At 39.5% G+C, this 46,843-nt stretch carries 42 protein-coding genes; 11 read left to right on the top strand and 31 right to left on the bottom strand.

Going from position 1 to position 46,843, the window contains the following annotated elements; genetic code table 11:
• Positions 1–812: ribokinase (locus ACM0OT_RS22480; protein ID WP_414566604.1), on the top strand; the 812-nt coding region annotated here is incomplete at its 5' end.
• A gap of 212 nt (positions 813–1,024) precedes the next feature.
• On the top strand, positions 1,025–1,690 hold the full coding sequence (msrA, locus tag ACM0OT_RS22475; RefSeq protein WP_414566603.1) for a peptide-methionine (S)-S-oxide reductase MsrA: 666 nt from the start codon (positions 1,025–1,027) through the stop codon (positions 1,688–1,690).
• A 106-nt stretch (positions 1,691–1,796) separates the two neighbouring features.
• On the opposite strand, the gene ACM0OT_RS22470 is transcribed toward msrA, so the two are convergent.
• From ACM0OT_RS22470 to psbH, 4 genes are all read right to left on the bottom strand, one after another.
• Positions 1,797–2,969, bottom strand: coding sequence for a serine/threonine protein kinase (locus ACM0OT_RS22470; RefSeq protein ID WP_414566602.1), 1,173 nt, complete (start codon positions 2,967–2,969; stop codon positions 1,797–1,799).
• A 135-nt stretch (positions 2,970–3,104) separates the two neighbouring features.
• On the bottom strand, positions 3,105–3,746 hold the full coding sequence (pth, locus tag ACM0OT_RS22465) for an aminoacyl-tRNA hydrolase (protein ID WP_414566601.1): 642 nt from the start codon (positions 3,744–3,746) through the stop codon (positions 3,105–3,107).
• Positions 3,747–3,779: 33 nt separating this feature from the next.
• Positions 3,780–4,052 carry a TatA/E family twin arginine-targeting protein translocase gene (locus ACM0OT_RS22460; RefSeq protein ID WP_414544630.1) on the bottom strand — a complete coding sequence of 91 codons (273 nt, stop codon included), beginning with the start codon at positions 4,050–4,052 and terminating at the stop codon, positions 3,780–3,782.
• Between the two features lie 171 nt (positions 4,053–4,223).
• Positions 4,224–4,427 (bottom strand): photosystem II reaction center phosphoprotein PsbH, encoded by a 204-nt coding sequence (psbH, locus tag ACM0OT_RS22455; protein ID WP_414544629.1) that lies wholly within the window; start codon positions 4,425–4,427, stop codon positions 4,224–4,226.
• Positions 4,428–4,512: 85 nt separating this feature from the next.
• Here psbH and psbN point away from each other — a divergent pair, with 85 nt between their 5' ends.
• Positions 4,513–4,644 carry a photosystem II reaction center protein PsbN gene (gene psbN, locus ACM0OT_RS22450; protein WP_414544628.1) on the top strand — a complete coding sequence of 44 codons (132 nt, stop codon included), beginning with the start codon at positions 4,513–4,515 and terminating at the stop codon, positions 4,642–4,644.
• A gap of 120 nt (positions 4,645–4,764) precedes the next feature.
• Here psbN and ilvC read toward each other — a convergent pair whose 3' ends face one another.
• The gene (ilvC, locus tag ACM0OT_RS22445) at positions 4,765–5,760 is read right to left on the bottom strand and encodes a ketol-acid reductoisomerase (protein ID WP_414544627.1); all 996 of its coding nucleotides are present in this window, start codon (positions 5,758–5,760) and stop codon (positions 4,765–4,767) included.
• A gap of 80 nt (positions 5,761–5,840) precedes the next feature.
• Positions 5,841–6,710 carry an aldo/keto reductase gene (locus tag ACM0OT_RS22440; protein WP_414566606.1) on the bottom strand — a complete coding sequence of 290 codons (870 nt, stop codon included), beginning with the start codon at positions 6,708–6,710 and terminating at the stop codon, positions 5,841–5,843.
• Positions 6,711–6,885: 175 nt separating this feature from the next.
• On the opposite strand from ACM0OT_RS22440, the gene ACM0OT_RS22435 reads away from it, so the two are divergent.
• The 4 genes from ACM0OT_RS22435 to ACM0OT_RS22420 all read left to right on the top strand — a co-directional run bounded on the left by ACM0OT_RS22435 (position 6,886) and on the right by ACM0OT_RS22420 (position 13,577).
• Entirely contained in the window at positions 6,886–7,797 is a 912-nt protein-coding gene (locus ACM0OT_RS22435; RefSeq protein ID WP_414566600.1) for a DUF4349 domain-containing protein, read from the top strand.
• 213 nt (positions 7,798–8,010) lie between these two features.
• On the top strand, positions 8,011–9,543 hold the full coding sequence (locus tag ACM0OT_RS22430) for a SagB/ThcOx family dehydrogenase (RefSeq protein ID WP_414566599.1): 1,533 nt from the start codon (positions 8,011–8,013) through the stop codon (positions 9,541–9,543).
• 247 nt (positions 9,544–9,790) lie between these two features.
• Positions 9,791–12,046, top strand: coding sequence for a PAS domain S-box protein (locus ACM0OT_RS22425; protein ID WP_414566598.1), 2,256 nt, complete (start codon positions 9,791–9,793; stop codon positions 12,044–12,046).
• 22 nt (positions 12,047–12,068) lie between these two features.
• Positions 12,069–13,577: an ATP-binding protein gene (locus ACM0OT_RS22420; RefSeq protein ID WP_414566597.1), complete on the top strand. Its 1,509-nt coding sequence runs from the start codon at positions 12,069–12,071 to the stop codon at positions 13,575–13,577.
• 19 nt (positions 13,578–13,596) lie between these two features.
• Here the strand turns inward: ACM0OT_RS22420 and ACM0OT_RS22415 are convergent, their stop codons facing one another.
• The gene (locus ACM0OT_RS22415; protein ID WP_414566596.1) at positions 13,597–14,955 is read right to left on the bottom strand and encodes an ABC transporter ATP-binding protein; all 1,359 of its coding nucleotides are present in this window, start codon (positions 14,953–14,955) and stop codon (positions 13,597–13,599) included.
• Between the two features lie 143 nt (positions 14,956–15,098).
• Here ACM0OT_RS22415 and ACM0OT_RS22410 point away from each other — a divergent pair, with 143 nt between their 5' ends.
• The 4 genes from ACM0OT_RS22410 (at position 15,099) to ACM0OT_RS22395 (ending at position 18,212) form a co-directional block, all read left to right on the top strand.
• Positions 15,099–16,367 (top strand): FAD-dependent oxidoreductase, encoded by a 1,269-nt coding sequence (locus tag ACM0OT_RS22410; protein WP_414566595.1) that lies wholly within the window; start codon positions 15,099–15,101, stop codon positions 16,365–16,367.
• A 247-nt stretch (positions 16,368–16,614) separates the two neighbouring features.
• Positions 16,615–16,959, top strand: a complete 345-nt coding sequence (locus ACM0OT_RS22405; RefSeq protein WP_414566594.1) for a hypothetical protein — start codon at positions 16,615–16,617, stop codon at positions 16,957–16,959.
• Positions 16,960–17,040: 81 nt separating this feature from the next.
• Positions 17,041–17,454, top strand: a complete 414-nt coding sequence (gene arfB / locus ACM0OT_RS22400; RefSeq protein WP_414566593.1) for an alternative ribosome rescue aminoacyl-tRNA hydrolase ArfB — start codon at positions 17,041–17,043, stop codon at positions 17,452–17,454.
• Positions 17,455–17,681: 227 nt separating this feature from the next.
• On the top strand, positions 17,682–18,212 hold the full coding sequence (locus ACM0OT_RS22395; protein ID WP_414566592.1) for a single-stranded DNA-binding protein: 531 nt from the start codon (positions 17,682–17,684) through the stop codon (positions 18,210–18,212).
• 92 nt (positions 18,213–18,304) lie between these two features.
• On the opposite strand, the gene ACM0OT_RS22390 is transcribed toward ACM0OT_RS22395, so the two are convergent.
• The 24 genes from ACM0OT_RS22390 to ACM0OT_RS22275 all read right to left on the bottom strand — a co-directional run bounded on the left by ACM0OT_RS22390 (position 18,305) and on the right by ACM0OT_RS22275 (position 46,714).
• Positions 18,305–19,084: a COP23 domain-containing protein gene (locus ACM0OT_RS22390; RefSeq protein WP_414566591.1), complete on the bottom strand. Its 780-nt coding sequence runs from the start codon at positions 19,082–19,084 to the stop codon at positions 18,305–18,307.
• 73 nt (positions 19,085–19,157) lie between these two features.
• Positions 19,158–20,813: a M48 family metalloprotease gene (locus tag ACM0OT_RS22385; RefSeq protein ID WP_414566590.1), complete on the bottom strand. Its 1,656-nt coding sequence runs from the start codon at positions 20,811–20,813 to the stop codon at positions 19,158–19,160.
• A 187-nt stretch (positions 20,814–21,000) separates the two neighbouring features.
• A protein-coding gene (locus ACM0OT_RS22380; protein ID WP_414566589.1) for an IS630 family transposase occupies positions 21,001–22,055 on the bottom strand; the annotation gives its coding sequence in 2 pieces (ribosomal slippage) (positions 21,001–21,660 and positions 21,663–22,055; 1,053 coding nt in all).
• 134 nt (positions 22,056–22,189) lie between these two features.
• Positions 22,190–23,137, bottom strand: coding sequence for an NAD-dependent epimerase/dehydratase family protein (locus tag ACM0OT_RS22375; protein ID WP_414566588.1), 948 nt, complete (start codon positions 23,135–23,137; stop codon positions 22,190–22,192).
• Between the two features lie 291 nt (positions 23,138–23,428).
• Entirely contained in the window at positions 23,429–23,698 is a 270-nt protein-coding gene (locus ACM0OT_RS22370; RefSeq protein ID WP_414566587.1) for a hypothetical protein, read from the bottom strand.
• A 73-nt stretch (positions 23,699–23,771) separates the two neighbouring features.
• Positions 23,772–24,962: a glycosyltransferase family 4 protein gene (locus ACM0OT_RS22365; RefSeq protein WP_414566586.1), complete on the bottom strand. Its 1,191-nt coding sequence runs from the start codon at positions 24,960–24,962 to the stop codon at positions 23,772–23,774.
• 31 nt (positions 24,963–24,993) lie between these two features.
• Positions 24,994–26,244: a glycosyltransferase gene (locus ACM0OT_RS22360; RefSeq protein ID WP_414566585.1), complete on the bottom strand. Its 1,251-nt coding sequence runs from the start codon at positions 26,242–26,244 to the stop codon at positions 24,994–24,996.
• A gap of 243 nt (positions 26,245–26,487) precedes the next feature.
• Positions 26,488–27,705 (bottom strand): polysaccharide pyruvyl transferase family protein, encoded by a 1,218-nt coding sequence (locus ACM0OT_RS22355; RefSeq protein ID WP_414566584.1) that lies wholly within the window; start codon positions 27,703–27,705, stop codon positions 26,488–26,490.
• Between the two features lie 35 nt (positions 27,706–27,740).
• Positions 27,741–28,799 carry a glycoside hydrolase family 88 protein gene (locus tag ACM0OT_RS22350; RefSeq protein ID WP_414566583.1) on the bottom strand — a complete coding sequence of 353 codons (1,059 nt, stop codon included), beginning with the start codon at positions 28,797–28,799 and terminating at the stop codon, positions 27,741–27,743.
• A 143-nt stretch (positions 28,800–28,942) separates the two neighbouring features.
• The gene (locus tag ACM0OT_RS22345; RefSeq protein ID WP_414566582.1) at positions 28,943–30,244 is read right to left on the bottom strand and encodes an ABC transporter ATP-binding protein; all 1,302 of its coding nucleotides are present in this window, start codon (positions 30,242–30,244) and stop codon (positions 28,943–28,945) included.
• A 2-nt stretch (positions 30,245–30,246) separates the two neighbouring features.
• Positions 30,247–31,026, bottom strand: coding sequence for an ABC transporter permease (locus ACM0OT_RS22340; protein ID WP_414566605.1), 780 nt, complete (start codon positions 31,024–31,026; stop codon positions 30,247–30,249).
• Positions 31,027–31,350: 324 nt separating this feature from the next.
• Positions 31,351–32,319, bottom strand: a complete 969-nt coding sequence (locus ACM0OT_RS22335; protein WP_414566581.1) for a glycosyltransferase family 2 protein — start codon at positions 32,317–32,319, stop codon at positions 31,351–31,353.
• Between the two features lie 15 nt (positions 32,320–32,334).
• Positions 32,335–33,321 carry a glycosyltransferase family 2 protein gene (locus ACM0OT_RS22330; protein WP_414566580.1) on the bottom strand — a complete coding sequence of 329 codons (987 nt, stop codon included), beginning with the start codon at positions 33,319–33,321 and terminating at the stop codon, positions 32,335–32,337.
• Positions 33,322–33,382: 61 nt separating this feature from the next.
• Positions 33,383–34,207, bottom strand: coding sequence for an FkbM family methyltransferase (locus ACM0OT_RS22325; protein WP_414566579.1), 825 nt, complete (start codon positions 34,205–34,207; stop codon positions 33,383–33,385).
• A 166-nt stretch (positions 34,208–34,373) separates the two neighbouring features.
• Entirely contained in the window at positions 34,374–35,537 is a 1,164-nt protein-coding gene (locus ACM0OT_RS22320; RefSeq protein WP_414566578.1) for a glycosyltransferase family protein, read from the bottom strand.
• Positions 35,538–36,539 (bottom strand): glycosyltransferase family 2 protein, encoded by a 1,002-nt coding sequence (locus tag ACM0OT_RS22315; protein ID WP_414566577.1) that lies wholly within the window; start codon positions 36,537–36,539, stop codon positions 35,538–35,540. It abuts the gene before it with no gap.
• A gap of 47 nt (positions 36,540–36,586) precedes the next feature.
• Positions 36,587–37,459 carry a hypothetical protein gene (locus ACM0OT_RS22310; protein ID WP_414566576.1) on the bottom strand — a complete coding sequence of 291 codons (873 nt, stop codon included), beginning with the start codon at positions 37,457–37,459 and terminating at the stop codon, positions 36,587–36,589.
• A gap of 158 nt (positions 37,460–37,617) precedes the next feature.
• Positions 37,618–38,220: a serine acetyltransferase gene (locus ACM0OT_RS22305; RefSeq protein WP_414566575.1), complete on the bottom strand. Its 603-nt coding sequence runs from the start codon at positions 38,218–38,220 to the stop codon at positions 37,618–37,620.
• A gap of 41 nt (positions 38,221–38,261) precedes the next feature.
• Entirely contained in the window at positions 38,262–39,644 is a 1,383-nt protein-coding gene (locus ACM0OT_RS22300) for an O-antigen ligase family protein (protein WP_414566574.1), read from the bottom strand.
• Entirely contained in the window at positions 39,634–41,775 is a 2,142-nt protein-coding gene (locus ACM0OT_RS22295) for a GumC family protein (RefSeq protein ID WP_414566573.1), read from the bottom strand. Before ACM0OT_RS22295 ends, ACM0OT_RS22300 begins: the two co-directional genes overlap by 11 nt.
• Positions 41,776–41,872: 97 nt before the next feature.
• Complete coding sequence (locus tag ACM0OT_RS22290; protein WP_414566572.1) at positions 41,873–43,129, bottom strand: glycosyltransferase family 4 protein; 1,257 nt, start codon at positions 43,127–43,129, stop codon at positions 41,873–41,875.
• Between the two features lie 23 nt (positions 43,130–43,152).
• Positions 43,153–44,376, bottom strand: coding sequence for a glycosyltransferase family 4 protein (locus ACM0OT_RS22285; protein WP_414566571.1), 1,224 nt, complete (start codon positions 44,374–44,376; stop codon positions 43,153–43,155).
• A 1,029-nt stretch (positions 44,377–45,405) separates the two neighbouring features.
• The gene (locus tag ACM0OT_RS22280; RefSeq protein ID WP_414566570.1) at positions 45,406–46,326 is read right to left on the bottom strand and encodes a DUF5331 domain-containing protein; all 921 of its coding nucleotides are present in this window, start codon (positions 46,324–46,326) and stop codon (positions 45,406–45,408) included.
• 55 nt (positions 46,327–46,381) lie between these two features.
• Entirely contained in the window at positions 46,382–46,714 is a 333-nt protein-coding gene (locus tag ACM0OT_RS22275) for a (2Fe-2S) ferredoxin domain-containing protein (RefSeq protein ID WP_414566569.1), read from the bottom strand.
• Positions 46,715–46,843: the final 129 nt, after the last annotated feature.

Here is a 46,843-nt window from a genome sequence, read left to right as displayed (position 1 = left end):
TTTCATCCACCACCTACAAGGATGGTGGTTTTCAGCTTCCCGCTATTTTTTATAATTTTGGTGCAGAACTTGTCCAGAATTTGCAAGTTGCTGGTGTGCAGACAGATAATATTTTCATCGATGAAACCGTAAGTTCTGGAGTTGCCATCATTACCATAGATCATGCTGGTGAAAATCACATTGTGGTAATTCCCGGTGCAAATGGACGTGTCAATCAAGAAGATATAAAACGATTAACTCATTTATTACCAACAGCTACAGCATTACTTTTACAATTAGAAATTCCCCTGAATACCGTAGTAGCAGCAGCCCAAGCCGCAAAAGAGGCCAATATCCAGGTAATTTTAGACCCCGCACCCGCACAAGCGAATTTACCCGATGAACTTTATCCATTAGTGGACATTATTACACCCAATGAAGTAGAAGCAGGGCAATTGGTAGGTTTTACTGTCGATGATGAGGAATCGGCAATCAAAGCAGCTAAAGTTTTATTACAACGAGGTGTGAATTGTGCCGTCGTCAAATTAGGTGCAAAAGGTGTGATTTGTGCCACTGAGGAGGCAACATTTTTTGTCCCAGCTTTTCCCGTTCATACCGTTGATACTGTTGCGGCTGGTGATGCTTTCAATGGTGGTTTAGCCGCAGCACTGTTTACAGGACTTTCTTTACATCAGTCAGTTGTTTGGGGTGCAGCTGCAGGTGCTTTAGCAGCAACAAAGCTAGGCGCACAAACTTCGTTACCTGATAGGCTGGCGTTTGATTCTTTCCTGAAGGTAAGAGGAGTAGAGAATAAATTTGGCGTTGCAGAATAGAAATATGAATTAGTGCGATCGCTTATTTTCTCATACAGGTGTTAGTGCAGCTCACCGTAGGTATCGCTCTTGAGAAGATTTTGGGCGCTACTTTGGGACTGATAACGAAAAAATATTGGGGATAATTTCATCAAAAGTAGCAAAACTCAATCTGGGTGGTTCACAATGTTAAGTAAGGTAAAGATGTTTATCAAAAATTAGAGTAAAAACCAATGGGACTATTTGGATTTGGCAAAAAACTGGTAATTCCTACCCCCCAAGAAGCTTTACCAGGCAGGGCAAAGACTATGCCCGTACCGGATTCACACTATGTGAATAAAAATCCCCTGAAAGCTCCTTTTCCTGAGGGATTGGAAACAGCAATATTTGGTTTGGGTTGTTTTTGGGGTGCAGAACGCAAATTCTGGCAATTACCGGGAGTTTACACTACCGCGGTAGGTTATGCGGCTGGTTTTACACCCAACCCTACTTATGAAGAAGTTTGTAGTGGCTTAACTGGTCACAATGAAGTTGTTTTGGTGGTGTTTGACCCCAAAGAAATTAGTTACTCCCAATTACTGAAAGTTTTTTGGGAAAGCCATAACCCCACACAAGGAATGCGCCAAGGTAACGACACCGGTACTCAATATCGGTCGGGAATTTACGTATACTCGGAAACTCAAAAGCAGCTAGCAGAGGCGTCAAGAGATGCTTATCAGCCAGCCCTTAACAAAGCAGGGTATGGGAAAATTACCACAGAAATCATCGATGCACCTGAGTTTTACTACGCTGAAGCGTATCATCAGCAATACCTAACCAAAAATCCCAATGGCTATTGTGGCTTAGGTGGGACAAATGTTGCTTGTCCTGTGGGTGTAGTGGAATCTCAAATTAGCTAGAGAATACGGAAATTAAAAACCTCACCCCTAACCCCTCTCTTTGCTTGCTAAGGCGAGGGGGGATTGGGAATAAAATTTCATAAACCTCTTTTCTAGCCTCTAGCCTCTAAAGCACAGATTTAAGAAACATAAACGCCCCTATCCACAACATCATACTAATAGGCGCACCAATCAAAACACCTGCGATCGCCCAGCCGCGTTGATGAGCTTTAAATTGCTCAATACTTCGCCACTTGCGACTTCTCCAAGCCCATTCATTGCCTTTTGTACCCAAGGCGATGGCCATTATCCAACCGATCTGTGGTACAAAACAAAATAATCCGTACCACACATTATTTGTCCATAACCACAACCAAGGCAATAAAAAAGCTCCCCAATTCCAGCCTTGAATTTCTTCAGGTACGGTTTGTGTGAGATTATTTATCCCACAACCAGAATTATTAACGATTTCTGGGGTTTTAGGTTTGGCTACCAGACCAGATTTAAGAGCATTCATCGCTTGACTTGCACTGGTGAAGCGTTGTTCTGGTGCAGGTTCTATCAACTTTTGTAGCCAGAGAATAAAACTAGGACTCAAATTCACCCGGTCAGTAAATTGTAGCCGCAAATCTTGTTGAGGCAATTCAGCCGGGGGAACCCCTGTTAACAAATGAATCAAAGTTGTTCCCAGTCCATAGATATCTGAAGCGGGAACAGCGCGACCACCAAACTGTTCCATTGGTGCATAACCATAAGTCCCCACAACAGTAAAAGTAACGCCCTCTTTAGCAGCTTTATCTTGAACTGCACCAAAATCCACCAAATAAATATGGTTATCTTCACCCCAGATTAAATTACTCGGTTTAATATCCCGATGTAACACCCCTGGATTCAAACCATGCAAATATATTAAAATCTTTAAAACTTCCACAGCAATTTTTTTAGCTTGCTTTTCGCTAAACCTGTTGCTGAGATTGAGTTTTTCTTTGAGTGATTCCCCAGGGATGTATTCTTGTACTAAGCCAAACCAAAGTGTGCGGTCATCAATGCAAAAATAATCAAGATACCGGGGAATGCGAGGATGATTCAGCTGTTTGAGAATCTGTGCTTCCCGTTCAAAGAGTTTGAGGTCATCCCACTGGACAGTACCGCCAAAAGCCAGGAGTTTAACCACAACTAGTGATGCTGTCCCCTCAGTAGCTTGTAAATCTGTTGCTAGCCAAGTTTGGCGAATCCCATTATTACCAAGTTCGCGCTGGATTTGATAACGGTGGTTTAATATCTGATCTGCTTGCAGCATTTGACACCTGCTGGCAATTTACGCTAGGGTGATTCACTTACTATTCCAGGATAGTCGCTAATTGTCGAAGATGTGGCAAGAACGAAAGCAATGGGATTTTTGACTAGGGAGGCAAAATGCCTACCCTACAACTAATCAAGGTTGAGAAAGGTCAACAGTGAGGCTATTACAACGATTCATCGCCTTTTCTACTCCTTGCTTGAGGCTAAATTCCACGCACTCAACAACAAACTGAAGTACCAAAGACATTAATTGTGTTTCCGTCGCCGAAAATCTTCCTAAAACATGAGAGATAGACTCAGAATTATCGCTATCACTGCTATTTTTGGGTTTACCAATGCCGATGCGTAAACGCGGGAAGTTTTGGGTACTAAGATGAGCGATCGCACTCTTCATCCCATTATGTCCCCCAGCGGAACCCGACAAACGCAGGCGAGTCTTTCCCAAGGGCAAATCCATATCATCATAAATTATCAGCACCGACTCAGGCGGCAATTTATACCAGCTAGTCACCGCTTGTATTGACTGTCCAGAGCGATTCATATAAGTCAATGGCTTCAGCAAGCGGATTTTACCTCCACCTAGCGCCATTCCTTCACCGTATTCCCCTTGAAATTTGCGATGTTCCGCCACCGGAATTTTCCATGCGCGAGCAAGTGCATCTACAGCAGCAAAGCCAATATTATGGCGAGTTTGATCATATTTAGGTTCTGGGTTCCCCAACCCGACAATTAGTTGAGGAATCACCAGAGATGGTTTCGTTACAGCTTCTGTCATTTTGTCCACAATCAATCAATTCGCAGCACTTCCCTAAGTAACTGGGGAAGAACCAGCAGTATCCTGCTCAGAGTTCGCTGCTTCGATTTGCTTGGGTTCAATTTCCGCAGAAGTTTTCATCACCTGTTCTATTTGTTCAGCTTCCCGTTTAAATTCGCTTTGAAATTCATTAGAAGCTTCTTGAAAACCACGAATTGCTTTACCAACACTACGACCAATTTCTGGCAACTTCTTGGGGCCAAAGATTAATAGAGCCACTATCATAATCAGACCCATTTCTGGCAGACCGATACCAAATATATTCATGTGGTTGCTCCTATAAAGACAAAATGCAGGTAAAGCTAGGGATACTTACCTCATCTATACCATGCTTACTTAATCCAGGACTAGCCTTCTTTAGTATAAAACGTAGAAAAAAACCCGGACAAGCCGGGTAGAGGTTCGCTGATTACGCAAGCTACAATGCTATGTATTCAGTTAGCCGCCTAAACTCTGCCAATCAACCAATACATCCTGAATCAACAGTGACTTATTGTAAACTTGCAGGATAATTAGCAGAAATACGAAAAATAGAGCCATAAAAACGCCCATTACAGGGGTTGTACCCCAGCCAGGAGCAACTTTACCATACTCAGAATTTAGTGGTTTGAGGATATCTCCCAACCTAGTCCGTTGTGCCATAGTTCACCTAAGATCAGTTGCCAAAGCTTTTTTTAATCTTCTGTAATATTCTATAAGAATAGCACTCATAATTTATTCCTAATTTATGGAACCCGCAATAGTTCTTAGTATTTCCGTCGCTGTCGCCTTAGTTGGCATCACTGGTTTTGCAATTTATACTTCCTTTGGCCCCCCAAGTAAGCAATTAGCAGACCCTTTTGAAGACCACGAAGATTAAAGATGGGGAGCAGGGGGGACAAGGAGACAAGGGGAAAAATTTTTGGCTAATATCAAAACCTGTTATTTTTTATCTTTTATCTTCCCCATGCCTCTCATCTCCCCAGTCCCTCCCTAGTCTCTAAACTTTCTTCAACCAGCTAAACATAGCCCGTAAATCTTTGCCGACTTCTTCAATGGGATGTTCTGCTTCTTGGCGACGCATAGCGGTAAATCCTGGTTTACCAGATTGATTTTCTAAAACGAACTCCCTGGCAAATTGACCAGATTGAATTTCGCTGAGAATTTTCCGCATTTCAGCTTTGGTTGTGTCGTTGACAATGCGAGGGCCACGGGTGTAGTCACCATATTCAGCAGTATTGGAAATGCTGTCACGCATTGTGGCTAAACCACCTTCGACAACTAAGTCAACAATCAATTTGACTTCGTGGAGACATTCAAAATAAGCTAATTCTGGTTGATAACCTGCTTCAACTAAGGTTTCAAATCCAGCTTTAATTAAGGCACTTAAACCACCGCATAATACAGCTTGTTCGCCAAACAAATCAGTTTCGGTTTCTTCGCGGAAACTGGTTTCTAGAATGCCAGCACGGGTACCACCGATACCTCTTGCGTATGCCATCGCGCGATCGCGTGCTTTTCCCGTAGCATCTTGGTAAACGGCAAACAATGCTGGTACACCTTGCCCTTGTTCATAAGTCCGGCGTACTAGGTGTCCTGGCCCCTTGGGTGCTACCATCACCACGTCTACGTTATCTGGTGGTACGACTTGCCCAAAGTGAATATTAAACCCGTGGGCAAAAGCTAATACGTTACCTTCTTGCAGATTTGGTTCAATTTCATGTTTGTAAACTGCTTTTTGGACTTCATCAGGTAATAAAATCATGATGAAATCGGCAGCCTTAGCTGCATCGGCAACACTTTTAACAGTTAACCCAGCGGCTTCAGCTTTTCCTGCTGACTTGCTACCCGGATACAGTCCCACGATCACATTCAAGCCACTATCTTTAAGATTAAGGGCGTGGGCATGACCTTGGGAACCATAGCCAATAATGGCAATAGTTTTTCCAGCCAAAAGGTCTAAATTGGCATCTTCGTCATAATACATCCGGGCCATATGCATCTCCTGTCAGCAAGCATCGTCATTAAATTAGCAGGCTTTTGATTTTACCTTAAAAGGGTAAGGTGTGGAGAGTATCAAGAAGTTGCCTGGTCAATTTTTTGCACTTCTGCCGACGATAGTTTAACATCAACAGCACGTACGGAGTCTTCAATACTGGAGCTTTTGCTAGCACCAGGAATAGGTAAAATACAAGGCGACTTGGAACGCAACCATGCCAAGACAATACAGTATAACGATACGCCTTTTTCTTGAGCTAATTGAGCGATCGCCTGAATATCTGGCAAGTTTTGATGGCGACGACCACCACCAAAGGGACTCCACGGTAAAAAGGTTAATTTTTCTTGTTCACAATATTGCAATACGCCGTCTATTTCTGGTTGTCGTTCCCAAGGGCTGTATTGGTTTTGCACAGATACAATGTCAACTACATCTTGTGCTTGCTTGATTTGTTCGACGGAAAAGTTAGAAACTCCCACAAACCGAATCAAACCCTCTGCTACGGCTTCCTTGGCTGGTGTCAAAGATTCTTTAATAGTGTAATCGGTATCTGGGGAATGGTATTGCCAAAGATCAATGGGTTTTTCACCACCCAAAGCCGCAAAACTTTCACGAATTGTTTGCCGCAAATGTTCTGAGTTCCCGTTGCGTGTCCAGCTACCATCAGGACGCATTAAACCGCCTTTGGTGGCTACAATCACTTGGCTGACATCACCTTTGTAACTGGCAATTGCTTTGTGAATTAGGCGTTCGTTATGGTGCTTATCTGACTCATCTTTGCAGTAAGAATCAGCAGTATCAATAAATGTAATGCCTAGGTCTAAAGCCCGGTGAATTACTGAGATGGATTGCGATTCCGGCGGGCGATCATAAATTGACATCGGCATCCCACCCAAGCCAATTGCACTGACAGATACACCTGTGTTTCCTAGTTGTTTGGTTTCCATGCTTCTCGCTTTAGTTTGCAGCACCATTACTTATTTATTAGCGGGTCACAGGGGTTTTGACAATTCATCTTTGGCCAGGTTTGATAGTTCTTTTGTTACATAAATGGCAACAATCACAAATTTAAGTTAGACCTCCGCGATACTGAGATTAACTTCATCTATCTGGGGGTAGATTATGCAGAAATCAATGCGATTGCCAAGAAAATCGGTCTTAGTTTTCAGCGCCTTATTCGGAGGCGTAATATTTACCAGTTGTGCGGCTGTACAACCATCATTAAATCAAGAATTATCTCAAAGCGATCGCCTGGCTAATGAAGCACCAGCAGCTGCGATGAATGAAAGTATGCCCATCTCATCACAGGCCGAAACTGCACCTATACCTTCCCGTGGGCGTCCTCAATTGATTAAAAAGGCAGCCATGACTGTGATTGTGGACTCCGTAAGTCAGAGTATTGATGCTGTTTCCCAAGTTATTAATCAAAACCAAGGGGACTTAATCGGGTTAAATGAACGTCAACCCACACAGGATAATGCCCGTCATGTTGCATCTATGACGCTGCGAGTCCCGCAAAATTCACTAGAAACAACCTTACAAGCATTAGCTAAATTAGGCACAGTTAATAATCGTAATATTACAGCAGAAGATGTAGGCGATCGCCTGGTAGATTTTCAAGCTAGATTAACTAACTTCAGGAAAACAGAGGCTAATTTACAAAAAATTATGGATCGGGCGGGTTCTATCAAAGATGTGCTAAGTGTTTCTCAAGAACTAAGTAACGTCCGACAATCCATAGAACAAATTGATGCCCAATTGAAAAGCTTACAAAATCAAGTTGCCTACTCCACCATTACCCTAAACCTAGAAGCAGCCGTATCTACTACTAGTCCACAACCAGCCTTGGGTTCCCAAATTCAGGAAACTTGGAATCAATCTACCAACTCTTTAGGTTTGTTTACTGTGAGCTTACTTAAGTTGGGTATTTGGTTCTTGGTTTACAGTCCCTTATGGTTAATTGTGGCTGCTGGTATTTATGGCTGGATTCGTTGGCGGCGAACACAAACTCCAAAACCAGCCCAGTCTGAATAGCCATAGCAAAGAACAGGGAAAGTTCTCTGTTCTTTTAAATTAAGACCCAATATTTCCAAGTTGTTTAACATTCATTTCAATTTATAGTTGATTATTTACCAGAAATCACCATAAACCACATTGTGTGTCTCAAGTTTGTACTAATTAACACGAAAAAAAGGCTGATGAATGCCAAGATCAAAATAAGGATGCCCCAAGAGTATTTAAATTACTATGCCAGAAATACAACAATCCATTGCACAGCACTATCACGAACGGACTAAATATGATCCGGAAACCCTGGCCTCGAAAACTCAAGGATTAGACTGGGCTAAACAGCCAGTACCCTTTAAAGAGTACAAGATTGGCTCAACTTTAGATCTCAAACCTTACATCCAAGAAACACTAGAGACATTTGCGAATAACCCGGATGCTCAATGGTGGCAAAGACTTTCGCGGTTACTGTTTCGTAGCTATGGACTGACAGCGAGAATGCCTTCTATGGGAAGTGCGGTATATTTACGCGCCGCCCCTAGTGCTGGAGGATTGTATCCTGCTGAAGTATATGTAGTTTCCCGTGGCACACCATTATTACCACCAGGATTGTATAACTACCAATGTCGGACTCACTCTTTGATGCATTATTGGGAAAGTGACGTTTGGCAATCTTTGCAGGAAGCTTGTTTCTGGCATCCAGTTTTGGAAAGTACCCAATTGGCAATTGTCATTACCAGCGTTTTTTATCGTTCAGCATGGCGATATGAAGATCGGGCTTACCGCCGAATTTTTCTAGATGCGGGGCATCTCTTGGGCAATATTGAGCTAGCTGCGGCGGTTAATGACTATCGTCCACACTTGATTGGCGGTTTTGTAGATCAGGCTGTCAATGATCTACTGTATATCGATCCGCAACAAGAAGGCGCGATCGCTGTCTTACCTCTGGCAGACTTATTAGATATTCAACAAAATTTACCACTGGGATGCACAGCTTTACCTTCTAGTACCGAAACCAATTATCCGCCCATACCTGATGGTGAACTGCTGAAATATTTTCATCGCCACACCGAAATTCCAGCAGGTGTCACGGGCAAACTGAATTTACCGGTTGTCAAGCAAGAAAAATCTCTAGAAGATAAATATAACTTTCCTTTCTGTCTGAAAATTCCCACCGCTACCACACCGATTAACTGGGGAGAAAAACTATCGGACTTGGAACTCACTATGTATAAGCGACGTTCCACCCGTGCTTACAGCGGCGAAGATTTAAGCTTCGACGAACTCAAAAGCTTACTTGATTTCACCTATCAACCACAAAATTACATCGACCAAAGTTTAGACAATTCTCCAGATTACTTTGACCTCAACTTAATTGAAACCTTTATTGCCGTTAGTGGGGTGACAGGTTTGGAGTCAGGCTGTTACTATTACGCACCCAAAGCCCAAGAACTACGACAGATTAGGTTTAAGAATTTCCGGCGTGAGTTGCATTTTCTCTGCTTGGGGCAAGATTTAGGGCGAGATGCGGCAGCTGTACTATTTCATACAGCCGATCTCAAATCAGCGATCGCACAATATGGCGATCGCGTTTACCGTTACTTACATATGGATGCCGGACATTTGGGGCAAAGATTGAACTTAGCCGCAACTAATTTGGGTGTCGGTGTCAGCGGTATCGGTGGTTTCTTTGATGACCAAGTTAATGAAATTTTGGGTATCCCTGCTGATGAGGCTGTTGTATACGTCACAACGCTAGGAAGACCAAGATAAGATTGGGGAACTCGGGGCCCCTTTTGGGGATACGGGGCAATGGGGATGGGAAAAATCTGCCTGAGGAATGTGGATTTAATAAAATACAGAACCTCACCCCCAACCTTACCAAGGAGAGGGGAGACTTTGACGCAAGTCAAAGACGGTGTGAGGTCAAAAACTAGACTTGCATGTTATTTAATTCATGTTCCTTATTGCCCCACTTCACTACTTTTAAAATATTCTTTAAGTAAATTTAAAAAAATTTATGAATTTTAGTTTTATTTTTGATGATCATCCGCATCCTATGTGGATATATGACCGCCAGACGAGAAAATTTTTAGATATTAATGCCTCTGCTATTAAGGAATTTGGATATTCTCAAGCAGAGTTTCTAAAAATGCAAATTGCTGATATTCATCATCGGGAAGATGTTAGTTATTTACTAGAAACTTTATCTCAAAAAAAAACTGAATTGGAATTATCTGTTAAGTTAAAAAATAAGAATATTATTTATACTAAAGCTATTGTTTATGCAATGGAGTATGCTGAATGCGATGCTCTATTATTTGATGTTAAATCAATAAGTGATTGTCCGGCAAGTGAAGTGCAATTTCGAGCAATTGCTGAATCTCTCCCAGTACCATTAATGATTTATCGCTTATCTGATGGCTCAATTTTATATGCTAACCCAGAATTTATCCAAACTTTTCGATTTTCTCCAGAAGATTTAGTTAAACAATTATCTGTAGATTTAAAAGCAAAAAAAAACGATTTAACACCACTTTTAGAAGCATTTAGCCAACATGATTTGCAGCAAAATTATGAACTGCTACTCCAAAGAGCAGATGGAACTTCTTTCTGGGCGATCGCTTCGCGTCAGTATTTAACTTTTAACGACGAATCGGCTATATTAACTGTATTGTCGGATATTACTACCCATAAAAATACTGAAACCCAACTCCAAGAACAAAATGAGTTTCTGCAAAGCATTTTTGCTCGCATCCCATTGATGATTGCATTAATCAATGCTGATGGTAAGCTCCATTGGGTGAACCAAGAGTGGGAAAATACCCTGGGTTGGCAACTGCAAGATTGCCAAAACCGCGATATGCTTTTTGAGTTATATCCTGATCCTGAATATCGTCAATATGTCATCGATTTTATTCAATCTGCGGAACGCACTTGGGGTGACTTTAAAACTCAAGTTCGGGATGGTCGGGTTATTGATACTTCTTGGACTAATATAAATCTTGACAATGGACAAATTATCGGCATAGGGCAAGATATCACAGTACGCAAACAAACTGAAATAGTACTTAAGGCTCAAGCTGAACGAGAACAATTAATGCGAACTGTTGCTCAACGAATTCGTCAATCTTTAAATTTACAAGAGATTCTCAATGCCACTGTCAGAGAAGTACGAGATTTGCTGGGGGTTGATCGAGTCGTTGTTTATCAGTTCGCCCCAGATATGAGTGGTACAGTTGTTGCAGAATCGGTAGTAATCGGCTGGACAGTGGCTTTGGGTAAAACAATTGAGGATAACTGTTTTCAAACAGGTGCCGGCGCAGAGTATCATCATGGACGTAAGCGAGCGATCGCCAATGTTTATGAAGCTGGACTGACTAATTGCCATTTACAGTTGCTCGAACAATTTGAAGTTAAAGCTAATTTAGTGGTACCAATTCTCCTAGAAGTGGGTGGAGACAATGTTGGTTCTGGCTTGTGGGGTTTACTCATAGCACACCAGTGTTCTAGTCCACGCCAATGGGAAAAAAATCAGTTGGATTTGCTCGATCAACTAACAGTGCAAATTGCCATCGCCATTCAACAATCTAGCATCTACCAGCAAGCTCAAAATGAACTGGCTGAACGACAAAAAGCAGAAATGCACTTAAGAAGTGCCTTGCTAGAAAAAGAAGTTTTATTAAAAGAAATTCATCATCGAGTCAAGAATAATTTACAAATTGTATCAAGCTTATTACAACTCCAGTCACAAACACTCAAAGATGCAGAAATTATCAAAGTTTTTCGAGACAGCCAAAACCGCATTGACTCAATATCTTTAATTCACAAAAACTTATATACTTCACCTAACATTGGACAACTCGATGTTGCTGACTATATAGAAAATTTAGCAACTAGTATCCTGATTTCTTATCAGATAGTACCTGGAATAATTGAGCTAGAAACTCGCATAGATGCCATTAGTTTAAATGTTGACCAAGCTATTGCTTGTGGACTGATTATCAACGAATTAATCTCCAACGCCCTCAAACATGCTTTTTCTCAGCAACAAACAGGTAAAATAACTATTAAATTACACAATGTTGGCCATGTTATTGAAATGTCTATTAGCGATAATGGCATAGGTTTGCCAGAGAATTTAGACTTTAGTAACACTGATACGTTGGGTCTATCTTTAGTTCATGACTTGGCGATAGAACAACTAGAAGGCAGCATTACTGTAAAACGTAATCATGGCACAGTATTCACAATCCAATTTCCCCAGTTAACTTAAAGTTTGCATCAATAAATTTCCAATGGGTCAAGTGAGAATATTAGTTGTTGAAGATGAAGTGATTGTGGCTAGAACTATTGCTAGTCAACTTAATCAGTTAGGATACATGGTTACAGGTACAGCTTCTTCAGGAAAAGTAGCAATTTCCAAGGCATGGGAAACAAAACCAGAACTGGTTTTAATGGATATTATCCTCAAAGGTGATATGGATGGTATCGCCGCTGCTTCTTGTATTCGTGAGCAGTTAGGTATTCCAGTAATTTTTCTGACGGCTTATGGTGATGATGATACTTTACAACGTGCTAAACTCACTCAACCATTTGGATATGTTGTCAAACCATTTACTTCTAAAGATTTAAGAATAGCTGTAGAAATCGGTTTATTAAAACACAAACTAGAAAGCGATTTGCGGGAAAATCGTGACCGGTTAGCCACGTTGTTAAATTCCATGAGTGATGCGGTAATTGCCACCAATGAGCAAGCAAAGGTGACATTTATGAATCCTGCGGCTGAATTACTAACTGGCTGGCGACAACCAGATGCTTTGGGACACGATATATCAAGAATTTTTAATATTGTCGATGAAGTTACAGAAGCTGCACTAGAAAACCCAGTACTAAAAGTGCTGCGAGAGCAAAAGGTTGTATATTTAAAAGAATTCACATCTTTAGTTACGAAAAATGGTACCAAAGTACCCATTGGGGATAGTGCTTCCCCGATAATGCGACGCTCAAACGAGATCGATGGTGTAGTAGTAGTTTTTTGGGATCTTAGCGAACGCCGCCAAGCAAAGTTACTAGAGCAATCCTTGAATAAGGAACGAGAACTAAATAAGCTCAAATCTTTATTTATTTCTACAGTTTCTCATGAATTTCGTAATCCCCTGACGGTGATTCAAACAGCAGTAGAACTGATAGAACTGCAAGGAAATAATTTAACAGAAACTAAAAAAAACACCTACTTACGACGAATTAAAGGTGCGGTGGATTCCATGAAACAATTAATGGAAGATGTCCTATTCATGGGGAAATCTGATGTAGGAAAAATTGAATTTAACCCAACTTATTTAAGTTTGCAACAAGTATGTAGAGAAATAATTGCCGAATTTTCTGCTGTTGCTAGTGGTGGGCATCAAGTTATTTTTAACTGTCACAGTGAATTCTCAGAGGCTTGGATCGATGAACAACTTTTACAATACATATTTATTAATTTGCTTTCTAATGCGGTTAAATATTCTCCACCAGGTGAAAATATTCAGGTTGATTTAACCTATGATGCTATTAATGGGGCAGCCATATTTGAAATTAGTGATAAAGGAATTGGTATTCCTGAATTAGATCAGACTCGATTGTTTGAATCATTTTATCGAGCTTCTAATGTCCAATCAATTCAGGGTACAGGGTTAGGGTTAGTAATTGTTAAAAGGTGTGTTGAAGCTCATCACGGCACAATTAATGTTACTAGTCAAGTTGGTGTGGGCACGAAATTTACAGTAATTTTGCCACTCAATTATGAGGGAGATGGGGCGTAATACCCCATTCCCTTATCCCCTACATAAAGATGGCTAACTCAGTATTAGGGTCAAAAAAGTGAATTTTTTCGGGATTTAGCGATAACCATAATTGCTCACCAACGCGTACTAATCGATCTGGTGGAACTCGTACTTGTAGATATTTGTCTGTAGGGTTAATTGAAGATTCGGGTTCGGAAATTCTCACAGATACAAAGGAATCGTTCCCTAGATTTTCTACTAAGTCCACTTTTACAGGCAAGTTTTTAGTTGCAGGTACACTCAAAATTAAATGTTCTGGGCGAATGCCTAATAATATGGTTTGCCCATCATATTTTCGCAGGGCTGCACCCCAAGTTTCTGGAAGGGTGAAACGAAAATTGGCATGGGTAATTAATAACGGGGCGTGAAATTGTACAGGAATAAAATTCATCGGTGGTGAACCAATAAATTCGGCAACAAAACGGTTAGTAGGGCGGTTATAAAGTTCTAATGGAGAGGCAACTTGTTGAATCTGACCTTGATTCATAATGGCAATGCGATCGCCCATTGTCATCGCTTCGGTTTGGTCGTGGGTGACATAAATCGTGGTTGTTCCTAGTTGACGTTGCAATTTGACAATTTGGGCGCGGGTTTCCGCCCGTAGTTTGGCATCTAGGTTAGAAAGCGGTTCATCCATTAAAAATACTTGGGGATTGCGGGCGATCGCTCTGCCTAATGCCACTCTTTGTCTTTGTCCTCCCGATAGCTGTTTGGGTAAGCGATTCAGCAGAGTTTCCATTTGCAACAAATGAGCCACATTTCGCACCTGTTGATCTACCTGTCGTTCTTTGTCAGAAACATAACGCAGTCCTTTAGGTAACTGCCTCGTAACTCCCACTAAGGAATGTTCTACCCAATTAGGAAGTGATGAATGCTGATTTTCCCCCCTGCGCTCTGCCACGCCACTTGCTTTATGCCGGGGAACCCGTCCACCGCAGTGGCTCCCCTGCACCCCTGCTTCTGTCCCCCTCCGCCGTAGTCCAAAGGCGATGTTGTCATACACCGTCATATGCGGATAAAGGGCATAATTTTGAAACACCATTGCAATGTCCCGTTCTTTGGGCGGGAGGTCATTAATTAAGCGATCGCCTACCCAAATGTTGCCTCCTGTCATCGCCTCTAACCCAGCAATTAGCCGTAGTAAGGTACTTTTGCCACAACCAGAAGGGCCCACCAGCACCATAAATTCACCATCTGCAATGGTTAAATTAATTCGTCGCAAAACATTAATAGTTTCTGGTGCTTCTTGTGGTATGACGTTTTTTTGCCGATGACTGGCAGAAATTTGCGAGGCTACACCTTCCCCTCTACGCTGGGGAAAACTTTTATAAACATTTTCTAAAACAACTTGCGCCACGGGTATTTGGGGTAACGGTAATAGTTAGTAGTTAACAATAGCTGATTCCGCAAAGCAGAAAATTCAGCGCTCATGATATATGTTACCTGCGACTACGAAAAGTAAAAAAAATAGACCTTACCAGAAAAAGGCTATTACCCTAAATGTATGGAGTATTAGTAGGTGTGGTCATGACTACCTATGTAACTGAAAATCCTGCCCATGAAATTTTAGACTTACAAACCACAGATTGTTGCATTGTTGGCGGTGGGCCAGCCGGGGCTGTATTGGCTCTGTTATTGGCACGACAAGGTGTTTCTGTGATTTTGTTGGAAGCACATAAAGATTTTGATCGTGACTTTCGGGGAGACACAATTCATTCTTCAGTCATGGAAATAATGGAAGAATTAGGGTTAAGCGATCGCCTACTACAATTACCCCATGCTAAGATGCACCAGGTGAAAATTCGGACTCCTGATGATACCGTCACCTTAGCAGATTTTAGTCATCTCAAAACCCGCTATCCTTACATCACAATGATGCCTCAGGTGAAATTCCTCGAGTTCATCACCCAAGAAGCCCAAAAATATGCCAATTTTCAGTTAGTGATGAGTGCAAATGTCCAAGAATTAATTGAGGAAAATGGCGTAATTCAAGGTGTCCGCTATCGCGGAGGTGGTGGCTGGCATGAAATCCGGGCAATACTTACAGTGGGTGCAGATGGTCGCCACTCACGTTTGAGACAACAAGGTAATTTTGAGTCAATTAGTACATCACCACCAATGGATGTCCTATGGTTCCGCTTACCCCATCAGCCAGAAGATCCCGAAGGGGGAATCGGTAACTTTGCGCCAGGACGCATTGTGGCTATGCTTGACCGTGGAGATGAATGGCAAATTGCTTATGGGATTCCTAAAGGCGGTTATCAAGAGATTCGGGCTGCTGGCTTGGAAGCGTTGAAAAAATCTGTGGTAGAAGTTGTACCCAATTTCAGTAATTGCATAGATTATTTACAAGATTGGTCACAGGTTTTCTTTCTTTCGGTAGAATCTAGCCGCGTCAAACGTTGGTACCGTCCGGGATTATTACTCATTGGAGATGCAGCCCATGTGATGTCTCCTGTGGGTGGAGTGGGCATTAACTATGCCATTCAAGATGCTGTTGTGGCTGCAAATATCTTAAGCCAACCACTGCAAAATAAATCTGTAGAACTTGGTGACTTAGCAAAAGTACAACGCCAACGGGAGTTACCCACACGCATTATTCAAGGATTTCAAACCTTGATTCAAAAACGCATATTTGCCCCAATTCTCAAATCCCAGCAAACCTTTCAGATACCGCTTTTGTTGCGCTTACCCATTTTACGCGACCTCCCAGCACGGTTAATTGCCTTGGGGGTTTTTCCGGTTCACGTCCAAGAGACTAACAAATAAAAAAATCAAGAGGTGATGTCTACACTCCTCCAGCCTGATCCTGTTGTAGATGCTACGCAACGGGCGCTGCGCGATCCTTTAGAGTTAGAAATATCAGGAATGAAACAGAGATAGCATAGCAGTTAAAGTAAAGGTAAGGACATCAATTTATCAGAAAAACCTGACACCAAAAGACTTTCAACCCTTTTTTCTGCTATTTTTGCCTAAAATTCTAGAACCAAGAACAACCTCATAAGGATTACAGATAGTGCAAGTTCTCAAAAGAGCCATCAAACCAGACATTTACATATCGTTTCTCCACATCTATCAAACTACTTGGGGGATTGCAGGTGATATTTGTTTAATCCGTGAATCTGTAGCTAATTCCAGTGCATCGAAGTTTGTCGGTCACAAACTCAAACTAGCTCTGCCAAAAAGTCTGGAGCGCCATCGTTTAGCGGGCGTTCTGGTAATCAAAGTTGCAGGTAATGTAGGCGAGGGACATCCTAAAGATCACCCGGCTGAATGGGAGCTTTATGAAGGTGTAGATAGGGAACTAGGGATGGCGGCTCTGAAGCCTTGGGGCTTTAAATTGACGGATGAAACAGCCTAAAACAAAAGATTATCAGGCAGTCTACCCATTGTTTATTGATACTAACTGTAGTGATTGCACGGATAAAGTTATATATAAGTTATGCTGCAAATTTCTCATAAAATTATCATCCCCGATAGCGAAATCGACATGAGCGCGATTCGCTCTCAAGGTGCAGGCGGTCAAAATGTCAACAAGGTTGCTACTGCTATCCACTTACGCTTTGACATTGAAACTTCATCATTACCAGCTTTCTATAAAGAGCAGTTGTTGAAGTTAAATGACCGACGCATTACCCAGGAGGGAGTCATTGTTATTAAGGCTCAAGAATACCGTAGCCAGGAGCAAAACCGCCAGGAGGCTTTGCAACGACTTCAAGAACTTGTTAAAAGCGTAGTCGTACTCAAGAGAAAACGCAAATCCACCAAACCAACTCGCAGTTCTCAAAAAAAACGTCTTGATAGTAAAACTAAGCGAGGACAGATTAAGTCCGCCAGAAGGCAGGTAATTGATTGAATTTATTTCTGCCACCAGGTGGTACAATTATACTACTCATGCAGAATTTAATGCTCGTTTTAGTCAGGCGAATGTAGCGAATGGCATTTCTGGTGCTGTTCAAAACTATCGCTTGGCTTTTATGCTAAAAAAGACTCAACGCTCAAAGTATATGTAAGAAATTAATTCAGGCATATAAAAAAATTTAGGGAATAAGAACTACTTTAGTTTCCAGTTAGGAGGATTTCATGAACAGCTGCGTTTTAATGGCGGAAATCATTCAAGAACCGCAATTACGCTACACAGCCGATAACTTAGCGGTGACAGAAATGCTGGTGCAGTTTTCCAACTCCCAGCGCGCAGAAGACCAGTTAGTGACGTTGAAAGTTGTAGGTTGGGGAAATTTAGCCACAGAAATTCAACAAAATTACCATCAAGGCGATCGCGTGATTTTAGCAGGTCGCTTAGGAATGCACACTGTTGAGCGTCAAGAAGGGTTTAAGGAAAAACGTGCTGAATTGACAGTACAACAGATTCAATCTTTAGGCAGTAGTTTCAGCCCATCCACATCAGAAGTTACTGCGCCTGCAATGTCTCCTCAAGTTGAAGTTCCCAGTTATGATGCACCAAGCGCCATACCTACCCCAGCTAAAACTACGGTTGGTGTAGTACCTCAGGTGATAAATACAGAACCCATACCCCAAACTCCAACTTTTCAGCCCAGCAATTATCCTCCCGTAAAAGAACAAGAACCCGATCCAGATGACATTCCTTTTTAAAAGTAGGGAGCGGGGAGTAGGGAGTGGGGGGAGATGAGGGAGATAAAAACAAAGATGTTGGTACTCACCGAAAATATTTCCCCCCTGCTTCTTTATCTGAAATTACCAGGATTCAAACGTGCGGGGCCTTGAGGTTGAGGTTGTTGATTATTGCTGGTTGCATTACCTCGCAAAGTACCACCATCTTGAGGAGAAAGATAAGGTTTCAAATTAATCCCACTGCGAGATGAAGTCGGGCGATTATTGCCGCCACCTAGAAGTGAGCGACCTAAATTGTATAATTCAGTGACTCCGCTCCGGCGATCGCCATAGGTATTCACGGCTATGGTTTGCTGTCCACTATCAGCTGTGGTCAAATTTTGAAAAACGTTATTGCGAACAACAAAGGGATCTTGTCCACGGGGTACTGTCAAGACAATGCGACAGGCGCGATTAGCCTCAGTGGTTACACAAACGGTATTCTCGTTATTTTCTACAGCCGTTTGCAGTTCTTGTAAACCATCGGGGCGATATAATTCCAATCGGCTAGCAATGGCTTCACATCGTCTTTGGGGACTCCAACCACCACCCAAGGCCGCAGGAGCCGCCCAAGGAAAGAATTGACCAGGGATATTTTGTGGCTGATACATGACGGTGTACTGGCCATTGTAAAATTGACAGCTAAACCGAGTAGCAGTGTTAATAGGAGTTGACGGGGGGACACCTGTGGATGGGTTAGTTGGTGGTATTGATGTACCATCTGAAGGGATTGTAGGGACGACAATATCACCGAAAGTCGAGTCATCAAATTGGGCAAACGCAGCAGAATTACCCAGCAACAAAGATAAGCTGAGACTACTCAAAAATACAAACTTGAGGGATTGTGAGGACATGAATTATTCTCCAGCGAACATCAAGTAAACAATGGCTAGTTTTAGTGACGGATGATTTTGTGGTTTTGATTCTTTAAGAACCTTGTTTTTGTTGCTCTTGTTCTTTTTCTTTTCTTTCTTTCATTAACTGTTTGACTTGTGCTTGTACTTCTAGATGTCGCTCAACTCCTTCATAGCTATAGCGGTTATAGCCACCACGAGAAATCAAATTTTCTAAATAACTAACTCGTTCGCTACCACCTGGGTGGGAAGATAACCAAGTAGGAATAATATTTTTTTGTTGTTTTTCTAATGTCACCATTAAATTACGCAAGCCGTCAGCAGCATAGCCACTAGCCACAATCAAACGCGTCCCCAAATTATCTGCTTGACGTTCCATATCACGGCTGTAACTGAGAGAGAAAAGTTGACCGATGGTGCCGCCGAAAGGTAGATACTGGGTAACGTTAGCAATCAGATTACCTTGGGTAACTAATTGAAAGCCATGAGATAGTACTGTGTGGGCTAATTCATGACCTAGTAATCCAGCTAATTCTGCTTCGGAATTGGTTTTAGCGATCGCACCTGCATTAATAAAAATTTTGCCCCCAGGTAAAGCAAAGGCGTTGAGGTCTTCTAGCGGAATCACAAAAAATTCGTAATTAAATTCTTCGCGTCCCGCCGCCTTGACAAGTTTTTGCCCGATGTCATTCACGTAGGCTGTAACAGTTTCGTCTTCTACTAAATTCAACTGTCTTTTTGCCTGATTGGCCACCGATTCACCAATTTTTTCTTCCCCTTGTAGCAGCATGATAGTTGAGTCAAGGGCAGAAAATGGGCCTAGTAGACTGCCAGTCACAGCGTAACCTATGGCACCTGTGATGATGTTTGTGATGGTATTACCGCGAATCTCGGCGCGAATGTGGGATTTAAAACGGTTGAGATTTTCTTGCGCTAATTTACTGAACTTAGGTGCTTGGGGGTCATTGGGATTCAGCAAAGCGAATTGACGTGCCACCAAAGACGCTTCCATCCATTTTTTTTCATCAGTGAGAGCGTTGATTTTAGCTTGAATCAGTGTAGGCTGATTAGGATACAGCGAAACTGCACGCTCTAAAACATTTAATGCTTCTTGAGAGCGATCGTATTGTTTGAGGACTTCGGCAAAGCGAATATGACCAGGGATAAATTCTGGATACTGATCAACCAATAATTGCAGAGGTACTATAGTTCTGGTTTGCAGTTTCTTGGCAATTCCCGCCTCTGATTCTCGCCAATATACCTTACCCCCTGGGGAAAGTTGCGCGGGGTCAAGGATTGCGGCTTTCCGTTCTTGGGTGGTAACCGTTGTGCTAAAAGGTTCCTTTACCTGTCGATACAGTTTTTCTGCTTCTGCAATATTCCCTGCCAGAAACATTTTATCTGCTTTTATTAGTTTTTGCTGACGAGCAATCTCTTCAGGACTGAGTGTAGGTTCGGTGGGTTCCTTTGTCACTGACTCTGACTGTGGCGTTTCTACTTCTTCAGTCTTGGTTTCTGTCTGGCTGGACTCGCTTGTTTCCGGAGGAGGTGATATTTCGACTTGAGGGGCTGCTTCGGGTGTATTTGTAGTTTCAATAATGACAGGCGCAGCAGGTTCTTGTGCGGGGACAGGTGCTATGGGTTGCGTCAAGATAATCAACAGTGATGTACCCAGCGACAGCAACACCCAGTTCACAGCTAGCAGCAAAGACTTCCTGGTTCGTTTCATGGTGAATTTCACCTATGCAAAAGGCTCCTTTCTAATTTAGGAGCAATGACCCTGATCAGCATAGAGCGATCGCTGTTGTTTTACCAGACATTACCAGGAACGAGCGGGAGCATGAAAGCCCCTGAGAAGCAGCAACGTAGTTGCGTAAGTAAGTCGTGGAGAAAATTTATAAGTATGTAACAAACAATTAAGCAGAAGAATGAGAGTTAAATCTAACACGTTGTGTACTGTAGTTTCCCTTTGCTCCTCTTGTTTGAATTCCATCAATGACGGCATAAGCAAGGTCTAACTCATCTTCAAAAGTTTTCGCGGCTAGTTCATTTTTCTTGAGATGTTGCCACTCCAATTCAATTGGATTCATTTCAGAACAGTATTTGGGTAGAAAGAAGATATACAAACCCATTTCTTCCCACTTTGACCATAATTGCTGAACTTCTTTACATCGATGTATTGGGCCGTTGTCCTGCACGATGACTCTAATACGTCCAGATTTTTGAGCTTCAAGTGCTTCAAGTTCCATCATCTGAATATAAGACTGGCGTGAAACACCACCAATCACCAGACCGTAAACAAAGCTGACTATTGGTTGGAGGAAACCAATGATACTTAACCTTCTTCCCCGACGCTGACTTTGTTCTAGACGTTTTTGCTCACCTCGGAAGTAATAGCTATAGCTAGGTTCACTCCAGGCACAAAACCCTGATTCATCCACATACTTTAAATCTATTTCTCCAGCCGCCGCAGATAATTCCAGCATTTCTAAATCTGCCTGTTTGATTTGCTGTATTACAGGGTCTTGCTTTCCTTTGTGGCTTTTTCTAGTTCGCTTCCAAATGATCCCCTTTTTTTCAGTACCTGTCTTAACCAGTCAGGACTTAATTTTACCGAACGTTCTTGTTCTAACTTTTGGGCTAACTGAACGCTGTTATATGTGCGTGGTTCTTGCTCTAAACATTCTTCTAAAAACACTATGTCAGTTTCCGCCCACCTCGATTTTCCTCCCCGTCCTGGTTTCTCCCAAAGTCCTTCTAAACCTAGCTTCTCCCATTTATGCAACACTTCTCGTACCGTTTGTGCCGTCCAATTAAAGTGAGCTGCTATCTTCTCTACGTACCAACCATGTGCGCTCAATCTAATCACTTCTGCTCTGTCTTTCACTTTCTGAGGTACATCTGCCGTTCTCAGGTTCAACAGAGTTTTATCTTGCTCTCTAGTCAGAAATACCCTTAAACGGCTACCCATGTCGCTGTTACCTTTGTAAACGCATTGTACGTATTTACTTATCTTTACATAGTTTGATTTTTTCACCTCGTTCTACTTACTTCGTGCAATTCAATCTTTTGTTCAAATACCAACAGCCAAACTTAAAGAACGAGTTAAGCAACTTTTGCTTCGTCGAACTGATGTTGAGAAGTAAGAATCTGTAAACCTGATTTTAGCGACCACTGAGGTATGAAATCTAACAATGAAAATGTATTTGAAATATCAGCTTGTGAATGCTGAATGTCTCCTGAACGAGAAGGCATAAAATTAATTTCTGATTGTTGTTGAGAAAAACAAGTTTTGAGAATATCAACCAACTCAATCAGAGAAGTATGTGTGCCATTACCTAAGTTACAAATTAAAGAAGATCCAGATTTTAGGGGAGTAATTAAAGCTTTAGTAAATCCATTTGCCACATCTTTAACATATATAAAGTCTCGTGTTTGTGTTCCATCTCCATATATAGTTATGGGTAAACCTTGCTGCATAGCATCTACAAAGATAGAAATTACACCAGAATATTGGGAATTAGGTTGTTGTCTAGGGCCAAATACATTAAATAGGCGCAATCCTACAAATGAAAAACCTAATTGTTTGGCAAATAACCTGGCATATTGTTCACATACCAGTTTTTGTAAGCCATAGGGAGAAATAGGATAAGTCCGTTGATTTTCTGAAATTGGTAGTTCCTTGGGAGTACCATACACAGCGGCGGAACTGGCAAAAACTAGTCTGGGAATGTTTAAGGCTTGACAAAGCTGAATTATGGCGATTGTGGCTGAAAGATTATTGTGATGCGCCTGTAGTGGTTGCAGCCAAGATTGGGTAACCGATGGTGTCGCGGCTAAATGAGCGATTCCATCAATTTCCTCAGTGAAATCTTGGGGTTGACATTGAGATACATCTTTGATTAGTAGTTTAAGATGAGGATGCTCAGGTAAGTTTTGCAAATTACCTGTCGATAGGTTATCAACTACAGTGACATGATGACCATCTGACAACAGCTGTTCTGTAAGATGAGAGCCGATAAAGCCAGCTCCACCAGTGACAATAAAATGCATAATTTTGCGTTGTGTTAAAAAACAAATATTTCCATCAAGTTTGGAGGTGAACCTAAGTCCATCTCTGCATTACTCTGTTTCCTATCCGTCCAAACAAAGTTTATTTATTAAGTAAATTCTCTCCCAAGCAGTTTAAGAAACTTAGACGTGCAGTGGACTCTTTCCCTTTTTGGTCGGCTGCTGTGTGACAACAACTATGGCTGTCTGAACCGGATCGGTTAGGTAACGAACGTAGTGATACCCTTCACCTGTAATTCCTGCGATTGCTTCGTAGTAATGCCATGCGTAATACTATAGGCATACATGAAAACCATATTTGGCAGCAAGCGATCGCATTTGCTGAGTATCCAATTTTCTCAGATGTCCTTCTTCAGGAAGACCTAGTTCCAAAAGCAGTTCATACACACGTCTCTTTTTTCGGGTAGGCCATTCATCCATGTAATCGCCTTGATAACGATTGTTATAAAATTGGGATGCGTTATTTATATCGTTAAGCTCTAACTGTAAAATACCGCCAGGTTTCAGGATGCGGTAGAGGTTTGCAAGATCTGTCTTTTTCATGTATCTATTCTCCTCGGTAAGTATTTAGTCAATATTTATGTATTAATTACTTAATTTACAGATATTTCTATATTTAAGCAGATTTATGATTTCTAATAATTCCTTCATAGTAAACCAGGAGTTCTTTCACTGTTTTTTCAATAGCAAATTCCTGAATTTTCCACTTTGCTGCTTGACCAATTTCATTCAACCTAGGGTGCATCCATACTTCATTTATTTTGGTAGCTAGTGCATTTACTTCACCCACGGGTACAAGAAAGCCTGTCTCTCCTTCGATCAGCAGTTCCTCAAAACTAGCACCAACTGTCCCGATGATAGGTTTACCCAATCCCATAGCTTCTAAACAAGCATTAGGTAAGTTGTCAATTAAAGAGGGTAGGACAACAAGTTTAGCGCCAGCAATGACAGGATATAGCTGGTTATGGGGTATCGGCTGAATAAATATGAGTCGTTCTGTATATTGACTACATAAGGAAAGGGCATATTCCTTCATAGAAGGTGGTACGTCTTTACCTACAAAAACAACATAACAGTCTGGATACTTTTTAAATACTTGAGGGAGCGCTTGAGCTAATATATGAACTCCTTTATGGAGTTGAAAACGACCGAAAAATAGCAAGTATTTTTTGCCTTGTAAGTATTCATTAAAGATAGAGTAATCCCAATTCAACGTTTCTAAGTAAAAAGGTGTGCGAATTACCCGAACATGATTGATTTTTGCTTTTTCGGCTAATATTTTCTTAAGGGTATAACTTGGTGCATAAATATGTTTTATATGATGCATCTGTAGCCACTCTAAGTATTCAATAATTCGCTCATCGCGATTGCGTGGTGATCCAGACATTTCCAGCCAGATTGGACGATATGAAGAAATACGTGTTACCTGTGGAATAGGCAAAAGAAGGCCTGAAACCACACCACACGCATTCCATTCGGGAAACTGAACAATATTGAAAGGCTGTTGCTTGTGTAATTCTAAAAGTTTGCGATAAACCTGAAAGCTAAAGGCCAAACATTGTGTTGTTTGGGGAATACGGTATCGAGTTACTTGATTTAGTCGTTGTTGGATTTTTCCTGAAGTTAGGCGATGAATATAAATACCTTCATGTTCATATTCACTTTGATCAATTTCTGAGAGGACAACAATATGAACCTCATGCCCTAAAGAAACTAATGCTTTAGCTACTCGATGTAGATAGTTCGCCAAACCACCACTAAAATATTTTTCAGTTACATATTCTGTCGTAGCAAATCCAATACGCATATTTGTTGATATGAATTAAAATGAGTAAACTTTATTTTTTACAAATTGTAGTGATGCCAATACCAACTTCACTCTCTCCAGATGAAGTTGAAGCCCTAGTTTCTAACTCCTCCAAGGCTGCGTACAAAATACGATGTCCTTCATCCAGCCAAGTTTTGTAAGCGGCTTTTCCTGCTAAAGCTGTATGCCTGCGTATATCTGAATCTTGCAGTAGTTTCAATGCTTCTACATAATCTTGGATGGTGCGACAAACGTAGTAAGCTTCTTGTAATGGTTCAACACCACGAAAGGTTTGGTAACTACCTACCACTGGCAAGCCAGAAGCTAATGCCTCTACCATTTTAATTTTACAACCCCATCCAATTTCGATTGGAAGACATGTAATATCCATATCTTGCATGAAAGCCTGCAAGTTTTCGACATAATCGTGAATTAAGAGAGTTTTTGAAGCATATTTGCCATACATCTCATAACTACCCCATCCTACTATATGGAACCGAAAAGCCCCAGGCATTGTTGCTTCTACAGCAGGAATAATTTCATTTATAAGTTTATGGGAACCCCTAATAGTTGGTTCATTACCTTCAGCGTGTATACCTACATAGATAATATCTAGTGGAGTTTTATCTTCTTTGATAGGAATTGTTTCACCGTCTACAAAGGGTAGAACCCAATCTTTACTAACAGAGCCTTTATAAAGTTTGGACATAAAGCGTAGATCGCTGTGAGAAATAAAAAAAAGACGATCTGCAATACGGTACATAAGCTGCTCTTTATAGAACATTTTAACAAGGTTCGAACACAGTCCTATAGAGCATGAAAAAGCTCTTTTTGGAAAGCTATAACTTTGCCAAGTCAACCAAGGTCTGCTTGTCAGGGTCTTATCAATCAGATGAGGTAATTCAAAATTATGTGGGCGAAACCAAAGCTTTGCTCCATTTATATTTAGTGCAGCGACTAGTGAGGAAAAATGGGCATACTCACACCAAACTACTTGAGGCTGGTATAAATCAATTAGATTTTGCAGTGTTGATATGGTTTGTGGGTGTTCTTTCAACGCCCAATAATCAACTCTTCGTTGAACAGCATGGCAAGTAATATCTATAGGTACTTGATTATTAAATGTTTTTAAATCTGATTCTGTTGTCCATCCACATACTATTAAAACTACTCGCCAACCCGCACTATGAAAGAAGTTAATATGACCCCAAATATCGCGCTTATTTCCTTGGTTAGGAGGATATGGTATGTCTGGGCTAATTACTACAATTGTTTTTGTCATTTTTATTTATAGATTGGAATTAAGAGTATTTAATCATAAATACCAATTTTCCTGAGACTTTGTGTTAAAATATTCCGGTATATGGTTTTTATTTTTTGATAGAATGAACTGACCAATTGATTCCTCATAATTAAGATTAATTTTCTGTTGTTTTATTAAGATTTACTCCAAGATTTTAGTAATTTAAGTTATTTAAAAAACTGTAGTTTTTAAGCGAAACATCAGTTTTTGACAAAGCAGGAGTTAATGTACTGCCTCCAAAAGTAAATCAAAATTATTAGATGCTTTATCTTTTACTTTTGGGAGCTCATTTTGAATACGCAGAGAAACCTGTTGACGTTTTTCCCAACAATCGCGTATTGTTTCACAAGCTAGATCGGGATTCATAAAATTCTCAATAGGAATTAGTAATCCTTGATTTAATAAATCAATACCAACAAGATCGGCCATAATACCCTCTGCTTTAACTGAGTAGCCCACTGCAACCGTGCAAACCCCACTGCATAGACCAGCTATGGCAGCATGGGTACGTTCAGCAATAACGAGATCACAAGCAGAAATTAACCCCTTAAATTCTGATGCTGTATGGTCTGCCCCAGCAATATGAACTCTGGGGTTATAGTTCAATTCTCTAAGCAAAAGAGTAGCAAGAATTCGATCGTCACTTTTTGGTACAGGCTTTTGAACGTGTGGGATGATAAGTACCTCAGCATCAAGTTCATCAAGGATCATCATCACAACCTTTTTCCAGGCTTTCAAATGCTGAGTGTAATCCAAACCTGATGCGTAACCACAGATTCCTTGGCTAGTCGAAATAGCAACAATAGGGCGATCGCCTGTGATGCCGTAACTCTTCAGCATATTATTCACTTGCTCTACAGGTGGTGCTGGCAATAGAAATGCTGGATCAGCAGTTAGTTTAACTAATTCTGGAGAAAGACCAAGGTCTTCAGTTAAATATTTATAAGTCAGCTTTTCGCGTACAGTGATCAGCTTTGAGTAACGTGCAACCTCAAGCCATGATTCAGCTTGCTCGTCCGTCTTGTAGGGGCTAATGGACTGAGCCAAAAAAATTATAGGTACACCAGCTTCTAGTGATAATTTCAATGGTTTGAGGTGAGGCGAGATGTCATATTCAGGACTAAAAACATCACCACCAGATGCGATAACAGCTGAGGCGTTATGAATTAAAGGAGAAGTTGAAGGTAATTTATACAAAGGCAGGAGTTTTGCCAATAAACGCTTTTTAGGACTTTGGGGTAAAGCTTGTAGGTGCTTACTTTCTAATTCCAAATTAACATTATAATCTTGTAACCGAATTTTATCGTAGTCAGGTGTTGGTGTTAGAAGACTTATTTCTATTTTTGAATTGCGTTGGCGTAATTGCTCAATTGTAGGTATGACGAATGCCTCAACCCCTCGATTGTGCATTCCTGTGATTCCTGTAATAAGTACTTTCATAAGTAAAAATTTCTATGTGATATTTAGTTATTATCCTAGTTTGCAAAATATAAAGATCCAAAAGCAGTTGCCATTCCTTGTAACCAAGGTTGAGGTCCAAAAGTATTAGGATACAAACCTAAACCCATGCAATCTGAGAGTGAACCGTCTATCAACCCATTTGGATGTGTAACTTCGATGATTCCTTTTATGGCCTTTTCAGTTACTGTACTAAATGAGTTATCTAGGATACCCGCCTTAATACCTCTAAGAATGCTATAGCCAATGAAACTTGTGGCAGAGCTATCTAGTTTATTTACTCGAAGAGGAATTGCCCAATTCCAGTGACCATCTTCACGTTGAAATTTTCTCAAAGAATTTGCGGCAGATATATAAGATTCTACTAAAAAACAGTAATTGGGGTGATTTTTGGGAACTTCAACAATAGTATCGATTAAACCTAATATATACCAACCTGTACCACGCCCCCAGCCGTGCATACCTAGCCTTTTAGCTCCATCTGCATAATATCCATGATATGGAAGATGAGTATCACTATCAATGTTAGCTTCAATAAACTGCTTGAGCTGATTTAGGCTTAATTCTAATGCGTTTGAATTTCCATAAGAACTTGAGTATTTAGCCAAAAATGGACAAATCATGCCTAGTGTATCTACAAGATTTTGATTCATTTTGTTGTAAGGAAGACAACCATCTAATTCACGAGGTAAAGTAAATAATAAAGTATTTAAAATTTCTTCAATTGCTATCTTATATAGAGGATATTGTGTAATTTGATCAAGATAAATTAGAGAGTAGCCTTTCATAGCTTGAGGTACTGACTCAATTTGTTTCTTCCAGTTCCCATTTTGATTTATTTGATAGTTATAAGCTTGTTTTAAAGCTATTAATGTATGCTCATCTGATGTCAATTTATGATACCATATAGCCCCTAGAGCATTTACAGCCATAGGCCACCTTTCATCATATGTCTTATGGTTATGATTATTTCGTATTTTTGTGGGTATAAAATCTAAAAATCTGTTCTTAAAATTATATTTATGTTGAATAAGTTCTTGATTATTTATAGCTGCTATTGCCTGCAACCATTCCATACTATTGTTCATATTAATAATGTTCTTGTTAGGGCTATTTGCTATAAAAATTTTTGAATTAAATATCATTTTGAATAAAATTATTCAGTTGATTTGCAAAACCACTATATATTAATGCTTTAATAGAACTTGTCTCATTCATTTCAAACAGAATTCTCAACACCTACGATATTCCAAGTTCGTGGCTGATAAAATAAACATGTATTGTTATTTTCTTTAGCGTTTACTTTAAATCTCAATGATTCAACAGAATCTAGATGATACAATTTGTCTTTTTTTACATAAATAGCCATAATATATGCCCCAAGCCTTAAACCAAGGTAAGGCATTTCTATTTGTACTTCATGTTCTCCTGGTAAAAAAGATAATGGATTTCCATCGTTCGCACTGTTAAAGAGTAAAATTCTTTCTCCTCCTTCTGCTAATCCACTAATCGAAATAGTTAAACCAACATTATCAATCTTTTCGGAAATTTTGCATCTAATACAAAAATAAACATGTTCACCACTTACAGGTATTTTAATAATTTCTTTTTGACAATTTTTGAAATAAACGGCAAGTATTTCAAAACCTGTATTTTCTCTGTTAGTTTTTTTGGTAATGGAAAATAATCCTACAGATTTTTCTACCTCTTGCCCAATAAAAAGATCCTTTTCATACTGATTAACAATTGAACTTGTGTCACTAAAACCCAAAAACTTACCTGGTGCAAGATATACTGAAGAATTACATATAGTTAATATTACATGGGAGTTATGGCTAACTAGTATAAAAGACGTTCCTTGCTCACGAAGTTTATGTAGCTTTTGAAAACATTTACCTCTGAAGCGGCTATCTCCCACTGCTAATACTTCATCAATTAGGAGAATATCTGGTTCAGTATGAATAGCACTTGCAAATCCTAACCTTGCAGCCATTCCAGAACTATAACTCTGCACTGGCGCATCAATCGCATCACCAATTTCTGCAAACTCTATAACTTCATCAAATATCTCATCAATTTCCTTTTTAGACAATCCCAAAATTGCCATATTGGCATAAATATTTTCTCGTCCTGTCAAAATAGGATTAAATCCTGCTCCCAAGGCAATTAATGGCGCTACTCGACCATTAACTTCTACACAACCAGTATCTGGCTTAATCAAACCTGCAATAATCCGTAGTAGTGTTGATTTTCCACTACCATTTTTCCCCACTAAGCCTAATGCTTCTCCTCGACGCAATTCAAAACTGACATTATTTAGCGCCCAAAATTCTTTTTCTCGCAGTTTATCACTCTTTTCTCGTAGCCCGAATAATTCGGCGGTAATATCCCGAACACCATACATCAAAGATCGCTTTAAATCTCGACAAAACTTTTTAGAAACTCCCTTAACTGAAAGGACAATATCACTTTCATTAGCCTGTGATTTTGCTGCTATTGTTTGCTCATTGATAATTGTCATAATTATGAACTAATCCTCTCAATTACAAAAGGCATTGCTAAACGATAAATAATCCAAGCTAACAGTAATCCTAAAATTGCAATTAAACTCGCTACCCAAAATCCTTGAGGGTCAGAAATTACGCCTATTGTTGCTAATTCTCGCGTTGTTACTAACAAAGGTGTAACCGGATTTAGCTTCAAAATATTGCCAAATACTCCTTGACTGGGAACTGGATAAACTACTGGTGTAAGAAATAACCAAAATCCAGTAATCAAGGTTAATCCCCTAGAAAAGTCCTGGTATAAAGCGCTCATTGGTGCTAGCAACAGACCAATAAAGATTCCTAGCAATACTAAATGAATCAATGCTACTGGCGCTAGAATTACACTCCAAGTAACGGGGATTTGAAACCAGATAAATAAGCCCAAAATTAAGATGAGCTTGATGCCAAAGTTAAAGAATACTTCTCCTAATTTGGCAACAATCAATGCTTCATGGGGAAAGTTAATTCTTGCCAACATTGACTTGGCATTTGTTATTGCTTGGGGCGGCCCATTTAATGCCTCTGTGAAGGTTTGCCACAGTGTCATACTGAACATGACATAGGCAGGATAAGGTAACTCTGTATTACCAATATTGATAACACCATTACTTTTGGCAAAAGTAAAACCAGCTGCCGTAATTATTGGCGGAATAAATGCCCAAAAAATTCCTAGAAATGATTGACGATATTGAGCGCTAATATCTCGTACTAAGAGTCGCCAAGCTAATTCTTGAGATGCTAATAAATCTCGTCCCATTTCTTTAAAGAACTTAAAGGGATGTCGGATTCGACTTTCAGATGTGTAGACTAATTTAGTTGGTCTTAATTCCGCTTTTTGTATTTGCTGAGAGCGTTTATTTTTCAATTGACTCATATATAAATCCCATAACTGGAATCATGATTTTCACTAAATTGAACATAATCGATCAATGACAACATTGCTGTTACATACTATCTGAGTCTATAAATAATTCATAAGAAATGTGATTGATCACGAATATTGATTTGTTTAATTCATACAATTAATACTCTGTGATAACTTTGGTTTGTTTTAAGAAATATTAGGTCTGATTACCAAACTTTAGGTATTACTGAATTTGAAATCTTTATGTAAGATTTTATTCTTTAAACTACGCTTGAGTGAGCGTATAGCAGCATATTTATCTGCACCAATATAGTGGGTAAAAAATATTCCCCAACTCAAATGTATAAAATTCTTAGATAAACGTAAATTAGGGTTATGTAAAAGTGCTTGATTTCGGCAATAAATTGCTTGCTTGTAGTTACCGCTGTATAAGGATACCCAAGCTTGGTAGCGGTAAAAATAGGCATAGGCTCTGTTTCTCAAATACAGCAACTCTAAAGGAACAGATTGAAATGCTTTCTCAATAACTATCCGCGCATTAGTAAGCATATGCTGACAGTCTTTAGACATATTTTGACTATGCTGACGATAAAGAGTTAAAGGTTCTTTAATTACTGCAAAAGGATAACGATAAGCAATACGAATCCACATATCCCAATCAGCTGTACCAGATAAATCACGAGCAAATACACCGATAGTTTCAAAGCAACAACGGCGGACTATTGCTGCACCACTACTAACTGAATTGATTACAATAATTTGCTCCCAGATATTTCCCTCTAAATGGGGACTCCATTGTTCACCTGTAGGTTTATCTGTTTCATCAATTAAAATTGTCCAATTATGTACCAATCCCACAGATGGATTATCCTCGAAGCAACGGACTTGTTTCTCCAGCTTTGTCGGTGCCCATAAATCGTCAGCATCTAAAAATGCTATATACTCACCTTGTGCCTGAGCAATGCCTGTATTGCGCGCTCCCGACAGCCCTTGGTTTTCCTGCGAAATTACTTTAACACGCTGATCTGTCACACTAGCAGACCAGTCTAAAATACAATCTGAACTGCCATCATTAATAATTAAAACCTCAAAATCTGTGAAAGTCTGCCTTAAAACACTCTCTAAAGTTTTTGGCAGATAAGTCATCGCATTATAAGCGGGAATGACAACGGAAACCTTAGGCATATTTTAATCCATTATTTAATAAACTAAAGATAAAATAACCGAAATTGATTTTGCAACCTTTAAAAATTGCCAGCGAAAAAAATGGGTTAAACTTCGCACTCCCTCGTAGCCATGTGAACCAAACCAGCGTATTAACAAGATTGCTAAACTCAAACGGATAAATTTATCTGAATAGCGGATTTTCGGATGATGTAATATAGCTTGCTGCCGGAAATAAATTGCCTTTTTGTAGTTGCACTCATCTATAGCGACCCATGCTAAACCTAAGTTGATACTGGCATAAGTTCGGTTTCTCAAATGTAGTAGCTCTAAAGGTGCAAACTGAAATGTTTTCTCTATAAAAGTCCGCAAACCATGAATCATTCCCTCACGATTTTTGGTTGTATTTGTAGAATGCTGTCGATAGAGTGTCAAAGTTTCTTTGACTACTGCAAAGGGATAAATAGCAGCAATCCTCAACCACATATCTATATCTTCTGCAAAAGCTAAGTTTGGATCAAATACTCCCACTGTTTCAAAACAACAACGCCGCACCATTGCTGAACTGCTATGACACGTTTCATCAGTTTCTAGAAGTTTTTGCCATACATTACCTTCTGCATGAGAAGCATAAATTCTGCCGATAGGATTTTTATTTTCATCAACTAGAATTATCCAGTTATAAACTAAACCCACCGTTGGTTTATTATCTAAACAACGTGCTTGCTTTTCTAATTTAGTTGGCTCCCATAAGTCGTCAGCATCCAGAAAGGCTATATATTCGCCTTGAGCATGAGCTATACCAGTGTTACGTGCTATGGATACACCTTGGTTTGCTTGCGAAATCAATTTTACTCGTGGGTCTAGCAGTTGAGTAGCCCAGTCTAATATATGGTCTGAGCTACCATCGTTGATAATTAAAACTTCAAAATCTGTAAAGGTCTGCTTTAAAACACTGTCTAAAGTGTCTGGTAGGTATTTCATCGCATTGTAGGTTGGGATGATAACAGAAACTTTTGGCATTTGTTCGCCCTCTATATAAATATTTGATACCTGATTAACAGAGTTATATAATTAAAACATTTCATAATCTCAATAATTTCTGCAAGCCTTTAAATATATGTTTTATAATAATTCTTACGCGATTTTTGAATATGAAGAATAAATTAATATAAAGATATTTATTGATTTGCTTTTTATGGAAATACTTTGAATTCACATATAGCTGGTCTCCTGCTATATCTCCAACTGTGTCTTTTATTTTGCAAAAACCATGTCTTTGCATAAAATTTTCAATATCAACCTTTAAGGGTTGATCTTCATATAAACTAATTGATTCAACTTCCAACCAAATAGATTTTATATTATTCAAAAAATCTGCTGCACCTTCAAGGACTTTTAATTCTGCTCCTTGAACATCCATATGAATAAAATCAATACACTTAATTTCATAATTTATACAAAAATTTTGGAGAGTGTCTGTATCTACTTGAATAACCTGATTAAACGTTAACCACGGTGCATATTCTATGTGTTTATCAGGTGGAAGTAAGGAGCTAGACTTATTGCCAAAATTCCAATCATCAGTTTTAGGTAAATTTTCTGGTTGTCCTGAAGACACATAAAATAAAGCTTTCCCTTTTTCGTTTGACAAAGCAATAGGTAAAACTTCTACATTATTAGTTGAATATTCTTTTAAGTTAGCATATAGTAAAGATAAATTATTTGGTAATGGTTCAAAAGCATATACTTTTGAGTTAGGGAAAAGCCTCGAGTATTTAATTGAATCTTCTCCTTCACAACTACCAATATCAAAAATTATTATTTCAGACATAGTATCAAACAATTCTTTTAGTTCATGCTCAATAGGAGAAGGTGTATTTATGTAATTTTCTATTGTTAGTCGCATATATTAATTTATGGTCTAAGGATAGTTTGAATTGTTAGCAAATAAATACGGACAGAATAAATTAAGCTACTTTATGAATTTTGAAAAATATCTTAAATTAAATTCGATATTTTCTAAGAAATAGTTAATGCACAATCTACCTTAATAGTTATCTGAAACTATCTAGCTACTGGTATATTAAACCTATTTTCTGAAAGATTTTATTGAAGCGATTCACATAGGTGTGTTCATTCAAAGTCCGCTCGTATCCAGCCTTAGCAATAGCAATTCGCTGCTCTTCATTTTTTAAGTAATACTTTATCTGATTAATTAGATCATCATTATTATCAAAACACTCTACTTCTTTACTAATTTGGTAATAGTCTTCCAAATTTTCTGCTTTACCAGTCAATACAAATCCACCACATCCAGGAACTTCAAAATTTCGTCCTTTAATTTGTGCATAATTTTGTTGACCATGAGATTTAGGCTGTTCTAATACAGAGTCAACAGATAGAAAATTCTGGAATTTATTATACAACTCATTACTTTTGATTTTTACCCTATCACCATATGGAATCAGATCAAGACAGCGAGAAGCTAATCTTTTAGCATAATTGTTTCTTCTTCCAACCATAAAGGAGTTTTGCAGGTTTAGGTTAATACGGCTTTGGTTAAATACTTCAATCATCTGCACTTGTGATAGACGTCCTGTGTTCCAGCCTTTTCCCCATACGTGAACCTTTATTCCTGATTGAACTAGTGCCTCGATTACCTGTCTTCTATTACTATGAGGCTGACCCACAAAAGTTACATCATATTTAAGTGGCAAATCTAACTTGCGATATAAAAAATGATTACAGCCCCATTGGCTTTTGATCACATTGTGGTATCCCATTTGTGCATATTTCGGTAAAGCACTTTCGGCTGTGGTAACTACCCAGTTAAAGCAAGGTGCCCAAAAGCAAGAAAAATTGTCAAAGCGCCAGTGATCATCGGCAAACCAGTTGAGGGTAATAGTATCAGTATTTTCTGAAATTTCTCTAACTATTTTAGGGTCGAGTTCATTAGTGAATAAAAACGTAAACATCAAGTCGGGTTTTTCAACTTTAACTATTTCCATTAAACGACTATTCATCGATAAATGTCCATACTGATGCAACAAGCTCATAAAGTCGAAGTAGATAATTTCGTGACCAGTTTTAATCAGCGATTCGTAAAAATTATAATGCTCAAAGCTATAACCTTGCTCTGGTTTGCCCTCGTCATACTTCATACCCACGTAAAGAATTTTGAGCCTCTTATTACTAATGGATGGATTAGTATAAGCTATAGATAAATCGGAAATCATTTAATATTTCTCACTTGAATAGATGAAACTTCTTTGTACAAGACTTGATAAGAGTTTGCGTAGTGCATAAATCAGATTTAACAGATGAGTGTAGCTATTAACTCCAAATATTTGCAGTGTGAGAATAGCTACACTCAGGCGAATATACTCCCAACAGTGGCGTAGCTGAGGATAGTAAACGAGAGCCTGCTGCTGAAAATTCTGTGCCTGTATATAATCGCACTCCCTGTTTTCCAAACATTTCCAAGCAAGACGGAGGTTAGCATGACCATAGCTTCGGTTTTTTAAATACAGTAGTTCTGGTGGTGCAGTGTCAAATGCTTTCTCTATGACTATACGGTAAGCTGTTTCAATTGATCGCCAATTTTTGGAAGTGTTGTTAGTGTGTTGTCGATATAGCATTAAAGGTTCTTTAATTACTGCAAAATGATAATGAGCAGCAATGCGAATCCACATTTCCCAATCTTCTACATCAACAGGGAATTCATTCTGACGAGGCGAAAATAGACCCAATCTTTGAAAACAACAACGACGAACCATAACTGAAGAACAAGCTACTGTATTTTTCTCAACTATTTGTTTCCATACATCACCTTCTGCATTCGAATTCATAAATTTCCCGGTAGCTTTCCCTTCTTCATTAATTACAGCCATCCAACTATGTACTAAACCAATTTCCGGATTATTATCCAAACACCGAACTTGTTTCTCTAATTTAGTTGCGTACCATAAATCGTCAGCATCCAAAAATGCTATATATTCTCCTTTGGCTTGATTAATTCCCGTGTTGCGTGCTACCGATACACCTTGGTTTGTCTGCGAAATTAATTTCATTCTTTTATCAGTTAGCTCAACTATCCATTCCTTGATATTATCTGAGCTACCATCATCAATAATTAATACTTCAAAATCACTAAAAGTTTGCTGCAATACACTAGAAATAGTTTCTGGTAAATACTGCATTGCATTATAGGCTGGAATTATAATAGAAACTTTTGGCATAAATTCAGGGCTATTTTCTTTTAAAATTGTGATTTTATTAAGCTCTTTTAAGCCACGTCAAAGTATTTTATAACCTCATTATGTGTAAAAATATTTTTCAGTAATAATGGGTCTACTGAACTTTTTAAAACACCATAATCTCTGGTGGCAAATCTCAATTGTAATACCAAACGATCTTTAAGTATTGGGCGAGTCGCCTTATGAAAACAATAGGGGTCTTCAATAAAACCAGACCCGGCCTCTCCACCAATAGTTAAAATATCTTCATGGTTGTAATAGTCAAGAACTTCCTGGTCTGTCCGCTGAGTTAGAGAAATAATTTGGGTAATTTTCTTTTTTGTATGGCTACCAAGTATGCAAATATGCGGACCACTCTGTAAATCTACATCAGTTAAGTAAAAGAAAAATCTCAGGCAACTATAGTCATCCTGGTCATAATGAAAGAAACCAGCTGTTTTACCAGCATCATAATTTGTTTCGTCAACGGCAAATGTCCACCAAAGCCTGGCATCTGTAAAAATTGGTTCTGTTTTCATATATTTTGCTGCAATCATCCTGATAGCTGGATCATCACTAAGTCTCTTAATTACTGGACAAAGAACATCTACATTGAAGTATGTTGCGATAGAAAAAGGGGCTTTGTTTTTTTCTTCTGCTTGTTTTTTTTGAGAATAGGAGAAACCGCATTTGCTATCTAAATTACCATAACAATCTGTAGATAGAGCAAACTTCATTATTTTCCAAGAAATATTTTTTGGTAGTTTTATACCTAAATAGCAACCATATTTATTTAAAGAATTAACAACCTGATCTACATCTATTTCTTGAAAAACGGATTTATTTAAATCATAGTGATTTAATTCAGGCTTTCTAGATATTTTTTTGAATAAATTCCTAAAAAATACAAATCGACTCAACATAGAAATCACAGTCCATTGAGGATTTATGATTGTCTGATGATAGTGTATTTGTAACCTTGAATTCAATTGTCGAAGTTTTTTGTCCATCTGTAAAAAATTAGTATATTGATAATAAATTGATTTCATTATGCCATCCTCAAACACAAAAATTAGCAAACTCATGAGGTTCTATACTCATTTAAGGTAGGATTAATAGTCAGTTCTAAATCACTTTCTAAAGTGTGTGTAGATAAGTTAGTCGAAGTACTATTTAGAATACGAATAATCTTTGCTGGGTTGCCTGCAACTACAGCACCTTGAGGAATGTCTTTTATAACTACAGCACCTGCTCCAACGACAACATTATCCCCAACTTTGATTGGTCCAATAATTACAACATTTGAGCCGATATCTACATTGTTACCTATTCGTGGTGAGGCGCTTATAGAACCATCTAGTAATTTTTTATTACCAATAGTTGTCGAATGTCTCAAGGTACAATTTTCACCAATTATGGTTTCGCAATTAACAACCAAACCATGACCGTGTTGAAGTTTAATATTTGACCCTATTTTTGTATTCCAAGGTAATTCAATACCCAATATATATTCTACTATTAATTGATAAAATAAGCGATAAATTTTTGATATTTTTTGTCCACAAAATGGTAAATCAATGATTAATTTATTCAAGCGAAACATCGATAAAACAATGCGGGACTTGAAGCTTGTATCCTGATTATTTTGCCAATCCTGGAATAAGTAATCAATTATGTTATTCATATTTTCTCGGAAATAATCTTGTCAACAGAGTGATATTCAAGTTATTTGAAAGTCATATTTTCTCTAATTTGCTTTTCATTCCAATTCCAGCCAGCAACGGCTATCAAAGTCCACCAGTAGAAGAATAAGGTAGTATGGCTCCAAATATTCTCGGTAATCATTCCCACATATATGGATGTCAGCATAGCTAACAAAATAAAACACAAGTTGCGTTGTTTACTCCCGTAAGGTGTCTGCTGAATTAATTGCAAAAGATATGTGAACTGAGCAGCAAAGAATGCCAAAAAAGTTACTAAACCAATAATTCCTCCTTCTACTAAAGCCCGGATGTAATCATTGTGGGGAAGAAGTCCATTACCTGCCACTGGTATACTTAGACCCAAACCATAACCAAAAATTGGACTAATTTTCCAAGCATTAAGTAGTGAATACCATTGAGAAAGCCGCCAGTTAAAGCTATTAAAGTCTCCCTCTGACAACAGAATTGCCCGTGATATATCGATATCTGGATTAAGTAGTGGTGTTTGAGTAATAGAGACTAGACGTTGTTGCCCAAACTCTGTACTAGCAAAGAGGGCTATGACTAAGCCGAACAACAACATTCCACCAATTAGCTTGGCTAAATTTAACCGAGGAGTAATTAAAACTAGGATAAAAACTGCAATCATTAATAAGCTAAACAGAGTGTTAGTACTAACAAGGAAAAAACACAATAAGCCCAATAAAATTAACCAAAACCAGTGTTTCTGTGTCCAGTTCAGCTTCCACAACACAAGACTGATAAACAGTAACAAAAAAGTAGCAAAGGTATTTGCTATACCGAAAGTACCTACGATGCGAGGATTTGCTTGAGATATCTGCAATAATCCTATTGTGATTGGTAAGAGGATAGCTAAAAACAGGCTAGAAATCACTTTTTGGGGAGGAAGTTTATCCTTGAGTTGCATTACTAGTAAATAGACCATCACCCAAGAAAATAGACGTACCCACTCACGGATACTAGCTGGCAAATATGAAGCATCTAGCCCCAATACTCCTAAAGGTAGAAGGATGACCCAGATTCCTTGTAATGCTACCCAGCCAGCTAAAAACCACCAAAAGCGATCTGTGTGAACAGTGCGACCTGTCAATAACAATACTGTGACATACAGCAAAGTTAAAGCATCTAACCCAATAGCAAACACAGCTGGTATCTGTTGAGCAGAAAAAACATCCAAGGAACTACGCAATATTAATAGCCCCAATACGGCTTGCTCAAACTTGGCAAAGAAGTAACAAACCGTTCCTACTGCAACTACAGCTAAAACTAGTAACCGAGGATTAGCTCCTGCTAAAAATCCAGAAACTATACCAACTCCCACGCCTATCAATCCCAACAATATTGCTAAAACCAAATAGCGACTGGAGCGGTGATTAGTTAACATCTTCAGACCTCATGGTAGATGCTTGAGCTGTCAAACGCCTGTTTGATTGATATCCATTGTGAGTATCGCGGTAATACTCTTGGGTCATACTGGTCATTTCATTTACCACAACTCCCAGTACGGGTATGCGATTTTCAGTTAATTCTGATACTGTTTTTTGCAGAACTTCCTTGTGAGTTACGTTGGGACGTGTAACCAAGATGATGCCATCACTCTGCTGAGTCAATGTCGCAGCATCAATACTTGCACAGAGAGGAGGTGTATCTATAACTACTAAGTCAAAATGCGCTTCTGCTTCTGCTATTAGAGATTTCATGGCTGTAGACTCTAGCAATAGAGAAGGATGTTGGTGTAGTTCACCGCAAGTTAGAACTGAAAGATTTTCAATTCCTGTTGGCTGAACGACTTCCAGCAGAGATTGATTGTTTTCCAGCACATCGCTAATTCCTGGGGTTGCAGCTAAATTAAACAACTGATGTTGTACAGGTCTATGCAAGTCAGCATCAATAATCAAAGTCCGGCGCGATAACATGGCGGAGACAGTCGCTAGGTGCGAGGCAACAATTGACTTACCTTCACCAGAAAGGGAACTACTGACAACAATTACTTGCAAGTTTTCAGGATTGCGAAATTCTAAAGTTTTGAGGAGCATACGGTATGGCTCAACCAAACTGACATCGTGAAGGAAAGTTGCTGCTGAATCTAGCTTTAAGGTTTGAGCAGTTAGACGTGGCAATATTCCTAGTAATGGTAACTGAAGCAGTTCTTCTGCTTCCGAAGCATCTCTTAAGGTGTTATCCAACACCTCCAATAACAGCACAATGCCAACGGCTAAAATCATCCCGAAGACACTAGCTATGAATAACACTATTGACAGCTTTGGCGATGCGGGTGAATCTGGTATTGTTGCCCTGGCAATAATGCGGATATTACTTACCAGTTGAGCTTCTGCTATCCGTGCTTCTTCAAATTTTGTTTGTAATAATTTGAGAGATTCTGCCGCCTCTTCTCGTTGGCGAACTAAAGCGGTTAGGGGTTGTTGTTGTATTGGTAGTTGTGCCAGATTCGCTTGGAGTTGGACACGCTGGTTTTGGACAATTATGAGCTTATTTTCCAAGGCTGCGCGCTCAATTTTCTGAAAAATGAGTTGGGATGTCAAGTTCTGGGAAAGCTCGTCATGTGCAACTTGTTCTGGAGCGATCGCACTATTATTAGGTGACACCATAGCCAGTTTTTGGGCATACAACTGACGCAGAGTATCCCGTCTTTCTATCAAGTTGAGCAAAGTGGGATGATCCTCTGTAAACAGCACACGACCTTCAACTACCTGTGCTTCCAATTCCACAACTTTAGCGCGGATTTTTTTCAATTCTTCATCACCACCACCACGCACTGCTGAATAAGCACTGTTAAGATCCCCAGCGCTGGTGATTTGCTCCAAATCACTGATACGAGACAATACTTCTTGCAACTGGCTTAAAAGAGTCCGCTCTTGGGTTTCTGATGTCGCTAAACTATCTACTAAAGTTGTTGTTTGCTTTTCAAAAGAGACTATGCCACTTCTTTGTCTGTAACTGCTTTCCGCTGCTTCAGCCATTGTCAGATACGCTCGCTGTCTTGGAACCTCCGCTTCTAAAAATTTCCTCACAGAGCGAGCTTCTGAGCGGATAGCTTCTACACTTTCTGCTACCATTGCTTCTGAGATAGCATTCAGAACGTTGACAGCTAACAGAGAATCTGGCGATTGATAGCTCAGTTCCAAAATATTTGTAGCTGGAATGACTTTTACTTGCAAACCCTGACTAAGTTCAGCGGTTGTTATTTGTTCTGGGGGAGAAAGTTGAGCGATCGCTCTTTGTAAAACCCGTTGTGATTTAATTAATTCTGCTTGAGTAGCTAGTGGGTTAGAACCGCCTGGTGTAGTTACAGGTACTTGGCTGAGGTCGCGTCCTAATTGAGAAACGCTTACCTGTTTTTCGTCCAGCATTAGCCGTCCTGATGTTTTATATAATCGTGGAGTCACAGCTAAATAAACAACTGACCCACCAATTACTGAAGCAAATGTAGCTATAGCTGGTAGACTATGCCGCTTTAAGACCTTCATTAGTAAAGATGAAATGTTCTTTCCCATTACCTTTGTTTCTTCACCTTAAGTACTCTCTAAAAAACAAAAGGTTGATGCATCCTGGAATTGCCACCGATTTTCTCAGTGCAGATATGTGAAATACTTATTTTTCTAGTGTTGTGGCATAATCAGAGGCTGAGGCTTTGCGCTCAACAACTTTACTGGAAGTTGCATCAGTCCAGCCAACTCCAGCCATATTGACGGAAATAGGTTCGGATTTCTTGATAGTTGCAGAAAAATTCAAAAGTGTTGAATATAGCTTTAAATTTTCAGCAGTAATATATTCCCAGCTATAGTTCAATTTCACATACTTTTGGGCAGCAACAGCCATTGTTGCTAATTCCTGCGGATGATTCACAGCCCAGTTCAGACAATCAATACATGAGTCTAGGTTTCCTGCTGGAAATAGTATGCCACGTCTCGGATTTAATAATTGCTGGTGGGGTGGGATGTCACTAGCCATGACTGGGATACCTTCTTGCATAGCCTCCAGCATTGCTAAAGGTAATCCTTCCAAATCAGAAGGTAGAACAAACAACCCGGCTCCTCGAACAATTTCTGCTAGACGCGCTCCGGAAAGTTCACCTGCAAAGACTATATCTTGATTCTTGGCAATGGTATTTAATAACTGGGAAACATAGGACTTAGTATCGCTGATGCCACCAGCGAGAACAAGTTTCCATCCCAGTGGTTTGAGTTTACTAAAAGCTTCAACGAGTAATTCGGGACGCTTTTCGGGAACAAGTCTGCCTAAAAATAGAATGTAGCGTTTCTGTGTCAAACCAAGGGAGGTACCATAGCCAAAGTTACGATCTGAATCAGCATAGCCGGCAGCAGCGTTAGGAATATAAACTGTTTCTCTACCATAGGTTTGCCAAAAGTAGGATTGCAAGTTTTTTGATACCACAACAATTTCGTCAGCAAAGCGCACTGCGGCTTTTTCACCCGCAAGAATCAGGCGAGTAGAGAAATTGCCCCATTTTGCACGTTGCCAATCTAAGCCTTGACAAGTAACAACAATTTTTGCGGAGGTTGCCAGTTTGGATATGCTGGTAAATAAAGATGGCCCCAAGGCATGAAAATGAATGATATCGTATTGCCTTCTAGAAGCAGCGATCGCTCCTAATGCAGAGCCGATAAAAGCATCTATGCCTCTGAAATCAAAACTAGGTAAGGAAATAACTCGGACACCTTGAAAATCATCATTTTTCATCCAACGACTGTCAGTGTAAGAAGAGCGGGCAAATAAATCAACACTATGACCCTGCGCTACCATCCGGGGATACACTTCTGCACAGTAATGTTCAATACCTCCCTGTTTGGGTGGTAGTCCTTTGACACCAATTACAGCAATTTTCATAAATTTGTTCAGTGAGAAATTAGTTATGCTTCAGAACTAACAGATGAAAAAGTTCGCAATTCCCAACGATTGAGCATTTCTCTGTAGATATTGCTGATGACACTGCTAGCAGCATAAGGGCTTGCAGTCCGCACACAAGAAACACTGGGATAATTTTCTGGCTGTAGTAGTACCTGGCGTATACTATCTGCTATGGATTCTGGAGTACGTTGATTACACACTATTCCACTATCATCTGTCAGTAATTTTGGAGTTTCACCAGTTCGAGTTGTGACGACTGGAGTCCCACTAGCAAGGGCCTCTAGAACCACCAAAGGTAAGCCTTCGTAGACACTAGTCAGAACAAAGACATTGCAAAGACGATGCAACTGTGATAATTCTGTTTGGTTAACTGCTCCTAGCATTGTCGCTCTTTCAGTTAAGCGGAGGATATCAATTTCAGCCCGAATTTTCGTTTCTAATTCCCCATCTCCAGCTATTAGTAGATGAGTATGAGGTTCATTTAAAGCGGCGAATGCACGTACTAATAAAAGTGGATCTTTGTCTGGATGTAACCGACCAGCAAATAAAATAAAACGTGTTTCCGGAACTAAACCCAGTCTCAAAGCCAGTTTATGCCTTTGTGCTTCCCGTTCTTGGTGACTCAATGGATAGAACATTTCGTTGTCAAATGAATTTTTGATGTAGGCAATGCGATCGCTCATACTGGGATAACGCTGGCGATATAATTCGGCAGAATTGCTATTACACGATAAGATTTGGCTAAACTGACGAACTAACAAATTTTCCAAAGCAAAATAGGCTGCTGGAAACCTGCGCCACGTAATTGCTTTTTTATCTCCAGTAGGTTGCATCTGTGCCTGAATATCAGTGTGAATAAACAGGGTTTTTTCCCCGGGCCAATTCAATGCAGTTAAAGTTGGCTCTAATCTATGAAAATGCATGAAATCTGAAGCAAAGCAACGCCCTAACAAGGCAGTTGTATACTTAATTGTGGTTGGAATTAGACCCCGAATATTATCATTTTCTAAAGTAAATAAAGGCAGAAAACTAATTTCTCTCCCAGCAAATTCTGCTTCTTGCCACTTTAGATTTGGCTGAAATCTATCATTTCCTGTTCCTACAAGCCGCAGATCAAATTCGCTAGGTGCGTACTTAATAAATAGGCTTACCAGTGTTTGAATACCACCAATACTAGTATGCCAAGGATTAAACTGGTAAAAAATCGTTAGGACAGGTTTATACATGTAGAGGAAGGATTCAAGAAGGGACAATTGATAGGGGGTGATAGAAGTGAGGAAACATCATGTTTATGAGTGAGGTAAAACCAAAAATTTAAAGCCATGAAGAGCTAAACAAATTTTTCCAAAAACAATTGCTTTGGTCTAAAAAATCAAGGCTTCAAAACCTATACTTGTGAGCGAAAAAGTAGTTTCCAACTATTTACATATCGCTAAAGCCTTTGAGGATGGATTTGTTTAGCGCAATGACATTGGATGTTCTTTACTTGGAGCAATCTTTATAGAAACGATTAAAGCATTGAAAAAAATACAAAAGAAAGACAGTTATATTCTTGATGGATGAGTGTGTTTTACTCTCAAGAGACATTTTTTGTAGATCTAGATAAGACAGATATACGAATTGAAATCCCCATAAAACAGATACTTTGTTTTTGATAACATCTTTAGGGGTTGTACTCAGAATACACACATGTTAGATATCATGTCTAGTCCTTATGCAACACCAATTAATGCTTTTTATTCACATTCATCGGGAAATACAGTTTAGTGATTCCTCAAAGGCTATTTACAAGGAAGATCATGGGTGAGTCCCAGTTTTTATTTTGCAACGAGATAATAACTGTCATTGCGTAAAGCCTCCGAGGGTAATCAGTTAAGAGGCAATAAAAGGATACTCTATATAATAAGCGATCGCACGAAAGTCTGATTTTACAAACTTTGGTAGCTCAGAATATTTTGCCAAGAAAGTTATTAATTATTTTAAATTTTAGAGTTTTATAATTGAGTTTTATGTTTAGCTTTTGCAATTCAAACAAAATAAATAAATTTACCTATAAGTTTTGTCTAAAATTCTACAGATGCGCTGGCAATAAATAACATGGAAAAGAGGCAGAGGGGCAGAAGGCAAGACTCTAGTGATACATAACTCATTCTCTATTAAAAAAATTCGTTGCTCTAGCCTCTAATTCCTAGCCCCTAGCCTCTATTCTCAAACTAGGTATGACCAATTCTCTACTGATATGTTGATGTCCTAATTCAAAGGCTGATAAAAACAGCGTCTTCTCGTTCGTATTGCCTACCCTGACAAGACTCATCTATCCAAGAAGATAAACTACGAGCATGACTATGAGGTGTCGATGGAACTTTCCGAGCAATTTCTTGTGGTTGCTGTTTCGCGTGGTTGCCATTGTTGTCACCGATGGGATTAGGGAACTGGCATAAAAAGATAGTCCCAACTAAACAATTTGTCTTAAGTAGAAGAGTCCAAAACTTAATTGGTATATAAGTTAACCGCGAATCCTTAATTTCTGGTTTGGATAGAACTTTGGCTTTGCTGGGTAAATCAATAGTAATTGCCAAAGGCGATCGCAATGGTTTATGTTGCCGGAGTAAGCTCATTGGTGACTTGGGCCCAGGCGGAGGCGCAACCTTAGTCGCTACTGCAACCGATGACACAGTTTTGTGTATGCCAACGACCTCATTCGTAGCTGTCATTGATGAAACAGGTTGAGGAAGCCGCAGCACTTCAACACTCAGCGGTTCAGAATCTGTGATTTCCGTATGAGCATAGGCAGCAACTTTCGGAGCAACGGTAACCAATGGTACAGATTGAGGTTGGTGTTCGCAATCCTCCTCCTGTGCAGACTTAGTTTCCATCTGGGTTACAGTTAGAGAACTCTCTAAATTTACTAAACGTAACTCTTCATCAGGATTGAAGTTAAGACCTAAAGCCGTGATTATTTTATCGGGATTGTCATTCAAATCGACAATGAAAGGAAGTATTTCATTCAACTGCGATTCTAAAACCGACAAAGTAGCCAAAATAAAACCAGAGGAAGGACGCCGTAGTCCATTGTATGTGCCCCAAACCCTCATGGTGCCAAGCCAAGAACGATTTTGCTCGTAGTAACTCAGCCACTTCATTTTCAATGATTGACGTAGCTGCTGAATATTCATTAGATAGATGCCTCGCTTCAGTCAACAGTGTGTAGTATTTTATATTTTCCAGCACTTATCCCTGGGGATGAAACCGATAATAGAGCATTCGTTTGACACTTTGACCACCTAGTAAATGTTGTTCTACCACTAGAGGTACTTCTTTGGGTTGAACCCCGCTATACCAAACCATATCTGGTAATACCAGCACCATTGGCCCATTACCACATTGTCCTAAACAGCTACTGGCCGTTATTTCTACATTGGGAACTGGCAAAGCGGTAAAAGCAGCTAATACCTTTGCTGCACCCTGCTTTTTACAGGTACGATTTTGGCATACGCGCACGCATTGAGAGACAGATGATGGATCTGTTTTTGGCGAGTTTGATGGTTGAATTGTGTTTGACATGTGTGAATGAGTGGTAGAACATTGGATACTGGGATGAAACTCATACCCAATACCCAATACTTAATACCTAACCTGTGACAACTCTCACCGCTAATTGCAAGCAATATAGCGGGAGCATCTCAAATTCAC

This window comes from Anabaena sp. CCY 9613, from assembly GCF_963920895.1.
Lineage (GTDB): Bacteria > Cyanobacteriota > Cyanobacteriia > Cyanobacteriales > Nostocaceae > Cyanocohniella.
This window is presented reverse-complemented; position numbering and strand designations above follow the sequence as displayed.

What these genes read in the sequence shown, in the direction of transcription:
- msrA (WP_414566603.1), top strand. Translation starts at nt 1,025, where the DNA reads ATGGGACTATTTGGATTTGGCAAAAAACTGGTAATTCCTACCCCCCAA.
- ACM0OT_RS22470 (WP_414566602.1), bottom strand. Translation starts at nt 2,969, where the DNA reads ATGCTGCAAGCAGATCAGATATTAAACCACCGTTATCAAATCCAGCGC.
- pth (WP_414566601.1), bottom strand. Translation starts at nt 3,746, where the DNA reads ATGACAGAAGCTGTAACGAAACCATCTCTGGTGATTCCTCAACTAATT.
- ACM0OT_RS22460 (WP_414544630.1), bottom strand. Translation starts at nt 4,052, where the DNA reads ATGAATATATTTGGTATCGGTCTGCCAGAAATGGGTCTGATTATGATA.
- psbH (WP_414544629.1), bottom strand. Translation starts at nt 4,427, where the DNA reads ATGGCACAACGGACTAGGTTGGGAGATATCCTCAAACCACTAAATTCT.
- psbN (WP_414544628.1), top strand. Translation starts at nt 4,513, where the DNA reads ATGGAACCCGCAATAGTTCTTAGTATTTCCGTCGCTGTCGCCTTAGTT.
- ilvC (WP_414544627.1), bottom strand. Translation starts at nt 5,760, where the DNA reads ATGGCCCGGATGTATTATGACGAAGATGCCAATTTAGACCTTTTGGCT.
- ACM0OT_RS22440 (WP_414566606.1), bottom strand. Translation starts at nt 6,710, where the DNA reads ATGGAAACCAAACAACTAGGAAACACAGGTGTATCTGTCAGTGCAATT.
- ACM0OT_RS22435 (WP_414566600.1), top strand. Translation starts at nt 6,886, where the DNA reads ATGCAGAAATCAATGCGATTGCCAAGAAAATCGGTCTTAGTTTTCAGC.
- ACM0OT_RS22430 (WP_414566599.1), top strand. Translation starts at nt 8,011, where the DNA reads ATGCCAGAAATACAACAATCCATTGCACAGCACTATCACGAACGGACT.
- ACM0OT_RS22425 (WP_414566598.1), top strand. Translation starts at nt 9,791, where the DNA reads ATGAATTTTAGTTTTATTTTTGATGATCATCCGCATCCTATGTGGATA.
- ACM0OT_RS22420 (WP_414566597.1), top strand. Translation starts at nt 12,069, where the DNA reads ATGGGTCAAGTGAGAATATTAGTTGTTGAAGATGAAGTGATTGTGGCT.
- ACM0OT_RS22410 (WP_414566595.1), top strand. Translation starts at nt 15,099, where the DNA reads ATGTATGGAGTATTAGTAGGTGTGGTCATGACTACCTATGTAACTGAA.
- arfB (WP_414566593.1), top strand. Translation starts at nt 17,041, where the DNA reads ATGCTGCAAATTTCTCATAAAATTATCATCCCCGATAGCGAAATCGAC.
- ACM0OT_RS22395 (WP_414566592.1), top strand. Translation starts at nt 17,682, where the DNA reads ATGAACAGCTGCGTTTTAATGGCGGAAATCATTCAAGAACCGCAATTA.
- ACM0OT_RS22390 (WP_414566591.1), bottom strand. Translation starts at nt 19,084, where the DNA reads ATGTCCTCACAATCCCTCAAGTTTGTATTTTTGAGTAGTCTCAGCTTA.
- ACM0OT_RS22385 (WP_414566590.1), bottom strand. Translation starts at nt 20,813, where the DNA reads ATGAAACGAACCAGGAAGTCTTTGCTGCTAGCTGTGAACTGGGTGTTG.
- ACM0OT_RS22375 (WP_414566588.1), bottom strand. Translation starts at nt 23,137, where the DNA reads ATGCATTTTATTGTCACTGGTGGAGCTGGCTTTATCGGCTCTCATCTT.
- ACM0OT_RS22370 (WP_414566587.1), bottom strand. Translation starts at nt 23,698, where the DNA reads ATGAAAAAGACAGATCTTGCAAACCTCTACCGCATCCTGAAACCTGGC.
- ACM0OT_RS22365 (WP_414566586.1), bottom strand. Translation starts at nt 24,962, where the DNA reads ATGCGTATTGGATTTGCTACGACAGAATATGTAACTGAAAAATATTTT.
- ACM0OT_RS22360 (WP_414566585.1), bottom strand. Translation starts at nt 26,244, where the DNA reads ATGACAAAAACAATTGTAGTAATTAGCCCAGACATACCATATCCTCCT.
- ACM0OT_RS22355 (WP_414566584.1), bottom strand. Translation starts at nt 27,705, where the DNA reads ATGAAAGTACTTATTACAGGAATCACAGGAATGCACAATCGAGGGGTT.
- ACM0OT_RS22350 (WP_414566583.1), bottom strand. Translation starts at nt 28,799, where the DNA reads ATGGAATGGTTGCAGGCAATAGCAGCTATAAATAATCAAGAACTTATT.
- ACM0OT_RS22345 (WP_414566582.1), bottom strand. Translation starts at nt 30,244, where the DNA reads ATGACAATTATCAATGAGCAAACAATAGCAGCAAAATCACAGGCTAAT.
- ACM0OT_RS22340 (WP_414566605.1), bottom strand. Translation starts at nt 31,026, where the DNA reads ATGGGACGAGATTTATTAGCATCTCAAGAATTAGCTTGGCGACTCTTA.
- ACM0OT_RS22335 (WP_414566581.1), bottom strand. Translation starts at nt 32,319, where the DNA reads ATGCCTAAGGTTTCCGTTGTCATTCCCGCTTATAATGCGATGACTTAT.
- ACM0OT_RS22330 (WP_414566580.1), bottom strand. Translation starts at nt 33,321, where the DNA reads ATGCCAAAAGTTTCTGTTATCATCCCAACCTACAATGCGATGAAATAC.
- ACM0OT_RS22325 (WP_414566579.1), bottom strand. Translation starts at nt 34,207, where the DNA reads ATGCGACTAACAATAGAAAATTACATAAATACACCTTCTCCTATTGAG.
- ACM0OT_RS22320 (WP_414566578.1), bottom strand. Translation starts at nt 35,537, where the DNA reads ATGATTTCCGATTTATCTATAGCTTATACTAATCCATCCATTAGTAAT.
- ACM0OT_RS22315 (WP_414566577.1), bottom strand. Translation starts at nt 36,539, where the DNA reads ATGCCAAAAGTTTCTATTATAATTCCAGCCTATAATGCAATGCAGTAT.
- ACM0OT_RS22310 (WP_414566576.1), bottom strand. Translation starts at nt 37,459, where the DNA reads ATGTTGAGTCGATTTGTATTTTTTAGGAATTTATTCAAAAAAATATCT.
- ACM0OT_RS22305 (WP_414566575.1), bottom strand. Translation starts at nt 38,220, where the DNA reads ATGAATAACATAATTGATTACTTATTCCAGGATTGGCAAAATAATCAG.
- ACM0OT_RS22300 (WP_414566574.1), bottom strand. Translation starts at nt 39,644, where the DNA reads ATGTTAACTAATCACCGCTCCAGTCGCTATTTGGTTTTAGCAATATTG.
- ACM0OT_RS22295 (WP_414566573.1), bottom strand. Translation starts at nt 41,775, where the DNA reads ATGGGAAAGAACATTTCATCTTTACTAATGAAGGTCTTAAAGCGGCAT.
- ACM0OT_RS22290 (WP_414566572.1), bottom strand. Translation starts at nt 43,129, where the DNA reads ATGAAAATTGCTGTAATTGGTGTCAAAGGACTACCACCCAAACAGGGA.
- ACM0OT_RS22285 (WP_414566571.1), bottom strand. Translation starts at nt 44,376, where the DNA reads ATGTATAAACCTGTCCTAACGATTTTTTACCAGTTTAATCCTTGGCAT.
- ACM0OT_RS22280 (WP_414566570.1), bottom strand. Translation starts at nt 46,326, where the DNA reads ATGAATATTCAGCAGCTACGTCAATCATTGAAAATGAAGTGGCTGAGT.
- ACM0OT_RS22275 (WP_414566569.1), bottom strand. Translation starts at nt 46,714, where the DNA reads ATGTCAAACACAATTCAACCATCAAACTCGCCAAAAACAGATCCATCA.